We start from the raw sequence: 57,671 nt of genomic DNA, 5'->3' as shown, positions 1-57,671 counted from the left end.
ATAGTATCCAATTACAAAAGATTGGATGGCGAATTTTCACTATATTTGAGTGTGAGTTAAACCAAACAGTACAGGAAAATACTTTAGAAACTCTTTTGTCAAACGTAAAAGCAAGCCATGATGATTAATACTATCGAAACTATAGAAGATGTAAGACTATTTGCAGAACAATTACTACAGGAAGGAGTGAATTTTCATCCCGATGAGGATTTTAGAAATTACATAAATAGATCGACCAAGTTACCAACTTATACCAATGAGGAAGCCATTATGAGAAACAGCTTAATGGAGAAATGTTTTGAAGTCTGTGAGCATGAAGGTGAGGATATTTATGAAATTATGGGAGACGTATTGTTTGCAAATATTGGAATAGAAAAAGAGTAATCTTGTCGTTCAGTTTTAGACCTGAGTTTTGAAGCCGTTTAAGATGTCTTATATTGCATGTTTTTAATTGAATTTGAAAATGGGTCACGAAGGGAACCTGAAAGCTATAGATTTCTTTTGCGGCGGGGGCGGAATGAGTTATGGAATGCAGGAAGCGGGCATAAAAGTTTTATGCGGAATTGATTATGATGCAAACTGCAAAGAGACCTATGAGGCTAATATAAAAGGCGCAGAGTTTATTCTTGCCAACGTATTTGAGCTAGGAGAAAATGAACTTCAAGAAAAACTATCACTGAAGAAAAATGATGATGAACTTATCTTAATCGGTTGTAGCCCTTGCCAGTTTTGGAGCATCATTAACACGGATAAGAAAAAATCCAAGGAGTCTAAAAATTTACTAAAAGAATTTAGGCGTTTCGTAGAATACTTTAATCCAGGTTATGTAGTAGTTGAAAATGTACCAGGAGTTCTAAGAAAAAAAAGAGCCAGTGGTTTGGAAAGCTTCGTAAAATGGTTAGATTTGAACGGTTATAAGGTTCATTTTGATGTCCACGAAGTGAGCGAATATGGGGTTCCACAACACAGAAAAAGGTTTACATTAGTAGCTAATAGAGTATCTTCACGAGAAATAATTCCTGTTCCGATAAAAGGTGAAAAAATAACGGTTAGGGATGTTATTGGTGAACATAACGGATTCCCCAAAGTTTGTCACGGTCATAAAGATCATTCTCCGTTTTTACACACTGTTGCGGGATTAAAAAAAATAAATGAAGATAGACTTGCAGTTACCCCGAAAAACGGGGGAACGAGATTAGCGTATGTTGATGACGAAAAACTAGCTCCAAAATGCCATAAAGGAGAAGTTAAGTCTTTTAAAGATGTTTACGGGAGAATGTGGTGGGATAAACCTTCACCGACAATAACAACTAAATTTTTTAGTTTTTCTAATGGACGATTTGGACATCCTGAGGAAGACAGAGCTATTTCATTAAGGGAAGGAGCCGTTCTTCAATCTTTTCCGGTAACGTATAAATTTAAAGGTACTAGCATAGCAAATATTGCTCGGATAATTGGAAACGCAGTACCGCCAAAATATGCTTCAGCCATAGGGCAAGCAATAAATAGAAATCACGTGGAATGGCACAGTTCAAAACAAGAGCAAGAGCATTAGATTTATTAGGACGACAGCAAATAGCAGGAATACCTACTGCTATTAATGAGCTTATAAAGAATGCTCACGATGCTTACGCTGATAAATTTGATATTGACTTTTTACGAAAGGACAACCTTCTAATTTTGAGGGATGATGGGCTGGGTATGACCAAAGAGGAATTTGAAACTCGATGGTTAACCATTGGAACAGAGAGTAAATTTGTTAATTCCAAGACAGCCTTACCCCCGATTGATGATTCTAAACCAGTTCGTCCAATTATGGGCGAAAAAGGTATTGGTAGACTTGCAATTGCTTCAATCGGCAAGCAAGTTTTAATTATTACAAAAGCAAGGAATAGAGGGCAGTTACATAAAATTGTTGTAATCTTAATTAACTGGCAAATATTTGAACTACCAGGGATTAATTTGGAGGACATAACAATTCCAATTAAGGAATTTGACAAATTGCCTAATGAGGCTGAAATAGAAGAGATAAAGAAAGAATTACTTGATTCCTTAGAAGGCCTTTTAGATAGGGCTATTATTTCAGGGAGAGATTTCTCCGAAATATCTTATACTATTAGTTCCCTAAAATTAAACCCTAATACATTAAATAGACAACTTGTTGCAGAATTTAATATTGAGGAGCCTGAAAACGGGGGTACTTTTTTTTACATATCACCAGTGAGTGAAAATTTGTTATTCGATATTGAGGGCAATAAAGATTCTAAAGATGCCAGCAAAATAGAAAAAATGTTAATCGGGTTTCATAATACGATGACACCAGGCCATCCTAAACCTATTATTGATATTAATTTTAGAGACTATAAAGGCAGTGATAGTTCGTATGTTAACTTGATAGATAAGGAGCAATTTTTTACACCAGAAGAATTTGAATTAGCAGACCACCACTTTAAAGGTGTGTTTGATGAGTATGGTCAATTCAAAGGGGATATTCAAATATATCGGGAAAAAAAATACGAGCATATTGTCAACTGGACAGGTAGTAACTTTAATCTAACTGATTGCGGAAGTTTTGAGATAAATCTTGCGTATATTCAGGGTCAACTTAAAGATTCAGTGGTCGATATAGAGAACTGGAATAGGTTAACTGCCAAAGCTGATAAATTCGGCGGCTTATATATTTATAAGGATAATATACGTGTTTTACCTTACGGGGATTCCGACTATGATTTTTTGGATATAGAGAAGAATCGTTCAAAAAGAGCTTCAACATACTTTTTTTCGTATAGAAGAATGTTTGGGACGATAAGCATAACACATCTAGGAAATTCAAAATTAATTGAAAAGGCCGGGCGGGAAGGTTTTATTGAAAATAGAGCTTATCGACAGCTTCAAGCGATACTCAAAAACTTTTTTATTCAATTAGCCGCAGATTTTTTTGATGATAAAGGTAAAACTCCTCAGTCAGAATTTTATAAAGAGAAAAAGGAAGAAAGAAACAGCCTCTATTTGGCACTTGAAAGGAGAGATAAATTAGCTAAAGGAAAAAAAGAAAATTTTTTAAAAGATATAGATATCTTTTTTAAACAGTTGAATGAAGGAAAATTTGAAGTAGATATTAATAATATAATTAATCATGCTAAGGACGAACTTAACTCTGTATTGTTTATAAAAGACTTGGATCAGGCAAGTCAAAAAATAATAGATACTGAATTTGAAACAAGACAAAAACTAGCTGATTATAAGCGAAAAATTTCTGTTCCAACCCCCAAAGGGTTCAGCATATCAAAGAGTGCCAGAATTGATTTCGATAGCTATCTTTCCGAGTATAGAATATTGGAAGAGACATTGTTTAAAAATGCTGTATCAGAAATTGATAATTTTATCTCCGATTACAGTTCGCGACTGAACATTGAGATAAGCAAAAGAAAACGGCTAGAGCAGGCTGTACAGTTTATATCATCCGAGGCACTTAAAATAAATACCAAGAAGAAAATCGAAACAAATGAGATTGTCTCGGACGTTTCAAAGAAAATAAAGGAAGTAACTAATCAATTGATGCTAGATTTAGATTTTCAAATACGTTCAGTCAAAGATAAGTTTAAAAATCTAAGCGTCAATGAAGTAGACGATTATGATCTTGTTGCAGAGAGGCAGAAGATGGAGAGTGAGATAGAAATGATTAGTGAAAGGAATACTCATGTAATGGATAGGATTATCCGGCAATTTGAAAGTTTTTATCTTGATAAAGATGACGATGGCAATATTATAACCAATGATCAAATTTCAGATGCCTTAGCTGAAGAATTAGATGAGTTAAGGGAGCGAGTACAAGCGGATGTGGAATTAAGTCAACTTGGTTTAGCTGTTGGGATACTGCATCATGAATTTAGTAGCACGGTAAAATCGATTCGAAGTAGTATTAAAGATTTGAAAGCCTGGTCTGATGTTAATAATCAGTTAGAAGGAGTTTACAAAAATATAAAAATAAACTTCGAACACTTAGATGGTTATTTGAACCTTTTTACTCCTTTAAACCGTCGGCTTAATAGAAAACGAGAAGATATCGGATTATTAGAAATAAAAACCTTTTTAATTGATTTATTTAAGTCGAGAATGGAGCGCCATAATATTCAATTTAAGCATACAAAAGGCTTTGCTTCACACAAAATCTATGGATTTAGGTCAACTTTTTACCCGGTATTCGTAAATTTAATAGATAACGCTATTTATTGGTTGAATCAAAGCAATGCTGAGGAGAAGGTTATTAGACTTCATGCTGATGATACAGGGGTATATGTTTCAAACAATGGAATCGAGATACAACCTCAAGATAAAAGCAGGATTTTTATAATGGGGTTTTCACGTAAGTCGCAAGGAAGAGGGATGGGATTGAGCATAAGTCAGGAGGTTTTGAATGCAGAAAATTATATCCTATCTGTTGTATCCCCTAAAGAGGGTAGTACAGTTAGTTTTAAAATCGAAAGAATCCAAGCAGAAAATGATGAGTAATACCACTTTTTTTGAAAAATCTAAAGAGATTGCAAATGACTTTATTCAAAGTATCGTGTTTTTGGATGATAAAGCTTATAGAAATAGTGATAACGAAAATACAGCTCACGATTTCGACGCTTTAAAAATATCCAAGATCTTTGCTAAAGAGAATAAAATATGTGCTGTGTATAGGCCTGAATCGGAAAAAGATATAGAAGATTTTAAATCGATTGCAGACAAAGCAGACTGCGTAATTTTAGATTGGCAAATTGATATCAAACAAGAAATACTTAAGGGGTCAGAAGAGGATGATGCGCCTTATGATGATTATAGAGGCCTATATACTAAAGAGATAATAAAATCAATTTTATTTGATGAAGGACAGCAAAAAGACTCGCTAAAGATTATAATTATCTATACAGGGGACTATACGCTATTAGAGGATATATCAACAAGTATTTATAGTGATGTTTTTAGTTCATCTAGTGAGTATACTTTGAATTTGAAAGACTGTTCTATACAATCGTCGCATGTTAAAGTAATAGTTAGAGCTAAAGAAGTTAAAATTGCCGCTGCTTCAAATAGGGAAAAATATGAAAATTTCATGATTAATTATGAAAGCTTACCATCCTTCATATTAGATGAATTTACTCACATGACTTCAGGATTGCTATCGAATTTTGCATTAATGTCCCTAACTACTTTACGAAAGAACTCGAGTAAAATATTAGGACTTTTTTCAAAAGAAATGGATAGTGCATATTTAAGTCATAAAGCATTGCTGCCTAGTCAGGAAGACGCTGAAGATTTGTTAATTGACCTATTTGGGGATACTATTGCTGATTTGCTTTTGTATAATAAGATCAACGAAGAGATAAGGGGATTAATTCAAGGTTGGATTGATTTAATTATTAAAATTGAGCATAAAAATGAAGTGTTTAAAAAGAAAGGTAAAGCGGATAATATTACAGTGAATTATATTAGGAATCATGCACTATTGGTTGATTTAGTTAGTTCTAAAAATAAAGATGTTGGAAAACGATATATTGATGCTTTTTCAAAAAATGCAGGGCTTTCTAAGACGAAAGCAGAAGAGTATTATGATTATATTTCAAACAACAATATTACTACTCAACTATTTTTAAACAATTCTGAAATGGGTAGCCAGCAAGGAATAGATCAACGTTTTTCAATCTTAACACACCATAAAAGCCTCTTTATTCCCAGTAATACAATTCACAAATTGACCTTAGGAACTGTTGTAAAAAGTACAGTTGTTTCAGACAAGTATTACATCTGTATTCAGCAAAGGTGTGATAGTGTTAGGATACAACAAAATACTGATAGAAAATTTTTATTCATCCCGCTTAAAATATCAGATGGAAAATTTGATATCATTACTCCTGAAGGTGTAAGGCTAAAGAAAGTTAATGATTCATTTTCTATTAGAACGATAAAGTTTGTTTGTACTAATGATTATGGAGTGATTGTGGCAGAAAAAGATGACAAGGGTAAACCTGTGTTTACCCAAAAATATACAGATGAGCAATTTGAATGGATTCTCGATTTAAAAGACTTACATGCACAGAGAATCATAATAGATTATACTACGAAGTTATCTAGAGTTGGATTAGATGAGTCAGAATGGCATAGAAAATATTTGAGTTGAAATAAGTTCTACTTAGCTTATTTCATATAGATCCTTAAAGATCTGAACTTACTTAAAAAATGATAAGATTGGTTCGATAATCTGCTTGTTCGGGCTACAAAAAATAAAACCCTTTTCTTAACCGAGAAGGGTTTTTTGTTTTAGCCCCACTACTATTTATTCTGGATCATCGTCTTTGTGTAAGCGAATAAAAATTTATATTGCTTGTCCTTTTAAATAAAGAAGTTATGAAAAAACTGGTTTACTTGTTAATGTTAGGAGGCTGCTTAACCGTACTTTTAGGTTCAACGTGGAGTGTGAAACGTAAAGACGGTACTGAGCCTGGTTATACCGGATCGCCCGGCGATAGTCTTAAAAACTGTACTGCCTGTCACGGCGGCACAGCTACACCCGTTGACGGATGGATTGTATCAAACATACCTGCATCGGGCTATATACCCGGACAACAATATACCATTACTGCTACCAATACAGAGTTTGGTGGTACAAGGTTCGGTTTTGAAGTTTCACCACAGGACATTAAGGGTAACCTTTTGGGAACTATTGTACTGACGGATACCAGCAGAACTAAACTGGTAGGAGATAAAAAATACATTACCTATACATCAAACGGTGTTGACGGACAAGACTCCAACTCATGGACGTTTGATTGGGTTGCCCCCCAAGCGGGTACAGGGGATGTTGTTTTTTACGGCGCTTTTAACTCAAACTTCGACGGTCACAAAGGTGACGACCACACTTACCTTTCTACGTTAAGAGTAAAGGAAGTAGGAACTGCATCGTTGCCTAAACAACCTGCCATTGTTACTGATGTTTCTGCCTATCCCAATCCTGCCCGCGATTTTATCGACGTAAGCTTTACTCCGGTAACGGGTAACGTAATAACGGTTGATATTACAGATTTAAATGGCAAACAAGTAGCTGTAGTTAACCCTGATAAGCAAACAGGCGCTACTATAAAAAGGATTAACCTTACATCGCTATCTGCTGGTAATTATCTGGTGCGTTTTAGGGCCGAAGGTCAAACGCAGACCCAAAAGATTACCGTTGTTAAATAATTAGTTACTGCAAACAGTATAATTAGCCCCTTTTCTCAACAGAAAAGGGGCTTTTGTTTATTAAACGCGCATCAACTGCTCTTCATTTGTTCAATAGCAGCCATCCTTCAGGAGTTACCCCCATAATCTCTGTAGCTACACCCAATGTTTGATAGGTATCAAAAAACACCATGTGGGCTATCGGGTGGTTTACTTCGCTAATAACAACATACCCTTGGGCTTTTAATTCATTCACTATCTTTTCAAGACCGCTGATGGGTAATCTAAAAGCCATGTGCTGTGTGCCGCCCATGGGATATTTAACAAGGTAATCCTGAAACATACTTTGGCCTGATAAAGGCTGCACAAGCTCAATAAAGGTACCTCCGTTAAACGTTTGGGTAGTTAGCCATTCACCGGGAACCAATTGGCCGTGGTAATTCATGTTTATTTCTTCAGCATTAACATGCATGGGCGGCGGGAATCCTTCAATACCTAACGTGCTCGAAAGAAACTTAGCCGCTGCTTGTATGTCTGGCACCACCCAGCCTATTTGAGCAAGTTCAAGCCCATCAATGGTGCTGTTAATTGTATTCATGTTTGTTGTTTTATTAGTAAACAAATCTACGACGGACAAGGGGCCCTTTTCGGGTCATTAGCGGCAAGATGAGGGGCTGTTTGCGACTAATACAAACGAGGCTATTGTCTAACCTGTTTTGGCGGCATTCCGAATTTCTTTTTGAAAGCAGAGCTAAAATGTTGCAGCGAAGAATAACCCAGTTCAAACGCCAACTCTGTAGGCGATTTACTGCCCTCAAGCAAATGAATTTTGGCAGTTTCTAACCGGTGGTTAGACAAGTATTGAAACACACTTTGATTAAACGTTTCCCTAAATCCCTTTTTCAGTTTAAATTCATTAATACCGGCAATGTGTGATAGCTCAGCCAGCGACGGGGGCACTTCTATGTTTTTTAAAAGATAATCGCGTGCAAAAATAATACGTTCATAATCGTATTCCGTCTTTATCACCCTAACTGTTGTTTGCTGCGAGCGTTTATACGATGCCGCTTGCAACACCAGCAGTTCAATCACTTTTGAGTATAAAAACATAGGTTTTAACTCATCACCATACGGGCAGTAAATGATTTGGTTGATACAGTTCTGTATTTCAAAATCAACAGGCAGGTTTATAGCTGAAAAGACAGCAGGCTCGCCCTTAACCACCGTATCCGCAAAATGTTTCAATTCACCACCCACATTGCTCGATACTCTTGAAAAAGCACTCTTAGATAACTGAACCATAAACGACCTCATTCTCAATTCGTCTACTTTCAGCTGGCCTTTGGCCTCACTACTGTAAATTATATTATGCTGATTGCTGTATAACTCGATGGATATTATATCACTGATATCTGCAATAGACATCTTCCCCTGCAAGTTAAAATACAAGGTTATCATTTCGGCATCGCCGTTCCAATCTAATAGCGCGGGCTTATTAAATTTTGCTTCGGTATAAGAAATACATATTCCGTCAATATTCCACTGAGTAGTTTGTGTATTGCCAAAAGAAAACTCTACGTTGTAGGTGTTTGTTTGATAGCCGCTTACAGCAAAGTCGTTTTCAGTAAAATTCTGTGCAACCAGTAATTTTCCGTCATCCGCATTTTTCAGAAAAAACGACATTACTCCGTTTTATATAAGTTTTCATCCGTCATGTGTAAGCCTTCACCCATTGGGCCTCAGTAGTTTTGCATTACCAAATTCAAAGAAATGGTAACGGTAGAAGTTTTCAAAACAAATATAAACAAAATCAAAGATGCTAAGCTGGTAGCCAAAGTGCTAGCTAATGTGCTGCCAACCTGCAAAATAAACTTTGATTTAGAAGACTGTGACCGCATTTTGAGAATTGAGGTCGTTAAAGGACAGATAAATTGCCGACAGGTGATTACCTTAGTGCAAAAAAACGGGTTTACCTGTGAAGTACTGTCCTGATAACGAATAATTATATGGTAAGTTTTAAAAAATTACGACAAATGATCGACGTAAAAGGAAACGAAAAAATTATTACGAAAGAGCTCCAGGTGAGTTCTTTTATCAGGCTCCACGTTGCTGTTAACGGCACTACTGAATTAATACAATCCGACGAAGAAAAAGTGATTGTAGAGGCAGATGAAAATCTGATGGAGTTTATTGAAGCAGGAAATGCAGGACGAAGCCTGTATGTATCTACCGAAAACAAGCTGCGCAAGCCTGTTTTTACTAAATGCCACATAAAAATATACCTGCGTCAGGTTGATGTTTTGTATGTGCGTTCTAACCACGGGGATGTAGTTTGCCCAAGCACCATTACCCTTTCAAATCCGCTTGACATAAGGGTGCAAAGTGTGGGAAACACCTCGCTGGCCTTTGATGCTCCTGCCATTAAAGTAATTCACCAAGGCACCGGTAACATTTCGCTGAAAGGCAAAACCGTGAAGCTGGAAATGAAGAATCAAGGCGTTGGTACTATTTCGGCAAAAGAAATGATTGCTGATGAGGTAACATTTAAGAACATGGGCACAGGTGATGTGGAATTGTTTGCCGACAAAGAAATCAGTATTAGCAATTATGGCACCGGCACTATTTTATACAGTGGCAACGGTGTGCTGAAAGATGTAAGACAATACGGGGCCGGACAAGTGAAACACGTTAAGTAATTAGTTATCTGCTACAAAACCACCCGCAGCGCGGGTGGTTTTTATATTAATCCTCAATAGCTTCAATACCCTGTTCCTTAAGACGTTCAAGCCCTTCTTTCATGGCGTTAATTTGCTCTATCGGGTGGCCACTCCAAACAGTAACTTCACCAATCACCTTAAACGGATACTTTGATCGGTACGATTTTGTGGGGTTTCCGGGAAATTTTTTGTCGGTTAAATTAGGGTCGTCCTCAATTGCTCCGGTAGGTTCCACAAGATAAATCCTTTCCTTGCCCTCGCCCAAAGCAAGTTCAGCACCCCAAATTGCCGCATCCAAAGTGGCCGTTAAATAGATAAACTTTGCCTTATTATTTTGCCCATAATTTGAGTTAACTCCTGTCTCAATCAAATCACCAATTGCAAGATTTGCTTTGGTGCCATGAAAATAGGTTTGCACAAAAGGGCTGTGTACGTTGTTTGCTGGTTCAGTGCTATTCATTATTCAAAGGTTTAGTAATGGTTTCCTTGGTTTGGTTCATCAATTCAATACTTCTTTCCAAAAAAGATTCAATCACCGCAAGTTCACTTTCTGTATAACTTGCTATCAGCTTCTCGGTCTCTAATTGAAACGCTGTGTAAAAAGGTGCCAATAGGTCCGTAATCTTATCCTTGTTAGCCACCACAATAACTTTTCGCCTATCACTTTTATCAAAGCTGCGTTTCACCAGTTTCTTTTTTTCAAACCTGTCAATCAAACCTGTTACTGCCCCCGTGGTTAGTCCTGTTAAAGCAGCAAGTTCCCCCGCGGTTAAACTCTCTTTTTGTAAAAAGAAGCCCAAGTACTTGTGGTCGGTACCGGTGAACCCTGCTTTTTTAGAAACCGCCTCGTGTAACTGTAAGGAAGTATAGGCGTATAACTGACTGATTTTTCTAACTTCTATAACGGTGTTGTTATGCATATAAAATCTTAGATAAAAAGTGTCTTAGCTACAAAGATAAATAAATGTCCGTTACTTAGTAAAGAAATTGAAATAAGAAGGGATTTTAGTTAGAGAATAATACATTAGCAGTCTGACATTAAACAGTGACGGAGAATAAACCATGAGAATTGCAATAACAGGTGCGCATAAAGTAGGGAAAACAACATTAGCCGAGGCGTTACAAGAGCATTTGCCTGATTACGAGCACAGGGCGGAGCCTTATTACGAGTTGGAGGAACTGGGATACGAGTTTTCTGAAAGACCGACCGTGGATGACTTTATTGAGCAATTGGAGTATTCCATTAAGCAGCTTGGTACAAATGCAACTAATGTAGTTTTTGACAGGTGCCCGATAGATTTCTTAGCCTACATAAATGCTATTGACAGCAGAATAAATACTCAGTCGTATTATGAACGTGTTGAAGAAATAATGGCCAGTATAAACCTTCTCATTTTTGTTCCGATAGAAGAGCCCGACTTAATAGTATATAAGGATACTGATTTACCTGAACTCCGTTACCGGGTGAATGAAACTATTACCGAATGGGTGGGTGATTTTGGGGTAGAGGTATTAACTGTTAGCGGTGCTTTACACAATCGTTTGGCTCAAGTACTTGACAAAGTAAAACAAAGCTGAGCTCATACACATTGAAACCTCAAATACTATTGTTCACAGGCGTTGCAAAGAGTATAGAGCCCCCTTCAACTGAACTTACATAACAGAATAGGATAGGCAAAAGGGATTGCTTTGTGCTTGTTTTGGCGGTTTAATTTCGTTATCATTGAATATCTATTAATGTATTGTTTGTGACTTGAGAAAAGAAGTCATGAATGTAAAAACGCGTGGCCATGGTAACTACTACATGCATAATTGCCGATGCAGATAAGGGCTTTAGACAGTTGTTGAAACTACAGTTGAAAAAAGCCGACCCGACTATAAGCATAGCAGGGGAAGCAGAAGATGCGCAAACAGCAGGCATACAAATTGATGCCATTACTCCCGAAATTGTTTTTATGGATGCCAATTTGCCGCCAACTGACGTATTTAGCGTATTAGAAGCGTGCGAACACAAAAAATTTAAGCTAATAGTGCTTTCTGATGGTGAACAGCATGCCCTAAAGGCATTAAAAGCCAATGCAGTTGATTATTTATTGAAACCTTTGCGCCGCGCTGATTTAGAAGTAGCACTATATAAGGCACGTGCAGGCATGGGCAGGCAACCCGTGACCGTTGCAAACATGGCAGGTGTAGCACCCTCTGTGGAGGCACGAATTCCGATTTGGACAGGCACCTCTTACGAAATGGTAGATGCAGATACAATTGTGTACTGTAAAGCCAATAATAACTACACTGAGATATTATTGCTCGACAGACGCAAGTTCCTGCTATCTAAAACGTTGAAGTTCTACGAAAACCTACTGAAAGACCATCCGTTTTGCCGCATTCATCAAAGTTATTTAGTAAACACTGTATATATAAAGTCAGTGGAACGGGGACGTAAAAGCCACATCACCCTTAAAGACAACACCCGCCTTGAAATTGCACAAGCCCGCAAAGACAAAACTTTCAGGTTTTTGGGTCTTATGTAGTTAAATACTAATCCAAACATCGCAAATACTAACTCGCCGATTTTTATATACAAAAGGGGCGGTACTTTAGTTGCACATTCAATTGTTGCATTTCTAACCAATTATCTATCATGAAAAAACCCATTTACTTTCTTGCAAGAGTGTGGATTTTTCTGCTGTTTTCACTGCCGCTGGCAGTAAATGCAGAGCGACTGGCTCCGCCCGGTTCAGAAACTCCACCCGCTGCCGCGCCAATGCCTGCGGCAGGATTTACCTTTATTACTAACGGAAGCTGCGCCCCTGTGGTGGTGCAGTATTTTAGCCAATTGGCCGGGCCCAGTTACAACTGGACTTTTGGCGACGGTGGCACCAGCACCGATTGTAACCCCGTACACACCTATACTACTCCGGGTGTTTATACGGTTACTTTAGTGGCTACGGGCGGCACCTACACTACTACTATTACGGTAGGGGCTACTCCCGTTGTAAACTTGTTGACTAATGATTTTGCTTGCCAAAACGAGTTAACAACCTACAACATCTCTACAACCATACCTCCTGCATCATACAGTTGGTCGGCTCAAGGAGGCACTACCAGTAACCCTAACCCTACTTCGGTAGATGTTACATGGACTAATTATGGTGTTAACTATCTTAACTACACCATTACCACCGCTGACGGTTGTACAAAAACCTTCACCTTTAAAATTAAGGTGATTCCTCCTCCTTCTATCAATCTACCCTGCTGTAAAAGGGGCAAAGCCGGAACATCAGATCCTACACAAGGACATGAAGGTGTGCCCGGCGGTGGTGCGCCTTGCGGCGTTTGTGCCGGAAGCTACGATTGTTACCAAGGTACTATCGACGCCCAATTTGGTGTTGCAGCCGACTATACTTGGAACTGGACTGTAACTAACGGCACTATTGTTTCTATTAGCCCTGATTCTACCAAAGTATGCGTAGTATGGGGTACTTCAGGCGTTGGTACTATTACCATCGAAATTACTCATAAAATATACGGCTGTAAAAACATACAAGAGTGTGAGTTGACGATTAACCCCGGAACAACTCCCGCATTTACCATTGATGGAAACTGTATCAGCTCTCCCGTAAACTTTAATGCAAGCGGAACTACTCCACTAAGCAGTGTTGATTCATATTTTTGGGAGTTTGGTGACGGATATACCGAAACCACTTCATTACCAACTGCGTCACACCAATATGCTTTCACCGGCACTTACACTGCCACTCTTACTATTACTACTCACGAAGGTTGTGAATACAAAGTAAGCCACACCTTTACCATTGTTTCAGGCACAAAACCTGAAATTGAATGCCCCGGAACTATTTGCGAAGGTAGCCGCCAGTGCTACAGTACCGCCAGTATAGGCGGAGCAACCTATGTATGGAACATTGTTGGCGATGATCCGTCTCTACGCGTAATCACAGGAAATAAAGTTTGTGTTACTTGGGGTTCAGGCCCTGTGGGTACCGTAAGCGTTACTGTATTAGGCGGCGGATATACTTGTACCAATACCGCTACCGAAGTTGTGCCTATTATCAGCACAAACATTCCTATTACCGGTCCGGATATAATATGCTCAGGAGCCGGCTACATGGAATACTCAACTGTTAACTATGCAGGTGCATGCTATAGCTGGCTGGTGAACGGTGTTCTTCAATCATCTACTTCTAACCAATTATGGGTAAACACATCTGCTTACTCAGGCACTATTAAAGTTGAAGTTTATGTAAAACATGAACTTACCTGCTGCGAGGGCAAAGGATTGAAAGAAACCAAAATATTGCCCCAATACACCATGGCACCATACAGTGGTACTGAGTGTATAGGCAGCACGCGTACTTATTATTTGATTTTCCCTGCCGGAGCTCCATCAACCGATGTTTCTTGGAGTGTTGTAGGCGGAACCATTACTGCTTACGATGCGTACTCGGTAACTATTGATTGGGACCAAGTGGGTACCGGAAGCATTACTGCCGGTAACAACACCCCTAATGAATATTGTAACGACGGCAGCAACAGCACATGGAACGTAAACGTGGTTGCTAAAGCCACCGGCGATGATATAAGCGGCCCTGCATTGGTTTGCGGCGGCGCAACTGAAACCTATTACCATGCTTACCAAGCTCCAACAGGTTCGGCAAGCGTTTCAGTATCACCGGCAGGTCCAGTAGTTTCAGCGGGTACTTACTCGTCAAGCATTACATTCCCTGCTGTAGGCTCACCAACTACTTATACAGTATCGGTAACTTATAATCATAATTCGCTATCAAACTGTGGTACTACCAAAACGTATGATGTTACGGTAATACCTAATACAGTACCAACCTTTACCATACCCCCGGGTAATGTGTGCGAAGGTGATATTGTTACATATACAGCATCAATGGCCGACCCATCATATTATGAGTGGGAAGTTATTGGCGGAAGTATTATTTCTGAGTCTTTTGCATCGGGTGTGTTAACCTTGCAAATACAGTGGAACAGCACAGTAAACAGTAGCATTACTGTGAGAAACGTAGCCTGCGATACTGAAAACACTCAAGTAATACCCGTAAACGGTAAGCCTGTTGTTATTATTACTCCCGGCCCTATAAGCTGTAGCAGTACCGGCATTACTCTAAATGTAGCTCCTATTTGGACCAGCTATACTTGGACTCCTGCATTGCCAAGCACTCCCACAGTAACCGTTACATCGCCCGGTATGTATAGCGTAGAGGTTAGCAATGGCGTATGTAAAAACACCGGTAGCATAAACGTTCCGTTTATCACCCCTACCCCTCCTGTAATCAACTCGTTCACCACCACGTTGCAAAACGATTTCTGCCCCAAATACTACACCGTATGTCCCAATATCACTGTTGGTTCGGGGGCGATTTCTTCGTACAGCTGGACATTTACAGGAACTAACATTACTACTTCAAACGCACCTTGCCCCACCTTCCAAGTTCCGGCAAGCTTCACCCCTGTAACTGTTAACTGGTCGCTAACTGTAACCGATATTTACGGCTGTACCCACAGCAGAAGCGGTTCATTAACCGACAGTTGCCAACGCGATACCGGTTGCTCAACCTTTGTGGCTACTTTCTCAGCAACGTATAATCCATGTACTGAGCAGTTTACTACAGTAGGCACCAACATCCTTAGCATATTCTGGGATTTTGGCGACGGCTCAACCGGAAACGGTATGAACCCTGTACATAGCTACGGCAGTCCTTGCAGCAAAAATGTAATTGCCTATGTGAAGGATATTAACGGTTGTATGAAACCTTTCCCCTTCACCATCAACATTCCTTATGTTATAAATAGCCCGACAATTTCTGTAAACAATACACCTTGTAGTGGTACTACCTCTATTACCGCTTCGGGCATTAGTGTGTGTACAGGCAGTGGCTTAACTCCAACGTATACTTGGACGATAACACCGGCAGGCAGCGGTACCCCTGTGATTTCAGGATTGGTTACCTCAGCTACTCTTAACGTTACTACCTTAGGTTTGGCAAACGGTAATTACAATGCTCAAGTGGTTATGGTGGTTGCAGGCTGTACCGCAACTGCAAACAACAACTTTAATATTGGCGGTTTAATTGCCGACTTTGTAAGTTGCGGCGGTTGTGCAGGTTCGCCCATCACCTTCGGAGACCAATCATTGCAATACCAAGCACCCATTATCCAATGGCAATGGTCGGTTATTGGTCCTCCTAACTACAACTCGTTCTTGCAAAACCCAACCATCGATTTCACCACTCCCGGTTCTTATACTTTAACACTTACCGTTACTGATAATAACTTGTGTACCGATAACCATACCGTTACTATCAATGTGTTACCGCCGTTCAATCCGGGTAATATTGCCGTTAACGGTACATCAACCCCTTCAGGAACAGAGCTTGAAATTTGCCCTGAAACCCCTATAACGTTAGATGCTCCTTTTAACCCAACATACACTTATCAGTGGTCAACCGGTGCAACCACCAGCTCAATTAATGCTACTGAGCAAGGCGAGTACTTTGTAACCGTATTTAATACCAGTGGATGTGCTACCAAAATCGGCCCCATCATTATTAAATACAGACCCGCAGCAGAAGCCATTATTTTGGCTACTGCAGATGAGTGTGCAAACAGGTTGCTAAGGGCCTTTACAGGTGTAGGCTATAGCTATAGCTGGTCATACCCTCCCGGTGGTACTTCAACTCAATCATTCATCAACTTAACCACAAGCGGCACAGTTACATTAACGGTAACTAACTTGTTTGGTTGCACATCAACTGTTTCTCAGTTTATGAATGTTGACCCAACTCCATCAGTAAGCATATCGGCTGCTCCGGCACTATTCTGCCCCGGCACTACAGTAACGCTTACTGCATCAGTTACAGGCGGCACAAGTCCGTTTATGTCTACCCTATGGAGTAACGGAGCAGGAACACCTTCTATCTCTGTAGCATCTCCCGGTTTATATACCTATTACGTAAAAGATGCTAACGGATGCAAAGCAGAAGGTTCGTTGAACCTAACCACCGATATGCCGACAGGACTTGATAAACTTCCTTACGGTTGTTACGATGTATGCGGTCCTGTTTCATTCTGCGCAGGCACTATTCCTTCAGGATGGAAAGGCCAATGGACTCTGAACGGCAGCAACTACGGCCCTGTAATACCTACAAATGGTAACATTGCCACTACGTTCAACAGCCCCGGTACTTATGTATTGAATTACATCCCTGTTAACCCTGCAACCCATTGTAGTGCAGTTTCAAAACCAATTACAATCAATTTCATTTCACTACCTGCATTTACAATAACCTCATCAGGTCCTGCACAATTGTGTATAGGTGCCGGAGGCAGTGTATTGCTAACGGTTACTCCTCAATCAACCGAGTATAACTACGAGTGGTTCTTAAACGGCGTTTCAGTAGGCTTTGGCTATACTTACAACGCAACCGCTCCCGGATCTTATACCGTTGAAATCAGCAAAAACGAATGCTGTATTAAAACCGTTGGTATTGATGTAACTGAGATTAACTGCTGCTTCGAAAACCCCGGTGTTGAGTTTACTCCAATCACTACACCTTATACCGTTAACGGTAAAGAGTTCTGGTTTAACAAGTACTATATCGACGCTCCTATTTTTGTACCAAGCGGTGCAATTCTTGACCTTACCAACGTTGATTGCGTGTTTGGTCCTAACGGAGAAATTATAGTACAAAACCGTGGTTTCTTGCGTTGCAACAACTCAGTATTGCGTCCTTGTGAAAAAGATGACATTTGGAAAGGTGTTACGTTTACCGGTCCTGAAGCTTCAGGCTGGATAAATACCACAACCATCAAAAATGCCATCGTTGCAGTAAACATCAGAAGCAACGAAACAGGTGTACGTTTAACTGATAACTCGTTTATCAAGTGCCAAACATCAGTACGTCTTGAAAAATCACGCAGGCAGCAATCAATCAGCGGTAACACGTTTGAAATTGACGAGAGCCGTTTGGATTACCCATCTACACCTAATGAATATTGGGCAATATGGATGCGTGATGTTGAAATGCAAGGCTTAATAGCCCAAAACCAATTCAGGCACGTACAGCCCCGCAAAACCAGCAATATTTACTACGGTATCTATTCAGCCCTTTCAAGCTTCACAGCGTCAGAAAACCAATTTAACGACATGTACAGGGCGGTAGATGTTACTACCAACACCAACGTGGTAGCATTGGAAGAAAACGTAGTGAAACTGAACCAAATGAAGGAAACCTACGACTTGTACCAAATACGTCTTACTGATTGCCACAACCCCGTTTTGGTGTATCAAAACCAATTGTATAACGGTATTGGCGATAGGTCTACAGCAGGCGGTATTTATTGCGAAAAAACTACCCGTACACACATTAAAGACAACTCGTTCGACGGGTTCTTAATTGGTGTATATGGTTTATATACCAACGAACTTCATTTGAACCAAAATACGCTTACCAACAACACAGGCATAGGTTTGTGCGTACAAAGCACCGAACGCTCAATAATATCGTGTAACGATATTAACTCAATGGCTACCAACCGTAATCAATTTGGCGGCGGTCCATTGTGGGGTATTGCTGATTTGGACGGTAACGGTAGTTCAAGCATCTATACCAACTGTATTAAAAACATGAACACGGCTATTTATCTAAGGGCTAATGAAAACTACAACTTGCCCGAACTGATAAATAACTACATGTATAACTACAGAGACAACGGTATATACAACGAGAACTATGTAGGCACTATTGGTAACCCCGGCGGTCCATTGGCAGCAGGGCGTAACACCTTTATGAGCAACAACGGAAATGCCGGTACTACTATCGATATCAACTCTGTATTTACGTTTATTAATGAGGGAGGTAACTTTGGTATCTTGCTTACTAATAACGTAGGCGCTACCACCGGCCCTGATGAGTATTACTCAACAGCAGCTTGCGGCCAGCAAATACAACAGTCATACCCACGCAACCAATTGGATAAGTATAACATTTGTGATATTTACTACTTGGAGCAATGGGCGTTTAGAGATGCCGATGGCAAGTATGTGCTTAAACAAACTGCTCAAGAAATTACCCAAGCGGTGGTTAACGAGCACTTGAAAGAAGGCAAACAAGAAATACTTGGTATGATAACCGCACAAATGTTAACCGGCGAAGAACCGGCTAAACGTGCAGCACAAGCGGTACTTGCAAGCAATATGGATAAAAACACAATGGCAACTGTGCTGGTGCTTAATGCTGTAAGCAACGGCAATACACAGCTTGCTGCTGATTTGCTTGCATCGCAACAACTGTCAGGCATCCATGCTGATTTGCGCAGCGTACTTACTACTTATTTTGAGCTAAAAGGCAATCCTGTTCTAACCGCATCACAACGCAGCTTGATGAAAGCTATCGATGATCGCGAGAATGAATACAGCCCATTGGCAAGAGATATTGTGCAGGCCTACGAAGGTGAACACGATTACAAGTTCAAGAAATTCCCAACACCTGAGTTGAAACCTGCATCTAATGTGGTGCAACGTGCTGAAAACAACATTTCGGTATATCCCGTACCTGCAACCAAACATGTTACTCTTGAGTATAATGTGACCGATGCTAAAGTACAAGGAGTGAAAATTATGTCGGCCATTGGTGCTGAAGTGGCAAACTTCAGCTATACCCTTCAGGCCGGCACAGTTGATATTGATATATCAACCCTTGCACCCGGTGTATATAGCGTAGTGCTTGATACTGATAACAAACAATTGCCTGTTATGACAGGCCGCTTTATCAAACTGCAATAACAGTTTAGATAAGCACACTATAAAGCCGTCCCTTACAGTAAGGGGCGGCTTTTTTATTATATTGTCCCTAAGTCAACATAAAATTCATTCGCGTAAAATTGTACTATTGTATAGTTCGGGAAAAGATGACCCTAAAAAAGCACCTTCTAATCGTTTGCCTATTATTGGCTGCTACTATAACAGGCAGGGCACAAGGCTATTGGGAGAACATTGATTTATACACCACAAAAAACGGACTCACAAACAATTCTGTTCTATCCATCCTTCAAGACACCAGGGGGTTTCTTTGGTTAGGCACATACAATGGACTTTGCAGGTATGATGGTAATGAGTTTACAGGGTTTTCAGACGGGCGAGAAGAAACGCCGTTTATTAACTCAATACACGCAGTTTCACAGGATACCTCTGGAAATATTTGGGTGGTAACCCGCACCGGCATGATAGGCATGCTTGAGTACGGAACTAAGAAATGGAGTTGGAAAAACCGGGTAAAAGACGGCTTGTGTTCTATTAGTTGTGATGACTATAACAACACGTGGGTGGGTTCAATTTTCGGTAGTGTTTACAGAGTAGAGAACGGCATTGTTAAATACATCGCTAAAACGGGTAATGCCATAAAAAAAATAATCCCTATATCAGCTACCAAAGCTAAAGTAATAGCAGAGATAAGCGTTTTTATAATAGACGCGCAAACAAAAAGCATTACTAGAGAACCAATGCCCGAAGGGCTGCTCCCTGAACTGGTTTGGATTGAAATATCAGACTCAGCAACCTATTACATACTATCAAGCGGTAAGGTAGTTATACAGCAGCTAAACGGCACGCTTAAGCACTTAACGTTTAATAACGAGTTTGTTTTTAACGTATTTAAAAACACGCCGGCATTATTAAAAAACGGAAACCTGCTACTCTCTAACAATGATATGCTGGTTGAAATCAACAGGCACGGTGAAATACAAAACAAAATAACCATTGATGATGCCCCGGCCATTCTTAAGGGTAATACTGTTAATGTTGTTTTTGAAGACAACTCGGGTTTGCTTTGGATTGGCACAAATGCAGGGCTTTATAAAATTGACCGTAGGAAAATTGTTTTTAAAAAGTACACCTATAACAATTTTCAAAAGAAGCTTGAGCATAATTATGTAAGGGCCCTGCATGAAAATGGAAATGAAGTATGGATAGGTACGCGCGAGGGCGAGATTGGCAAATTTGTATTTGATACCCTTACCGGCGAAGCACTATCAAAAACATGGTACAAATCATTAACAGCAGGACAAACAACACCCGACGCTGATTACACCACAAACACAATACTTACCGATACTAAAGGAAACGTATGGGCCGGCGGCCAAGAAGGCATATATACGCTTAAAAAGGGGGATAATATATTTAAACAATTAACCTTTTTGCAAAACGGAAAGCCGACAACCATACAAGTTATATGGGGTTTGTGCCAAGTAGGCGAGAATGAAATGCTAATTGCCACTGCAAAGCAGGGTCTTTTTTCGCTGAACATGACCACCCGCGAGACAACTCCTTTTCTCTTGAAGAATGAAATTGTAAAAACACCTGTTTGGAATATATATAAGGCTGTTGACGGAACCATTTGGGTGGGCGCTGGCAATGGCTTATATGTAATAAAAAATAAAACACTGGTAGCCGCACCATCGCCATTGGCCAAACTGCTTGAAGACAAAAACGTGTGGAGCATTATTGAAGACAATGAGAATAATCTATGGTTTGGCACTTCTGAAACGGGTGTATATAAATACAACCCAAAAACAAAGGCAATAACCAACTACTCTACCCAAAACGGGTTGGCTGATAATATTGCAAGTGCCATTGTGCCCGACAAGCAAGGATATGTTTGGATTAGTACAGTAAACGGGCTTACAAAACTGGATACTAAAACAAACAAAACCATTAATTTTTGGGAAGAAGACGGGTTAATTAACAACGATTATAACTTTAAGGCAGGCATTGCCACTTCATGGGGGAAACTGTTTTTTGGAACAAAACTCGGTATTGCGGCATTTTTCTCCAACCAAGTAATAAACACCAACCAGCTTAAAGGGCCAGTAGAAATTACGGGCATACGCATTAAGGGCGAAACAAACTGGCAGCACTACCATACCGGCTCACCTATAAAGTTAACATACAACCAAAACGATATAAGCTTGCGGTTCTCAATGCTGGAGTTTAGAAAAACAGCCAGCCACCGCTACATGTTTAAGCTGGAGGGCTTTGAAGAAAACTGGCAAACCGCCTCAGCTGAAAACCCGGTGGCCGTTTATACCAACTTACCCCCGGGCGAGTACACTTTTTTGGTAAAAGCCTCAGTTGACGGGCGCACATGGGATGGACTAACCATACAACAGCAGCTTATTGTGGTGCCTGCTATATGGCAAACCCTCATTTTTTGGATAATAGTCATCGGGGTATCACTAACCACAATCATTGTGCTTACACGCCGCAGAATAAGCAGCCTGCTTGCAAAAGAACGAGAGAAGGGGCGCATACAAAAAGAAATGGCTGAGCTTGAAATGAAAGCACTGCGGGCGCAAATGAATCCCCACTTTATATTCAACTCTATAGGAGCCATACAGCATTACATGATAAAAAACGACACACAGGCTGCCAATGAATATCTTTCAAAGTTTGCCAAGCTGATGCGTTTGTTTCTTGAATCGTCGCGCAACAACTATACGGTGCTGCACAACGAAATAAATTTGCTGAACCTATACATTACACTGGAGAAATTACGTTTTGAAGAAAAGTTTGATTACGAGATAAGCGTGAGTCCCGATTTACAACCCGATACAATAAAAATACCGTCAATGCTTTTACAGCCGTTTGTTGAAAATGCTATCAACCACGGGCTGATTCATAAAGCTGAGAAAGGTAAACTTACTGTAACATTTAATCGAATAGCTGAAAAAAATCAATTGGAGTGTATCATAGATGATGATGGTGTAGGCAGGGGTAAATCATCGCAAATCAATCAGTTGAACAAAAACATGCACATTTCACAAGGCACTAAGATAGTGGGTGAACGTGTAGATACATTTATGGTGATGGACGATTTGGCAATAGATGTGCGTATAATTGATAAATTTGAAAGTAACGGCACTGCAAGCGGTACCCAGGTTAGGGTGGTAATGCAATTAATGGAAAATCACTAGGCAAGGCATGAAAGTAATAATAGTTGATGATGAACGAAAAAGCAGGGAAACTATACAAACCCTTATCGAAAATTATTGCGAGGGTGTTACTGTAGCCGGAACAGCCGAGAATATTGAACAAGCCCTGAAATGTATTGAAGCAACCACCCCTGATGTGTTACTGCTTGATATATCAATGCCCGGAGGAAGCGGTTTTGATTTGCTTAAAAGAGTGCCCAAAATAACGTTTGAGGTAATTTTTATTACCGCCTATGATGATTACGGAATACAGGCTATAAAAGCAAACGCGCTCGATTATCTTCAAAAACCGGTAAGCATAGAAGAGTTAAAACAAGCCTTAGAAAAGGCTAACACCCGCATACTTGAAAAAAATACTGCCGGCGGTATAAAATCATTAATAGACCAACTAGATACCACAAAACCCTCTAAAATGGCAAAAATTGCCGTTCCGGCCAGTGATGGGTTAGTATTTGTAGCCAAGCACGATATTATTACATTAAACGCCGAAGGCAGCTATACCACTTTGGTACTTGTAGGAGGCAAAGAGATTTTAAGCACCCGCCACCTTAAAGAATACGAAGAGAGTTTGCCCCCGGGCGATTTTATACGGGTACATCACTCACACATCATCAATCTTGAACATGTAATCCATTACCAACGTGGTGAAGGAGGTGCTGTTTCTATGACCGACGGTTCTGTTGTTATCATATCAAAACGCAAGAAAAAGGACTTTTTAGACCGTTTTACCTCGTAGCAAACCTCCCACTTATTGCCAAAAACCTCCCACTTATTACTTTTTTCGTCCACTTATTAAGCCAAGCTCCTGCAAACAATTTTTTATGCTAAACTTCGTGTAGGTAAATCATACTACGTATGTACCTAATTTTTGGTAGTTAAGTATATTTCGATTGCTAAGGGGGCGCAAGGGATTGCGCCTTTTTTGTTTTTATTACCCATCAGCACCCTTTGTAATTACTTCTAAACCTTTTCAAGTCCGCAGGTAAAAAAATCACCGCCACTTATCTCGTAAAACTACCGCGGGTTAGGCGGAGCTTTCTGTAATGCTCGCTTAAGCTGAGCTTTGAGTACATTTTATTGCATGCAAAATGTAGGCGAACCCGAAAAGCCTTTAAAAGAGTAGGAAACTAAACTAATCACACATGAAAAATTTTATTAATTGTTTTAAACAGGTAAAGGCAGCCCTATTTTTTGTGGCATTAACGTCATCGGCCTATTTTGCATCAGCACAGTACACCGTTGAGTGGACTAATCTCGTAAATGTTTCAACCTCAAGCGGTGGTACAACAATTACCAAAACAGGCGGTTTTGGGTACGAAGGGAGAGCCGTTTCCATCAATGAGCTGCCTACATGTGTTGATGGCACCATTGAGTTTACGGCAAGCAATGTTTCAACACAGTCAAGATACATTGGTTTTACAACTAACGGGGGGTCAACAACAGCTGATATTGTCCACGGTATTGTAATTAGCTATGGCTATTTTCATTTCATGCTCAACGGCACAGCTTCCCCTAGTTTCCCTGTTCCGCCTCTCTATACGCCAACAGGTATACCTGTATCAAATGGTGACCGTTTTAAAATAGAAAGAGTTGGAAATCAAGTAACCATTACAGCGCTTGACTGTATAAGCTCATGTCCCGGAGGAATTAACCAGCAATCGTATTCCATCTCTACTCCTTCAACAGTATGGAAAGTAGCCGGAGCGATGTTTAATGATGGGGATGCTATAGCTAACGTTACGGTAAACTTTGGTAAACCGGTTACTTGCAGCGTTGATTTATGGGACAGGAATAGAACTACTGGTTCGTTGTTTAATATTTATCAAAACGATAATGTTGGAATTGGAACACTATCACCCTCTGAGCGTCTTGACGTAAACGGAAAAGCAAGGGTAAGGACTTTAGACGTTGACAACACTCTTTCTAATTTGATAGTGGCTGATGCCAACGGTGTTTTAAAGAAAAAAACTGATCCTTGGACTCGCAACGCTGGAAGTGGATTCCTATATACAACTACCACCACCGATAAATTGGGAGTTGGAACAACAAGCCCTACTGAAAAACTGGATGTTGACGGAACGGCACGTTTAAGGAGTATTACTGAGGACAACACGCTTTCCAAAATGTTGGTGGCTGATGCAACAGGAGTTGTGAAATATAAAAACCTTGGCGGCTGGTTTAAACAAGGCACCAGTACCATTCCTAATGCCATTACTGATGATATTTTTACTAGTGGTAAGGTAAAAATTGAAAAGCAACTTGAGGTTTCATCTACATTCAGTCTTTGGGGTACAGGAATCGGCGGGGCTACTTATGACCGATTTGTTTTGTATGCCGATGCTACAAATGGGTTACTCTTCGAAGCTCCAAGGTTATCTGACTACAATAGTGCTGCAAGAACTACAATAACTTTTGGCTGGCGCGGAGGAACAACTGCAATGAGTATGGTGCCAAGTGGCTCTTCAGCTGCTTTTATTGGTATTGGTACTGCTACACCCGCTGAAAAGCTGCACGTAACTTCAGGAAACATAGCTACTACAACAGGTAATTTTATCGATAAAGATTTAGTCGGTGGGGGTACCACAGGAGCAAGTGTTGATAATACAGGGTCAATAATTCGCACTCCATCTGATTTACGATTGAAAGAAAACATTGTTACTATCGAAAACAATCTGGACAAAATATTAAAACTACGTCCGGTAGTTTATAACTATATAGACAGGGATAAATATGGTGAAGGCAAAACTATCGGTTTTATTGCTCAAGAGGTTGAAATTATAATTCCTGAAGTAGTTAAAAAAGCTGCTGATGATTATCAATTAAGGAGCCTTAACTATGTTGAAGTAATTCCTGTTTTGACAGGTGCAATTAAAGAACAACAAGAAATCATCACCACTCAAAACCAACGTATCGACCAGTTGGAAAAAGAGATGGAAGAGATTAAAGCATTGTTGAAGAACCAAGGTGGTGCTCAACCTTCACAACAAAGTCCTGCCTCTACAGGTAGCATGAATGTGGTGCCCAATCCTACTTATGGTAAAACCACCGTTAACTATACTATCAGCGGTGATTATGCCAACGCCAGTGTTATCGTATATAATGAGTTAGGTCAAAAAATGGGTGAATATACAATTACCCAAAAAGGCAACGGAAGCGTTGAAGTAGACGCTACCTCGTTTGCAGGCGGTGCATACTTCTGCAAGCTTGTAGTTGACGAAAACATAAGGGAAGTAAAGAAATTTATTGTTTCAAAATAAACCGTTCCCACTATCAATTAAAAACCCGGCCTAGGCCGGGTTTTTTTGTTATGATGTGATTGCTGATACAGCTAGTGTTAGCGGTATCTGCAATATGGGCACATACTCGTCGGTATTTGAGTAGGCTATAAAATCAAACGTATAATTACCTTGGTTGCTTTGCGGTTGACTTACCAACCAGTTTGTTATGCCCGCTGTAAGCATGTTTGCAATACTTGCGCCGTTATCCGATACTGAAATATCAGTAGGGGTAATCAGCAATACGGGCACTTCAATAGTCAACGATGTACCGGGAATAGTGTAATTATAGTTACACTGTATTTTCATAGTATAACCGGTAACTCCGCTGCTTATATTTTCCGTTAGGGCATCAAACAAAGCAAGTAAATGCTGGCTTAGGGTTCGTTGCGGTTTCACGGGATACAGAGCAGTACCTACCGTAGCAATATCAATAGCATTGTTTGAACTTAACAAGGGGATTAGCTTGTTATAGAACATTACCTGCGGTGTTTGATAAATAAACGATGGGTTGGTGGTTTGCCATGTACCGTCAGAGTTTTGCAACAACTCCTCGTTGCGTATAACCGCTACGCTACTCCACGCATTTTGTGTGTTCAAAATATCAAGCCCTTGCAGCTTAACATTTCTTGATATTACAGTATTACGGTTTTCGTACAGTAAATACTGTTTGGCACCTGAACTATCCAATTGGTAATACAGGTATTGGTTTTGCGCGGCTTGCTCAGGTGTATAACCGTCAATGTTGATAACAATAGTAGTGGCTCCCGATTTTGTATCACCCGGTGTAATAGTGATTAACAGGGCTTCTATTGTTTTATTTTGACTATCGGTAATTTCCTTCACGCTCTCAGTAATGGTGTACGACAATGTGTAAGGTGGAGCGGGAGGTGGTGGTGTGTCCATCACCATTGCCGATTGTACCCTTGGATTCACCTGATTGGTTTGTTTCCATTGTTGGGCCACTTGGGTCACTACCTTCACAAAGGCAAGCATTGCATAGCGTGCATTTATAGCAGCGGGGTTAGTATTTGATAGGTTTGCAGGTGTTAGTTGCGACAGGTAGTTATCAAAATCAGCACTAATAGCCGGATAAACACTCATAAACTGCGCCATTGATTGATACAAGGGCAGGTTTTGGGCATTATTGGCTACATAACTGCTTTGTTGTCCCTGCGCAACGTTAAACTGTACCTCGGTAACCGCCGTATCTTGTGCCGCTGAAGGATTCTGATACGTGTAGGTGTAATTCCATGTACGCGCATCCTGAATAGTAACAGGGTTTGGCGGGTTGTTATCGTTGATAGGATAATCGGTGTTTTGGGCCGAAATTGACGGAGGAGTTGGGTAGGCCCTTAGCGGTACGGGTATAGGAGTTTCTCCTACCTCTTCCATACTTGCCAGCGGACTTGCCGCTCCGGCAACCTCCCCATCCAACGGAACAATAAATGTTAGCCACGACGAAGCAAGGTAATTACCCATATCAGGTACTTGCTGTATATCAAACTCAATGTGGCTTACCTTGTATTTCATATCGCCAAAGTTGAAACTGCGGCTTTCAGCAAGATTCTTGGCTTCAAACATGTAGGTTAGCCACGAGTTGCCATTAGCAGTAGGCACTTTGGAAGTTGATAGTGAATATTCTGTTGATTTAGGTATAGAGTTAGAGCCGGGTACTGATGGGTCGTCTCCTTCCATCTTACCATACAACCAAGGCACATAAGGAGCTTGTGGAGGGTCGTTATTCACCCCGTTAAACTGCGAGCTGATAGTGGCGGTAGTTTGCACGGCTGCCACATAACGGTATGCGTTTGATAACTGCTTTAGCATTTGTTGCTTCCACTTCTCCTGTGCATTACCAATGTTTGCAGCACTTTTTGCTGTACAAGGCGGCGAAGGCTGTCCGTCGCAAGGGTCAATAATATAATCTATTGTACCTTCAATGGCTTCGGCTAACTGTTGTTTAGCATCCAGTACTTGTTGCAGGTAATCAGGGTCTCCGGCGAACACAGAGTTTGCATTCATTAAGAATGCGGGTACTGCAAATGCCGGGCTTAAGAACCTATCCACTGCTTGTAAGAATAACAAGCCCCAGTTATCCATATCTATCGAAGAGAAGCTCTTGGTAACGGCTGTTCCCACGGGATACGCCTGTCCTTGCTGATAGCTGTTGATATTGGCCGAGAATGATTGCAAACTGGTAGCCAAAGGTATCGGAGAGAAATAGTAAGTTTGGTTATTATCAAACCCGAACTTAATACCATTAGCTCCTGTTGAATCAAAACGAACAATCCAAAGCGGCGGAGTTTCAGTGGTATCACTATTACCCTTAGTTATGTTTGTGCCAGTGGCAACTTTAAGCACCACACCATTTACAGGTTGGTTAATAAAGGCCGTCTCAAACTGTTGGGCAAAGAAAGTAAGCGATAGCATGCCTCCAGTACCGGTATCTGATTGAGGCTGAATAACAGTGGTTGCGTATGCCACACCTGCTACGTTAGTAAAGTTGGGATCGAGCAATGTAGCCGTACGCTGCATGGTAAGGCTAACCGTCAACGATGATATTTCAGGCAGGGCAGTTATTCCGGTTGTGGTAACTGTTGTGCTGATAGGATAAGACGTTATCGGAGTGGCTGTGGCTCCCCCGGCAACTGCTTTCAGCATAGTAATTATCGGGGTGATAAAGCCGGATAACAGTGCATTTACATCAGCGGTATGATTAACAGGGTTGCCGCCTGTGTTTTCAATAGAAGTAGTATAGTTAATGGCCATATTACCGCCGCTAAGCTGGTAATACAAGGTCATGTAGGTAAGCAAATCTATTTGAGCATTATTCTGTGCTCCGTCGCCAATATAGCGGGTAGTATTAAATGCAAAGTTCAGGTCTAATGTAGGTTTACCGCCTTCCAAATCAAACAGGTAATACACCGATACAGATGGCCATTGACTAAGCGCAACTATCGAATCAGAATACAATAACTGCATTGATGTACCTAAAGGTGCAGTGTTTGCTGGTGGAATGTTACCAAACATATCCTGCCAGTTCAACGCCATTTGTACTGTGGTGCCAATGCCTGCGTATGGGTTAGGATAGTTGGGGTCGGTGCCGCCCGGTTGCACATATCGGTAGTATGGAATAACACCTGAATAGTTCCAATCCGTAGCATCTGCTCCCGGAGCATTGTTCCCATTTTTAGCATTTGCAATATCCTCCTCGCTCATTGGGTCGGCAGGACCCGCCGGCAACAAGTTTTTGTAACTTGGTACTGACGGTAACGATACCCCGATAAGGTTGAACTGGGTTTGTAAATACGTTTGGTCGTCAGTAGTCGTGGGGACAGGCAGTGTTGGGTCATATTCAGGTGGTGCATTACGCGATACCTGATAGCCCACACAGCCCGGTAGTATGGTTGCAACCCTTGTGGTAATTTGTTGTGCAATTGGAGCGTTAGCAGGCGATTGAGCAAATACCGAGGTTTTTGAAGTATCTATCTCATCACCTATTACTACACTGTTTACAAACGGTGCAGGAATAAGGGCATCGTAAGTGATTACTAGTGTTACATTAGCCACCCCGTTACCGCTGAACAAGGTATCGGGTAAGCCTTTATTGTCGCTGGTATTGTAGTAAAAATAGAATCCGCCGCTGCGCACAATACTGCATTCCCATAGCATCTGTACAAAATCACCTGCTGTATTTAGCGTATTATAGTTTCGTGGTGGTGGTTCTGTAACCGTAAACGCAGCCATAAAGTCCATACCCTGCACCGGATTAGTTTCCGTTGAAAGGTTGGCTTGCACAATGGCTGTTTTAAAGCTGCCGTTAGCTGCTGATATATATCCGCCTTTAGAGTTCTGAACAGGGTCGGGTTGATACAATATCTGTATCTGTTGTATTGTTTTCGACCCGTCACTATCGTTATTGGTGTTCAAATAGCTGATTAAGTCTTCTAAGAACACTATACCGGCATCGTCAGCACCCACAAGGTTATACATGTTGCCTGATAGTGGAGTTACTTGCCCCCCTGAAGCAGTAATCTTCTGTAGCGATAGGCTAACTGTGGTAGACCAAGTATAATTTGTTGCAGCAGCCTTTGTTGAATTAGTAAGCGTAAATACATTTAGTAACACATCGGGCAATGAGTTAAAAATGGTAGTGAGGTTAGAGGGCAATCGCCACAATGTAGGGTTGTTTGAAACTCCTGTATAATAATCGCCGGGGTATTGCCACAATGCTGGGCTACCCAACGAAAACGATTGCGGAGTATCGTTATAATTTATAATAGGCGATGGGCCTGAAATAAGCGACGGAGCTAAAATTATTCCGCCCAAATCAAGGGTACGCTGTATCTCGCTTGAGGTTATAGTTGCCGCAATAGTGTTTAGCGTAGGTGCATACGGTGGTTTTGTACCGCCAACCATAGTAACCCAATTCAAATCAGGGCTTTGTAGCAATATTGCATATTGGTCGGTAGTTGCAAGTGTTTTTGGAACTGCCACTTGCTGCCCTGTTAGCATATACAACGGTGTTATAGTGCCGGTTGCTGCCACCGGTGGAGCGGGCAAACGCAAACCGTGTAACATAAAGCGCGAAGCCATACCGCCAATTCCCTGTACGCTATTGTTCACAGCATTAGTAACCGTATTGCTCACCGTTGCTGAACCTCCGTTTTGAGTATTCAGGTAATCCAATGCGCCTTGTAATGCTTGCTTGGCTATCAGTGCAACAAAGTCAGTAAATACAAACGTTGGGAACGAAAGGTTTGGTTGGTTCTCATAATCAGGGTCGGTAACATTACTGCAATCCGACGGGGCAAAATTATCCCTTGCTATCTGCGATTCATACTGAACAGCCATTGCCGCCAATAGCGCCGATACATCCGCAATGTAATTTTGTGTGCCTGTTACAGTTTGCGATGAAAACTGCACGGCAGTTCCGGGAGTATTGTTGTATAAGGTATTTAAGTACAGCTCTGGTAATACGGGGAACACGGCTGCATCCATTGTATTAGATGCGGTAGTATCACCAATGCGTATGTTCAACATAAAATACGTGCTCAAAAACGTTTGTATATCGTTATGGGCAGCGTTGGCATAGTTAAACGGAGCAACGTTGTTGGGTCTTGTGTTAAAATAGCAAAGCAACTGGGTTATTTGGTCGGCAGTAATAGTCTGTCCTTGTAGCCAAGCCAGTCCGGTATTGCTTGAAGTATTGCCAATTAAAGCATTGATGGCCCAGTACAGCACACCCTCTGTTAATGCTGCAAGGCTATTGTTGGCTGATCCAGAGTTGATATACAGCATTCCCAGGTATTGTTGGGTAGTAGTACTGCTATCACCCGATAAAGTAAGTTGTGGGAAGAATACCAAATCTAACGGCACAGCGCCATTTAGCGGTTTAATAGGTTGCCATTTGAGTACCACTGAAGGTCCTGAGGTAAGTGCGCTGAAGCCAAGCATCATAGTTGTACTGGTAGATTTCGGCGGGCACTGGTTCCAAGGAGCACTGCTTGATGTATCACTACCAATGGTAAATGATGCGCTAACAGTGGCGCTGAAATGCAGGCTCACTTTTATTGAAAACAAACCTAAGTTTATTTTCACAGTTAAAGAAACCGATACCCCGGCTTCAAAATAAATGGGTATGGGTTTATAACTCTCTATTGTAATAGTAACATAAGCGTATGCCATTATATCCAGCCTTGCTGATATAATAGCAAAGTTTATCTCACCGTATATGTGGCCTGTAAGCCCAAATGTACCTTGTAATTTGTAGTAAGTGCCATCGCTGGTTTGCAGTGATGGATTGGCACGGAAGAAGCCCAATACCCCTTGGAAAATACCAACGGCTGTTAGCGATAATCCGGCCTTTAAAATACCTGCCTCAATGGTTTTGCCAACACCCAACGATAAGCCTAAACCAAACTCAATTACGGGATTAAATGTACCGCAGGTGGTTTGAGGCACGCTGGTAGATGTTGCCCCGCTGAGATAACCGAAGTAAAACCCGCCGAATCCTATAAACGGAAACACCTGTACCGAGAATGAACGTGAAAAATCGTTAATGCTGGCAGGGAATCCAAAGTCTAAGTAAAAGTTACCGTTGGTATAAACCTTCACACCGATATTGGGCAGCGTTACAGATACCGCCCCAAATTCAAGGTGACGGAATTGGTCGGGTAACTGCAAATCCAATTGGTACATACCAATCGTATCGTTAATCTTCTTATACAGAATTTCAAATTGCAGGTTCTTAAAGTAGTCAGCCTTAGCATCAACGCCTATCAACAACCCGTACATATTGGGGTCGTTAAACACAGCAGCTACTCTATAAAACTTAGCAACAGTAAAATCAGTACCAATCAGCCAGTTGCTATTTTGGTCAAACACCAACGCTCCGGGCTGTGTAGTACTGGCCGGAACCGGTATTGTGGTTGAGTTAGGGTCAGAAGTTGTAGTAAATGCATTGCTCAAGGCAGTGATTGCATCGTTTACCGAAGCCAGCTCACTTACTTGGTACATTGAAACGTGTTGACCCATTGCCAACAGTTTCAAATCAAACATTTCGCTTCCCATACCGGGTACCGATGGCATATTGGTAACATCGCTACCCTTGCCGTCTTGTTGCAACGGAGAATCGTTTTCAATAGGAAGTCCTAAGAAAGTACCCTCAATATACATATACACCCCGCTGCCCGAGGTTGAAGAGCCGTCTTTGGTAATCTTTATCGATTGGATATTGATAAAACCCAAATCCACATTGATGGGTATGGTTGCTACTATTGAGCTTTGTGATGAAGTTTTGTAACGGGTATAGGTAAACTCAAAGCCTGAAAGGTCAATGCTGTTCAGCATATTCCAAGGCGCAGGCAACGTGAAACCGGGGCTGAAAATACCCACAAACGTACTTACAATTTCGCCCAACGATATCTCCTCAAATTTTATGTCGATAATATCGTTAGTGGCGTTACTGGTGTAAGTGATAGTGCTTGAGAACTGAGGAATATTTAAGAATACCTCAGTATCGGCATCCCCAAACTCATACCCTATATTAAACGTTAAACCCAGCATTTGGGTAGCATCAGCAGTACCCGTAATTTTTCCGGTAGTTTTGCTATTACTATATGTTATATCAACGTTGGCATCCAGCGTCAAATCAAAGCTGCCAAACTGCAAGTGCCAGTTTACATCGCCTTGTATTTGGTAGGTTGCCGGATTGGCTTTATCATCGGGTACAGTAGCCAAAAAGTTCACATTGCTTATGTTGGGTAGGTTATTTGTAACCCACGAGGGGATATTATCCATACCGAAAGCGTGCAGGAACGAAGCCGCAATATCACCCAGCGAAATAGTTTGGTCAGTTCCTGTACTTGCCCCAAAACTCCATGCTGAGGCATCATAGCTGGCAAACATGCTCAAATCAACCCCGCTATTAGGTGTGCTAGGGCCAATGTGGAATGTTCCTGCTATTTTGCCCGTTGTTGTTCCCTGTAAACGATTTACATCCAATGAAAGCCCCGTCATGGTGAAGCTTAAACTTGGGCTTTGTATAGTGAAGAAAGTCCAGTCAGACTGTATAACGCAGTTAAGCGAATAGTTTTGTTGTGTAGGGTCGATTAAAAGATTGAAGTTGGTAATTTGTGCATTTAGGTTTATTGTGGTGCCGCTCCAAAACATTGTGAGCAAATCGCCCAACTGTACGGTTCCATCAACCAAGCTAACAGAAGCACTAAAATTAGGAACTGTAGCGGTAACCAAAAGCGTATTCGAGTTTGCCGGCCCGATAGTAAAGCTACCCGTAATTGTAAATGAAACCGCCCGGGATTGTGAGTTTCCCGGATTTGTAATCATACTACTAATGCCAATATTACTAACGGCCAGTTTAGGCAATATCTGCCATAGATATGAGGAATCTGTGCCGATGTTAATGCTTATATAATCAACATTCTTTGTGCCGGCATTGTACATTATATCTATTTCCTGTAACCCTAAATCAGTAAGTGTACTAAAGGGCTGGGGCAAAAGATTGCTAAGGTTTACCCCACCTACTAACTGAAAGAAGTTAGAAATGCTGGGGTATGGTGACGCAAAACTACCTTGAAGCAGCCATGTATTGTTTACAATCGGGTAGGTCATTTGTACTGTCAACGGAACCCCTGTGTTAATTGTCCCGCCTATAGTACCGGCCACAGGCATATCGCTTTGGTACACCAAGACCCCGATGAAGGGGTTTGAAAGTGAAAACCAAGTGATTCCGTCAATTGACCATGAATCGTTTGTTAGTATCGCCTTAAGAGTCGATGACAAACCCAAATCAGAGTTTTGAAAATCAAACGCCACCGTCATATTACCTATTCCCAACGAGCCTGACTCGCCATTCAGCGTAAAAGCCGTAAGACTATCATCCCATGCAGAAGGCTGTAACGACGCATTTGTAATGGTAAAATTACTCCCTGAAATTATTGAGGCGTAAAACTTACCTATATTATTGGTGGTGCTTATTACATCCGGAACAAGATTAAACGTGCCTTGTCCTGATTGTATTTGGGCTTGTATGGCCTGGTATAAGCCTTTTAACGTTAATTGATCCTGGGCCATGACTTATTTGTTTTTTAAATATTGTAACAATGAAAAAACTCCCATAAGCATTTTATCTTCTTGCTGGTTATGGAAAAAAGCCCCTAATGAAGCAAAATATTGTTGTCCGCTGGCATCGGGGGGTTCAAAGGCAATTAAAATATCCATACCTAAAATTGAGGCCGGTGTACCCAATACCGCCTCATTGTTCAAATCCCTTCCCCACTCCATAATAGTAGACTCAACAAGCCTACTTGCTGCATCCACTGTTGCTGCTTCTGCTGATGGTTGTTCAGTATTTAAAGGCAAGGTTGGATATAAAATAAAATCGCGGTTGATACCGCTTCTAAGTGCTAAATAATTTTTCCCAAAATTCAGTACAAGGCTATTTGTGGCAGCCCCTTCAAAAACAGGGGGCATATCTGAAACATTGTACAAATAATTAAAGGCATACAACGGTACCCCTCCCATGTTAACAAACATGATACGGGTTGCCTTACTCTCAACCTGCCCTATTGCTGATGGAAGAAGCGGATCATCATAATTTATGTGTTTTACTCTTGTTGATAGTTTACGCGTCGTTACCCAAGCTTTCAAAGGACTACCTTCCAACCTTGGGTCTGTGCCTGCTAGTAGCGCATCAAAACTCTCATACGTATCATCCGATAGTTCTGATAATACAATCACAATAGTACCTTTTACAGCATTGCCTACACTAGCGGTGTTATCCTGTGCATAAGCAATGGCCGTTGCTAGATTAAAAAGCATAACATCTGATGTACGAGTGCCGGGAGAATCAAACATAGTCAACCCATAAACAGGCATCATATTAGATTTTTGGGCTAAAAGAGAGCTTGTAATAGCGTCAAATGCCGGATATTTATCAGCGTATGCCGATGCTTGAAAAAAAGTTATTTCCTGAGCAGTCATTTTGGGGATATCAATAAAATATCCTCTTTTTGAAAACGATAGGCTTTCTAATACCTCGTTTGCATCCAAATTAACGCGCGTACCATTGTTTAGCTGGATTACACTTGGCTCCTGATACCATTGATATGGCTGCAGAACCAACAAATAATTTACATACAGTTCAGCCGCAAAGTTTTCATGCATTATTCCGTCTGTACCTCCTGCTATTCCGATATTTAATAAAGTGGGGGAAGATTTTTGAAAATCATCCAACTCAATAAATGTTAATGTCACTGCCCCAATCACAATAGGAGTATCAGGGTTTTTAGGGTCGAACTGGGGGAAAAGTGCCGCAATTTTTTTTAACGCATCAAACGCATTTACATATATCACTTGATAACTGCCTGTTAAGCCTAGTGAAATTAATCGGTAAATAATATTTGCTGCAGTTGATTGGTGCCCCATCCCGCTACTTGAATAAATAAAAAAACGGATGCTGTTTTTGGGATCCTTCAGCAAAAGCTGCAGTGCACTTAAGTTGTTGGAAAAAGAAGCTGCATTAACTGAATCGACAGCAGAAAGTAACTTTGTTATAGCGGAACTGAATGACATAAACTCAATTATTTTTTATTAATACTACTTTTTAACATAAGCTCCGTACCATCCCAAGCTTTCGGGTTGGGCATCGGTGCCGGGATTTCCGAACAACATAAAACTGATATTGCCGCCAGGCGGAAACGACAGGCTAAACAGTTTCAGGGCTATGTTGTTTATTTTCATCAAGTACGCAACGCTGGCAGTACCGGTAGCTTTTTCAAGCAGTATTGTGCCAATATTCAGTTTTAATACCCCTTGCAGGCTAAACGAAGGCGCTTGCGGGTTAACACCTGGCAACCTAACGCCTGCCCATGCACCTGTTCCTCCTACGTTCCAAACCATCATAAAGGTTGAGTTAAACCCGGCCGAACTGGCTAAAGAACCCAGTGTGCCCATATTAAGGTTAAACACCAAGCCGTACCACTGGCCTGTAACGTTTTGCTGTTGCTGCAACGCAGGGATGGAAACGGCTAAGTAGCCTTGTGATGTAGGAGTATTGTTTACATCGCCGGAGGTAATGCCGGTAAGTTGTAAGGGGAAATGGGAGTACAAACTATCTTCACGCGGAGTGCTTTGTCCGATATCAAACGACACGTGCGTAATATCAAACGTAAAGGTTTTAGAGGTAGGAGTATCCAGCGAGAAAGATAAATCAATGTATAAGTTTGAGTATGAAAGTCCGGTAAAGCTGGGAGAGGTAACCCCTTGCTCAGCACCGAACGAGAACAAATCAAACCCTGATAAATAGTTATAGTTTATAAAACCCCAGAATGTAAACTGCGATTGCACCAAATTGCTGGTAGTACCATTTTGCGGCACTATGGTTACAAACGAGGCTTTTATAATTTCTACATCAGTAATAATATTCTGGTTCACAAGGTCCAGCACATTATCGGCCGTGTTTGTAAACGTGTAAGAGGGCACCCCGTTATGGTTTTCGTACGTACCCGTTAGTATCAGTAAGTTTTCACGGTTAGCGGGGTTCACCGTTTCGCCAAACAATTTGTTTACTGTAAGAGCCAAGTAACTGTTGTAGTTGTAAATTTTGCTGTTCACAAACACAACCTTCAGCTTCAGTACCGTAAAGTCATAATCTACTGCGCCATTTATGGGTGCCTGTGCTTGGTAAGCCGCAGGTGTACCTCCCAGTGCTTCAAAAGTCTGGTCTTCGTAATCTATCAAGCCAAACAACGAGCTGGTGGGTTGCATCCCCACATTACCGTTATTATTGTTTACAATGCTCACATCAATACCAAAGTGGTGGGCATAAAAACGGCTTAGGTCTATCCCAGCCAGCAAGCCTTGTAACTCTTTGGGAAAATCCTGCACACTAATATCAACCCCCAAGGCAATCACCCCCTGCCAGTTCTCTTGGGTAGCTATGTTGTAAAACTTATAGTAATCGCTATCGCCCAACACAGTGTACTTATCCATACCGTTTTGTATGTACTGTTGCAGCCACATACTAAGGTTGGGTAAACCATTATTGGTAGTGTCGTTGAACATATCGGGCATATTCCATCCCTGTATGTTCTGCACCTTATCTATCAGCCGGCCGTGGCAAAACTTAAAAATAATTACATTGTTGTACCTGCCGTTTACAGGCTGTGTGGGTACATCAAGGTTAAACGGCCACTCGGCAATCTCCATCTCATTGCTAAAATTAGCAAGCACCTGGGTGCCGTCATCAAGCGTTTTGTTATACGAGATAACTAAAAACAGCTGGTTAGACTGGAGTGCGGTTTGCAGCGTGGGGCTGGCCGGAGTAAACTGAAGGTTGAATACTTTTGAGAGCGTGCCGGCATTAGTCATAAACTGGTTACTGGCCAGTTGCAGCACATCCCAAACCCCTGTTTGCTGGTTTACACTAACATAAAATCCCTGAGGACTTGTTGATGAAATCCCACCGTTAGCATTGGTAGCAAACGGGCTATTAGTAATGGGTGGAGAAGCTGGAATCTTTTCGCTGCTCATTACTTTAGCAATAATGGCTTTGCGGCTCGGATTCAAAATTTGCTTCTCAAATAATGAGATATCAACCCCTGTAGCAGGTGTTGCCGAAGCACTTCCATAAGGGACTAATGGGAAAAAGATAGTTTCCTTAGCCATAGAAAGAACTCCCGAACCTGTGTTGAAGTGGTTGAACAACGGCGATGTTGCATTGGTAGGAGGAGAGAACAAAGCCCCGCCTTGTGGTTGTGCATGGTACACCACCGGTGTTTTTTTAGGATTGGCAAGCACTACACCTACCCACGAGGTAATAAAAGTATTACCCAGCCATTGTTGGGTAGTATTGCTGCCCACTACATTTTGGGTAGCTTGTATCGGGAACTGAGGGGCAAAGGCGTTTTCTACTACTGAGTAGTACAACCAGTCACCCGTTCCCGAAACGGTATTTCCATTAGAAGTGTCAACAAACTGCGGAGTAAAACTGATGCTTTCAGTAGAAGCCAGCCCGCACATAAGTTGCATTTGTCCGTTATTATCCACCAACGATTGATAGGATATATCCATTGTTAGCGAGTATGCGCCTTGTGGAGTAAGGTACCAAGTATCCGTAGGGTCATGCGGGGAGCGTTCGCTAAGTACCAGCAAGGCACTGTTTTGTGTGGGGTAGTTTAGCGATGTGCCATTGGTGGCAAAATTTGTATAAGGCATTAGGTCCATCGGGTAGCCTAAGCCTGTTAGATAGTAGGTTGAAAGAACCGTTGGGCTGTATTTTTGGGTGAAGGTATTATACGTTTGACCTAATAGCGCCAAGTAAGTATTGGTGCCTGTACTATTTAGCAAATCGCATGGATAAATACTGGCTTGCATTTGTATCAAATCGTTCATGCTGCCCGGCACCACAATTTCATAGCACATTTCAGTAAGCGGGCCAGTAGGTCCCCCATTATTAAAAAAGTACTTGTTGCTTACATCAAAGCTGATGAAATCAGAAGCATAATCAAACCCAAAAGTAAACCGTATGCGCCCCCTGCCTATTCCGGTTAGGGGTATCTCAATCCCCGCCATAATTTGTGATGACGAGGAAATATTGTTTGGCCGGTAGGTAAAGTTAGTAGCTCCCTGCGGGCCTGTAAGCTGTATTATATTATTTGTAGTATCAATGTTTACCGAAGTATTGTTGTTACTAATAAATAAGGTAGAAAAGTTGTTTCCGAAGTTATAGTTTAAACTCACCAAAACAGAGAACCACTGTGAGCTGCGCATCAGTATCAACTGTGTGGTGTTGGCTCTGGTAAGTAACACATCAGGGCTGGTAAGCCAAACCAACGAACCTGATTGGTAGTTTTGCAACGGCCCCAAAAAGGTATAAACGTTACTCACAAATGTACCCGCCGGAATAGTGGGTGCGGCCGTAGCAAACAATAAATACCCGTTATAGTTTGGCAAATCGGTAAGCGATAATTGCCCGCCGTCAGGACCCTTTACGCCATTGGCTAATAAGTATGCACACCAGCCGTTATCATCAGCGGAGGTATATAATGAGCTACTGCCCGAAGTGCTGTTTGAGAATGTGAGGGTTGCCATATTAAACAAGTATGCAATGTGAAAAACCTAAAATAAAGGAAAAGCAGGCACAAAATACCTGCGGAAAAGTAGCGGCAACACCTCTGTTTTAGCGGCTGCTATTGTACCAGCCAATCAAATCACCCCTAAAGGTGAAGCTGGTATTATTGCCCGTTACCGAATAAGTGAAGTCCCCCTTAAGTTTTGATACTAAAGGAGAATCTACCAGATTAAGCGTTATTGCCCCGCTGGCCGTACCCAAACCTACTTTTACATCAAAGTTATACGTTGGGTTTGTTACCGTAAGTGCTTCTATACCTGCAAAAACTGAAGATACATACAGCGTGCAAACGGTACTTTTTCCGGACGGGTCGATAGTGTATTCTGTAGATAAATCGCCAAAAAAGCGTTGACCATGGTAACCCCTTGGTGCTATGACAGGGTCACCCGAGCCAAAAAAAATTTCCCGGGGCGATACGAAGGGAACCGTAATAAGAAAGCATACGAATGAAATTTTAGCTAATAACATACGTCCGGAAGTTTAAAGGCCGGATTACTACTGATTGCGGTTTTAACTTATTGCCCCGGAAAAAGCCGTTTTTAATAATTACGACCAAGAAGCAATTTGTGCATTAAATGGAGCTGAGTTTTGACCGTTTTGGTCAGTTGCGCTACCGTTGCAGGTAACTTGACCTTGATCGAAACCGAATTGAGCCCTGAAAGTAATGTTTGCAATTTGCAATACTTGTTCGCCGCGTTTAAACTCAACATTGCTTGCTGATGGTTGAACGGGAGACAATGTAATTTCACCAAGGTTACCGGCTGCAGTAGTAAAAGTAATTTGTGCTACTTGCATACCGCCCATGATAGATACAACGGTAGTTGACATAATACTGTTAACAAGCATTGCTTGTTGGGTGTAAGGGTAAGTTGTTGCCATAGTTAGTGATAGTTTATAAGTTGATAGTAAAAAAATTGTAGGGCAAATCTTAGTAAAAGAAACTAGTTATCCAAATTATTTTAAGTTTACCTGTTGGCCGAAGCTGTTTAAACGCAGTCCATTTGTTCTTCAAAGTTTTTTTTACCCCTACTAACACTTATAAAAGTGATAAATTTTTGAGCCAATCATTGCACAAAACAACGGTTTACAAATTACTTGATTGCCCACTGTGTAACAATATTGTAATCGTTAATCGAAAAAATGCAAAAAAAACATTTTAACAACTCAAAGGTAACATCAGTGTGTCTATATTTGGGTGCTATTTAGTTTTATAAATTGTTCTTTTACAAATTGTTGCAAACTGTCAACACACACAACAACTAATTATTAAAAAATCTGTATGATTAAAAAACCTCTATTAATTCGCCTTCTAATGCTGTTTTGCTTTTTTCTCGGCAGCATTAGCGTCATGCTCGCTGCACCTATCCGCCCTACGGGTACTGCAAAAATCTCTTCCTCAATGGCCTGTGCAATTCCGGATACCGTTTTGTACGAAGCCGAACACGCAACACTTGTCGGCTCCGGCCTAACAGTTACTCAGCGCACTAATGCCAGTAACGACACTAACGTAACCAATATAAACTATACCAATAAAGGGGTTCAGTTTATTATGCTTTACGACGCTGATGCAATTAAGCTTTGCCACAGTGGTTATCAAAACGGAACCTATGGGTTAAAAGTGAACGGCGTGGTAAAAACCGCCTTCTCTATTTCTAGCTCAAGTGGCTGGAACAACATTCGCGAATCACAAGTAAATGTTACCGTCCATGCGGGTGATACCGTGTTTGTGTACTCTCCCGGTGCCGGTGGTGCAGTTATTGAAATTGATTGTATTAAAGCCTACAAAGCGCCTAACAAAAAGCCCGCTGTAAGCTTTTCTTCTCCCGTTGCCACTGATACTTTTTCATTTCACTCTACCCGCAATTTCACTGCAACAGCTAACGATTCCGACGGTACAATTACTGCGGTAAAGTTTTTTGTGAATAGTGATACTACATTTATTGACTCTTCATCTACTTATGGGTTTACATACGCTCCAAAAACCTTCGGCCACAAAAGCTTAACAGTAACCGCCTATGATAATTGCGGTGATAGTACTGTAGTTGGACCCACGCTCTTTTATCTAAAAGACACTACTGTTACTACCCTGAAGTACGAAGCAGAATGGGGTATATTGGTAGGTGCCGGAGTTACTACCGTTTACAGAGCCGGGGTAAGTAATGATACTAATGCTACCCAAATTAACTATAGTGGCAAGGGTGTTAAGTTTGTAATGACTGCCCCTGCCGATGGTATTATTTTAGGATATGGCGGTTATCAAACAGGTAAATTTTCACTGTCAGTTAACGGTACTTTTATTGATAAATTTACCATTATAAGAAGCGGTGCCTATGAGAAAATATTAAACTCTCCTATTGCCGTTCCTATTGCCATAGGCGATACGGTTTTTGTACACGGACAATCAGGGTTTGCATCGCTTGAGATTGATTATATAAAGGCCTATACACATTCAAATGCTGCCCCGTTTGTAAGCCTTACCAATCCTGATAATAATGACACATTGTATCTGGATAGTACCTACACGTTTACAGCTAACGCAAACGACACCGATGGTACTGTAACAGGCGTTAAATTTTTAACCGATGGCAAAGCCCCTTATACTGATAATACAGCTCCTTATACTTACTCGTATTTGGCAGATAATGCCGGTTGGAAAACAGTAACAGCCGTTGCGTACGATAATGGCGGCGATAGTACAGTATCCACCACCAATAATTTTTTGGTTCGTACCATTATTCCCGATACGTTGTTGTACGAAGCCGAACGTGCTATTTTGAGCGGCGACAGTTTGCGCACTCAATACCGTGCAGGAGCCAGCAACGATACCACAATTACCAAGGTATACACCACGGGTAATAACCGCATACACTTTATAATGCAATACGATGCAGATGCTATTATATTGGGGTACGGAGGTTTCCAAAACGGCACTTACAGCTCAATGGTAAACGGTGTTGATTCTGCTAAATTTACTATTACTAATCCGGGGGGTTACAACAAAAAAGCCCAGACAAAAGCCAACATTGTAGCTGCCAAAGGCGATACTGTAACTATTTACCCCAAATCGGGCAATGCGTTCTTAGAGCCTGATTTTATCAAAGCATACAACGCAAGTGGGTTTGTGCATTGGGTAGCCCCCGGTGATACCGCATACGTACCCGAAAACGAAGACTGGGATTACCCCATTGCAACCGTGCTAAACGGTAGCAGCATTCGCAAGGACACTTTGGATTGGGATAAGTTTAAAATTATAAACGATACCACTCTTATTACCCAATACTCTTTTGATTACGAAGCCAAAGGCCGTTACTACTTTATGCTTGACTCAGGCAACCATGATTTGTTATACCAAGTAGATGTAACGGACGTTAGCGGTAATTTTGATACTAACGGACCTGCTGATTCAGCTGTTGCAGCCAAGTATGACGGTGTAAACGTAGGCGACTATATTTATTGGAATTATTCACCCTATAATTTCGGCCGTATTTACGATGTCACTAAAATATCAGTACACTACCCCAACAAAATCCTTATCCATGCTAAAAAATATACAGGGATAATGATTGAAATGGATAGCGCCAAAGGAAACAGTGCCAATGAAAAAATTGTAGTAACCAACTTCTTAGGTCAGGTAGAAGTGCAAGACGGGTTCTCTCCCCGTAACGTAACCGCGGTTCGTTTCACTGGTCGTTACGATTCAGCAAACGGCCACGGCCACCGTTACTTTACCGGCTGGGACGGAGGTTATGAATTCCGTCACGGTACATTTGGTTTGTACAATAACAACCGTTGGAAATCAGAAGACATTCACCACTTTAACCTTAATACTGCTACCGATAAAATAGAGTTAGACTTTATTGAAGTTGCAAATGGCGGGTTTGCCGGCATAAGCTGGAAAAAAGACGGAGCCAGCTACACCATTACCGATAGCAGCAGTGTGCACGATTGTTTTGTACACGATGTAGGCTCTGAAGGTCTTTATGTAGGTTCAACCCAAGTTGGGCAGCAACAAGTATTTAAAAACCTTACCGTTGAAAATAACGTGTTTTTGCGTTGTGGCGGCGAGGGTATACAAATGGGCTGGCAAATGGGCAACTGTGTAGCCCGCAATAACGTAGTACACTCGGGATTGGATTGGAAAAAACCTTTCCAGCCTTATCAAGATGGTGTGGTACAGTTTAGTGTTATTGGTGGCGGCTCATCGGTTGAAAACAGCATCTTTATAGGTGGTGGCGAACAACTGGGTCTTATTGAAATAAAACGCAACCCAACCCCTTACAGCATTACCGAAGACACAGTACATTTTAGAAACAGCCTTATCTATGGTATCAGAGGCGGAATGCTTACCCACTTCGTGAAGTACAACGATACACTAAGTAATCCTGATAGTATTACCCACGTAGTGTTTGACGGCAACTTTTACAAGCAAATAGGCGGCGACTATGCCGAAATAGGCTTAGTAAGCGGCACGTTAGATACTGCAACTAGTTCTTTGTTCGACATTCGTACGGATTACAATGATGTGATTGTGCGCAATTGCACATACGATAATACCGCCGATACTCTTTTCAGGGTGGGTTACAGGGTAGCCACTTCAACTAACAACACCCAGAAAGAAGTAGCCTATCCGCAATTCCGTAACTACATGGGGCTTCCGGATAGTTTTAACTACTTAAATGTGAGCCGCTATACCGATAGTGCTAAAAAATATCAACCTACCCAAATCATTGCTGCCACATGGGAAGTAGGAAATGTTGTGCAACATAAGAACGACTCAGGCGAAACACGCTTGTACAAGTGCATTGTAGCAACCTCTAACCCTGCCAACCGCCCGCCAAGTAATAATACCAGCAACACTTACTGGCAATTAATGACTTGGGTAAAAGCCGATAGCACTATCAGTTATTTCCCACCCGATGATGTGCGCTTGGATAGTGGCAGCGTGTACGATACTTTAGGTATGGGTATTGCCACAGTAACCCCACCGGCAAGCATTGCCCCCACGTTGGCCCCTGCACACGGCACTAACAATAACAACCCGCTGCAACCTGAAAACAAAGGCATAGTTGAGGCTGCTGCCCATCCTGTATTTAGCGCATACCCCAACCCTGCCTCGCATACATTACACCTTCAATGCAGCCAACCGTTGAGCAGCATTGAAGTGATGGATGTATTGGGCAAGCAATTGGTTAACAGAAAAACCGATGGAGAAATGACTGCCACGCTTGATGCACAGGTATTAGGTGCCGGTATTTACTTTATCCGTATGCAAACAGTAAGCGGTACCTCAGAAACGATACGAGTGCAAGTGATTAAATAAGGACTTTAAAAATCCCAAAAAGTACGGATATAAAAATCCGCATTAGTAACCCTCTTGAAACCATTTTCAAGAGGGTTCTTTGTTTATCTAAAAAGCAACGACTTATGTATTTACTAAACGAGCAACTACAGCCTATCAATGCGGATACTTTTAAAAAAGAAATTCTTGCTGAAATTGACGAACAGTCTACCGTTACCGAAGCCGAAATTGAAGCCGAACTAGCCAACGGGTATTTAGCAGGCATTTCTTCAACCGCCAAAATGATTTCACGCACGCCCGATTTATTTGAGGCTGCCAGTAAAGTCAATTTTTCACCACAGTTGGCGGGCAGCAACATTTGGGAAAAGGTTCGTATACACTTATGCCGCATACTGAAAAAGGACTCTACGGCATCAGAAATTGCGGATGCTATCATTGATGTTTTAATCAGTATTATCCCCGGAGGGGTTATTATAAAAATCGTTGTAAAGAAAATACTTAGGTATGTTTTAGATATGGGCTACGATAGATTATGCCCTATTGAGTGAGCCGCAGTAACAGTTTGATAGATAGAAGTGCAAATGTGTGTAAGGCCGTCCCCAAAGGGCGGCCTTTACTTTTTATCCTACTCCGAGAGAATAAAAGCTAACTGTTAAAAACCAAACCCTAAGAGATTACGTAAGTATGACAAAACCACTTAAAAACTGTACTAATGAAAAAGAAACTACTACTACGCATAGCCCTTGGCACATTGGCAACAGTGCTATTATTATTTGTGGCTTTGGTAGCCCATATTTATATGGTTACCCCAAAAACTACAAAAAACGACAACCGCCAACGTCAGCTTAGCCGAATTGACTTTAACCAAGACATTGATGCAGCCGAAGCTGAAAAAATACGTGCTTTTGTAGGCGGTATGACCGGTATTGAGGGCACCCACTTTAATGTTGAAGAAGATGTATTGGTATATACCTACGCATCAGGTACGCAAAACTCTGCCGACGTGTTTAATGCCGTGGTTAAAATGGGCAACTATAAGGCCGAACGCTACATAGTAAGCCAAGAACAATCAAAAAACGGCTGCCCTGTCTCAACCGACAAAGAATCCTTCTCTTACCGCCTAACCGCCATTGTTACCAACCTATTTAATTAATAAAACAACATTTAAACTATACCAAAATGAAAAAAGTATCTTATTTACTATTGGCTTGCCTGATGGCAACATCAGTGTTTGTTGCTTCTTGCTCAAAAGATGACGACAACAACAACACTTCTACTCCTACACCAACCACTCCTTCATTGTATGACAGGGTGGGTGGAACTACCATGGTAAACGACCCAAACAATCCCGGAACTATGATTGAAAAAGGCCGCCTTACTTTACGTGCCGTGGTTGACAGCTCAATATTGGTGATTGCCGCCGATGCACAGCTTGCTCCCTACTTCCCTGTGTTATTTGCTGAATTGGGCAATAACAACACCAGCGGCTTAGTGGCACTGAGCGAAAACTTCACTGATTTTATGTGTGTGGCTACCGGCAGCAAAAATGCAAGCTACGGGTATACCGGTAAAAACATGAAAGACGCCCACGACCCTGCAAAAAACAACCGTATGGGTATGAAAGCCAATAAGGCTGATTTTGACAAATTTGTAGGCGATATCGGGATTGGTCTTGCTAAAAACGGTGTTACTGCGCAAAACAACAAACAGTTGGTAGATGATTTAGTAGCGTTGCTATACACTACTGAAGCCGACATCGTTCAACGATAAAAGGGGTATTATTGAAATAGAAGTTAGGCTGCCACAAAATGGCAGCCTTTTTTATTTATGTCTGTTAACTTCATAAGCCCTTGGGCAAGTATGCATTATACTGCTATATTTGACTAATATTAGGAATGCATTAGCAATGAACATTGCTGAAGAAATAGAACAAATAGAGACCCTTTTAAAGCAGGCTTATCAAGGCAGAATAAGTAATTTACAGCACAGTCTTTTACTAGCTTCGGAAGCCTTAAAGCGAAGCAAAGCCCTAGAAAACAAGGCTTTGATTGGCAAAAGCCTTAATCAGCTGGCGTTGTACCACATGGTAACAGGTGAGTATGAACAGTGCATTAGCTTTGCTAAAGAAGCGGCATCTAATTTTGAGCAAATTAACGATGAGCGAGGGGTAGCAGAGGCTAAATATAATATAGCCGGTGTATACTACCGCACTGATAACTATCATTTAGGCTTAGTACACATGATAGATTGCCGTACTATTTATCTTAAGTACGACGATTACCACAATTTATCGAGAGTTGAAAAATCAATAGGAACTATTTACGAGTATTTCGGCGATCAAAAGAACGCTCAAAAATCGTATGAGAGTGCCATTACTGCTGCCCAGACTGTCGGTGACTTAAATCTTGAATCGAACGCATACAACCCTCTTTCAGGAATATTTATCAAACAAGGGCGTATAGATGATGCGCTATTAATGATTGAACGGTCGATATCTCTGAAAAAACAGACAGGTGATGTGCGCGGACTTGCGTTTGCCATATACGGACGCGGAAAGGTATACACCGAAATGGGGCGTTTTGAGGAAGCGGAGGCCGACTATATTGAGGCAGGCCGAATACACCTTGAAATGGGAGACCGCTTGGGTTTAGGTATGGTGTATTACAAAATGGGGGTGCTGTATTACCGATGGAATAATAACAACAAGGCTAAGGAGATATTGCAACAGGGCATTAATTTTAGTGCACAGTACAATACCGTATTGATTAAAATAAAGTGCAGCTACTTGCTATACCTTATCTGTAAGCAAGAAAACAATATCCAAGCTGCGCTGGAATACCTTGAGCATTACTTAAAAGAAAAAGAGACGGTAATAAATACGCAAACCCTTAAGGTAATTGAGAACTACGAGTTGATTACCAAAATGGAGCTGCTTGAAAAAGAAGCAAGGGCACAACGCGAAAAGGCGGAGATAATAGAAAAGAAAAACAGGGCTGAGGAATCTGCACGGATAAAACAGGAGTTCTTATCAACCATGAGCCATGAAATACGTACTCCCCTTAACGCAGTTATAACTATTACCGCACTACTTGCAGAAAAAACTAATCCCGAAGAAAAGCAACTAATGGACTCTTTGCGGTTTGCATCAAACAATTTGCTCCGCATCATTAATGATATATTAGACTATACTAAGCTTGACTTAGGGAAAGTAAGCCTTGATTACCGTCCGTTGGATTTTGGTCGCTGGCTTAGGGATATTAAAAATACTTATGACAGTTTAGCCAAAGAGAAGAAACTTACCCTTGATTTAAAAATTGATGCTGCTTGTGCCGAAAGTTATGAACTTGATGAAACGAAAGCAGGGCAAATACTGGGTAACCTTATCAGCAACGCTATCAAGTTTACTGAAACCGGAGGGGTTACTTTAGAGGTAAAATGTCTTAAGCAATTAAAAACGCATGACGTAATCCGCTTTAATATTATTGATACTGGGGTGGGCATTCCAGCCAAAGTGAGGGAAGAAATTTTTGAGAGTTTTTCTCAGCCAAAATCTATCACCACCAAAAAACATGGTGGTTCAGGCTTAGGGCTTGCAATTGTAAAAAAACTCATCGCCTTGCACAATAGCGATGTGTTTTTAGAAAGTACTGTTGGAGAAGGCACCGTTTTTTACTTTGATTTAAAACTCAAAAAAGCAAAAGCAACAAACACAACCGTCGAAAGTCAGGCACAGGTGTTAGGCAGCAAAACTGTTTTGCTGGCTGAAGACAACAAAGTAAATGCAATGGTGGCCATCCGCCTGTTGAAAAACTGGGGGCTTGAAACTGAACATGCAGAAAACGGTTTACTGGTGGTTGAGAAGGCCAAACAAAAGCGGTTTGACTATATTTTGATGGACATCCACATGCCTGAAATGAACGGGTACGATGCCGCAAAGAAAATTCGTACTTCTAAAGGAGAAAACACCAATACTCCCATTTTTGCCTTAACGGCAGATGTAACAGCCGAAAACGAAGAAGAGTACACTAAATATTTTGATGGCTTTTTACGTAAACCTATTGAAATAAATAAGTTGTATGATGCCCTTGCAAAGACGCGATAATAATAGCTTCCCGCTTATTAATACTGAACAATAATATAAATTAATAAACGCGATTATTTTCATTGATTTTGTAGGTAGAGTTTATATATAAGGAGCAAATAAATCGATGTTGCGCCATTATTTTTTTGATTTACAATCATTTGTAAGGCTTAACAAACGGGAGACTTACAAATGCAATAAAAATGTAATAATTGGCAGAAAAACTGAACAAAAGCTTAAATTTTCGATAAAAACCTTAAAATAATATTTCGCTAATGATAATATAATCTATATCTTTGTTAAAACTATAGACAAAACTTTTACTAAATCTCTTTCCCTATGAAGGGTTTATTTGTAAAGACAGGAGTATGGGGGCAAGTCTTTACGCACACCTCGCAGGTGCCGGCATTTTGCAACTCCTTAGTGCAGGCACACAGTCTCGAAGAGCGGTTCTGTTCGCTCAGCGGGATGAATGAGCTCTTAATAAAGAGCTATCAAATCAATTTTACCTAGCGGTTCTATCATCGCTTAGGGTCCTGTATATTTTTTACACCTTACTCAAAGCATACTTAGGCGTTGGTTACGTGCTGCTTTGCTGCACTCAGCCGTCGTTTAGGTTTGTCAGTGGGTTTTGTGACTCTTCTTTTTCCTGTATTTCCCACAAAGAGGGAGGTATAATCTATTCTATTTCAAGAATTTATTACAAAACGATACACTTAAACCAAACAAAACGTATGATGGGCTTACACGTTAAGAATGGGGTTATTACTAAACTCTTTTCGCTTTTTTTACTTGGCTTTTTGCTCACATTCAATGCGGCAAAAGCGCAACTTGTCGGGGGGAACACCTACCCGATAAATGGCACACAAAATGCGCCTACTTCATTTGGTACAGTTGCCGATGCTTTTACTTACTTAAATGCTAACGGAACATCGGGCACGGGTACAATCACACTAGAAATTGCTGCCGGCTATCCCGGCGAAAGCACAACAATTCCGGCACTTATTGCCTACACAGGCATGCACCAAAGCCGGCCAATTATCTTAAAACCTGCAAGCGGACAGAATCCAACTATTGCCACTGCCCCAGCAGCAAACAGTGCCGTAATAAGGTTTAACGGTGCGAGGTTTTTTACTATTGACGGTTCTAACAACGGAACTACATCAAGAAACCTTACGATTACCACAACAAGTGCTACCACAACCGTAAGGCTGGTTGACTTTGTACCCACTGCTACCAGCAGTTGCAAACGCAACACGGTAAAAAACGTTACCTTAAGAGGTAACTCAACCACGGCAATAGCAAATACCTATGCCGCTATTTATTTAGGAAGCGGAACAGCTACCCCCGGAGCTGCTTTAACATTCGGAAACGACTCAAACTTATTTGAAAACAATTTAATCGAGGCTGTGCGTAATGGTATTTTTATCAGGGGAACCAATACAGCAGGCCAATATGATTTATATAACAGGGTGCTTAAAAACACCGTTGGTGGTACAATTGCACCCGGAGGCTCATTACCAACCACTTATTTTGGTGGAGTTTCCACCGTTTCGGGTATTTATCTGAACTCGCAACAAGGTGCCATCATTGATGGCAATACTGTTAGAAACTCTGTACAAGGGTATTACTATGCAAGGGGTATCCATTTGGATGCACTAGCTGCTGCAGGTGCTGCAAATAAAGACATCACCATAAACGGTAATACAATACATAGTCTTGTTTATAGCGGAACAGGCGGTTATGCCGACCATGGTATCCGTGTGCAGATTAACAACAACACTGCAAACAACATCAACATCACCAACAACTTTATTTATAACATTGCTGCTGATGGTGATAACTCAGGTACTTTTGATTATGGTGTAGCTGCCATCCAAATTGCTTCTAATGCGGCATCGGCACATTCAGGTGCTGGTGTAAACATTTACCATAACAGCATTAACTTGTATGATAACGGTACCCAAAAATTGCTAACCCGTACCAGCCTTATTGCTACATGTATCAACATGCAAACCAACATTTCAGGTGGTGTTAAGGTAGTAAACAATGCTTTTAGAAACTCTTACCCTGCTTCAACACCAGGTAATGCTAAAGCACTTATATACCACGCACAACACACAACATTAAACCCATTGCACCCCAGCAACGGCGGTTTGTGTAGTAACAACACCTTGTATGTTAACGGATCAAATAACACGAATGTGGTGGCAAGAGTTGCCGGTACAGATTATACCACATTTGCAAACTGGACAGCACTGGGTGTAGAAGCGAATTCTATGTATATAGACCCCCAGTATATTGCTAACAACGATTTACACACCCTAAGTTTTGACCTTGATATGGCCGGAACTCCTGTAGGTGTTACTAAAGATATTGATGGTGTCACACGAAACCTAACAAAACCTGATATTGGAGCAAGTGAGTATGCTCCTCCGAGGTACAACATTTCATTAGAAAGAATTGTGAGTCTTAATTCTGGATGTAACCTTGGCACAAAAACTGTCAAAGCTGTGATCAGAAATAAGGGTGTTGACACCATCTTTTCAGGAGATACCGTTGCTATGTGGTACCGAGTAAACGGTGGCACATATAGCAGAGATTCTATATTTATAAGCAGTATGTGGCTTCCCGGAGACTCAATGCAGTTTAGCTTTACACAACCTGCTAATTTCTCCGCATTTGGAAACTACACGGTGGTTGCTGGCTTTTATAGCAGCAAAGACCAATTTGGCGGTAACGACTCTGCCACCACAACCCTAAGTAACCATAACTGTTTAAATACTACTCCTTTTATCGCTGATTTTGAAAGTGGAGCAGACGGGTTTACTGAAACAGGTGGTGGTTGGGTGCTTGGTGCCCCTGCTAAAACAAATATTAACACTGCCGGAAGCGGCAACAACGCATGGGTTAGCCAAGGGTTAACCGGCCAATACAGCAACAACATGAGTGCCTACCTGTACTCACCTTTGTTTGATTTTTCAACTGCTTGCCAACCTTCGCTTACTTGGTTGATGAGGTTTGAGCTTGAAAACAACTACGATGCTGTGATTGTAGAAGCTTCTACCGATAACGTAAATTGGACGAAACTAACCGGCCTTACACCAGCATATAACAATGCCAGTGCAAACGGACCTGTTGCTCCTCCTAAGTTCTCAGGTAATAATAATAACTGGCAACGTTATAGCGCAGATTTAACAGCATACAAAAATGCTCCATTAGTGCGCTTTAGGTTCTTAATGGGTACTGATGGTAGTGTAACTACTTACGATGGTGCTGCTATTGACAGCGTTGCGGTTGAATTCTATCCTCCACTGGGTACGCTTAGCGTTTTGAGCGGTTTGCAAAACGATACCGGTTTTATACAAGCTCCTTATACGTTTAGTGCAAGCACTAAAGGACGCGTAGGTGTTGAACACCGCTGGTATTTAGACAATACTCTTGTTGATAGCCTAAACGGCGAGTACTCTACTTCATGGATGACCAACAGTACCCATGAAATTAAACTTATTGCCGCTACTTGTGCTGAAATAGACACCATTATTATCCCTATCGAGATAGTAACTCCAATTGGCCTACCTACCATTGACTTTATCGCTAATAAGTATGTAGCCGGTGTGGGTGACAACATTAAAATAACCAGCTTAACCGGTAACGGTGCCTTTGCATGGACCTGGTTAATCACTCCTGAAATCGGGTTTGATTATATCTCACAAATACCTGCTCAAAACTATTCTTTCATAGCGCCTACCTCAACTACTACACCTGATGCTGATTTGTTCTTCTATTTAGGAGATAAGTTTGACGTATGCCTTATTGCTGAAAATGTAAACGGTATAGATACCCTTTGCAAAAAGGAATATTTAACGGTTCACAACCAGTTTGATATTTGCGGATACTCTTCTGTTCCTTTCCCTACCGGAAAAGTTTTCGACTCGGGATTGGGTAACACTAATTACTCAAATAGTGATAACTGTACTTCTGCTATTGAGCCTGAATGTGCAGATACTATTTTCTTGAAGTTGAACAAACTTGTTACTGAGTTTAACGCTGATTATCTGCGTATATACGACGGTGACGAGACAACCGGAACTCCTTTGTGGGATGCTAACTTATATCCAAATGGATTGAGTGGAAATCTTAACCAAGTATTGAATATGCCATCAACTATGGTTGCAACCCAAGGCCGTGTTACTGTTGTATTTACTGCAGATGGCGCAAACGTAGCCGAAGGTTTTGAAATTGAATACTGGAGTGTGAATGCCACACAAAAATCAGCTGCTGCGTTTGCTGCTCCTGATACTTTCTGTACTTCTACCGATATTGTTGTGAAAAACAATACCAACGAAGAAGGATACACCCGCTACTATTGGGATATTGATGCGGATAACGTAGACGACTACTTTACCAAAGAACTTGATTTCCAATACACAACTCCCGGAAATTACACCATAAGGCTGGTAGCCACTAACTGTATTGGTTCTGATACTGTTTACAAATCAATAGTAATACAAAACCCTTCAGTTAAACCTGCTACAAATTTTGCAGCTGACATTACTAACCCTTCTGTTGGTGATTTCGTTCACTTGTCAAATACAACTCCCGGTTGTGTACAAGGGTTTAACTGGATAATTACTCCAAATACTTTCTCATACCGCAACGGTACCGGTGCTTCTAGCGCCAATCCTGAGTTAGTGTTTAACGCTCCCGGTTGCTACAACGTAACCCTTATTACTTGGAATGGTGTTGGATACGATACATTAGTCCGTACCTGCTACTTCAACGTAAAAACTATGTGCAAGCCTTTCGTATCGCAGTTAAACGCTGACATAGGCATTAGCCGTATGAAGCTAAACACTATTGATAACCAAAGTGCCGCAGGTACATCAGCATATACAAATTATACCAACATATACAGCACTGAGCTTGTATTGGGTGGTGTGTATGAGCTAACGCTTGAAAGGCCTACTACTAAAAACACCATAAGCCGCAAAGCATGGATTGACTATAACCAAGACGGAACTTTTGATGCCTCAGAGGTTATTGCAACAGAAACCAATGCTTCAACCTTAGTGTTTAAAGCTAACTTTAAGGTATCTAAAACTGTTCCCACAGGATATACCCGTTTGCGTGTTGGTGCATCGTTCTCTAACAATTCTCCAAATGCTTGCGGCTCTAACTTTGTAGGTGAGTTTGAAGACTACCGTATTATTATCATCCGCGATGATATTAAACCCGTTATCACCCTTATTGGTTCAAACCCGATAACTGTTGAGAGAGGCCGTGGTTATACTGAACTTGGCGCAACTGCACTTGACAATATTGATGGCGATATAAGTGCAAATATTGTTATGACTGGTACCGTAGATACTATGGTTGTTGGTTCTTACACCATTAGCTACAATGTTTCTGACAGTACAGGTAATGCTGCCACAACAGTTACCCGCACGGTACTTGTTACTCCTGATGTAACCAAACCTGATGTAACACTTAACGGCAACGCCAGCGACACAATTATTGTATTCAGTTCATACACTGATTTGGGAGCTACTGCTACTGATATAGTTGACGGTAACCTAACTTCTGCAATCCTTGTTTCGGGTGCGGTTGATACTGCTAAAGTAGGTACATACACCCTTACTTATTCTGTAACTGATGCATCGGGTAATACCGGAACTATCAGCAGGTTTGTAACTGTATTGGATACTGCTAAACCAGTAATTGTTCTATTAGGTAACAACCCATTGATTTGGGCAGTAGACGTTGCTTATGTTGACCCGGGCCATCAGGTAATTGATAACTACGATACTTCGTTGGTTGCTACCATTACCGGCACCGTTAACGAAAAAGTAACCGGTACTTACCAATTGTTCTTTAACGTAACTGATAACAGCGGTGCAAGTGCTACTACTGTAATCCGTGACGTGGTTGTTTCTGATACCATTAAACCTGTGGTTACCATCATTGGTCCATCAGTAGTTGAAATGGATGTGTTTACTTCATACTACGAGTTCGGCTCATCAGCTACCGATAACTACGACAAAGCACTAGGCGCAGTTTCTGTGGTGGGTGTTGTTGATACTGCCGTGGTTGGTGATTATGACTTGAAGTATGTGATAACTGACAGCGAAAACAATACTTCTGACACTGTGATACGCACAGTACGTGTATTGGATAGGGTAGCCCCTGTGGTGATTGTTCATAACCCGATTGTGATTGAACGCACACAAACTAAACCCAGTCTTGCCGACTCAGTAGATTACACTGATAACTATTACCCAAAAGCAGCCCTAACTCTGAATATTACAGAAAGCATTGATGTGAACGTTGAAGGATATTATACTGTTGAATACACCGTAACCGACCCATCAGGCAATACCAGCACCGTTGGTAAAGGCCTTGTAGTAGTGAAAACTGCTACAGGTATTATGCCTGCTGTAATTAATGACGCTGCGGTTAAAGTATATCCAAACCCAACGACTGAAAAAGCATATGTTTCAATGGAATTCATCCGTGAAACTTCGGCCACAATTAGCGTGTACAACATGATTGGCCAAAAAGTATTGGAAGTAAGCCCAGAAGGCAACTTCCAGTCGAAAGTAGTTGAATTAGACCTTCAACACCTTAACGCAGGTAATTACATTATCCGTGTACAAGGTGCTGACGGTGTTGCCAACAAAAAACTGGCAATCACTAACTAAGACCAACCTACCATATCTACCTATACCTTGCCCCGCTGCGGATACTCTTCTGCAGCGGGGTTTTTGTTTAGTCTCGGTTAGTGGTTGTAAAAATTGTAATTACGATTATTATTCGCCCCAATGTTGTTTCTCAGTGTCGCTCCACAACGAAGGGAAAAACTTGCGTTGCTGAAACTGCGGGTGAAGGTATTTCTTCCATTCAGAACCGCCTGTAGCGGCTTTATTCTCTCCCTTACTGTCTAAGTAGTGTTTTGCGGTATTTAGGTGCACCAACGGCCATTCAATGTTATACAAACGGTCAAACTCTCTGAATTTTTGTTTCAACTCTTCCGAGGGGTTGCTGATGCCATTAAACTTATCTTCTACTGTATTCCCCTTCATTTGGTAGGCCAGCGCCACGAATTGGGCATGATACTTCTCCTCAAACTGTCGAAGAGTAAGGGTTTTCTCACCCGTTTTGCGATTAAGCCCCGCATCTTTCCAATAAATATGCCCAAAACATTCTTCAATACTTGGGTTAGCCTGCAAATGCTGTTTACCTGCCTCGTTTACAAGATTTTCTAAACGGGTGCAGTAAATTTCAATAAAGCGGAATTGTGCGCTTTGAAAACCGCTTGCAGGCGCCAACGCCGTACGGAAGGTGTTATAGTCATCATAGTCCATGCCGTCTTTCATTATATCAAATGAGTTTATCAGCATGGCCGTATAGCGGTTGATGCGGCTTATTTTGGTAATCAAAAACGATTCATCGGGCTGTGTTTCTGCACAAATTTGTTTCACCTCGTGCAGCACCAGTTTCAACATCAGCTCAGTAACCTGATGGTACATGATAAAAATTTCCTCATCCTTAAACCCTGTTTTAGGCTTTTGCAATGAGAGTAAGGTATCCACCTCAATATAGTCCCAGTAGTTTATCGGCTTTGCTTGCAGCAGGCCTTTCAAATAAGTGTCGGGGTTCTCGCCAAGGGCTTTGTACTTTTCGTTAATGGCCGCAATAAGTTGTTCTTGGTCAGTCATAGTATGGTTGTTGTTTTGTTAACTCTAATGTATTCTATCTTGTGTAAAAACATTTCGGCCATGCGGTTTCCGCGCCATTTGGCCTCCTGTGCTTTTAAGCCTGTAAAATGTTCATCAACTGTGTTTTCAAAAAGGGCCAGCCAACGGTCAAAATGTTCTTTGGCTACCTCAAGTTTGGCATGTGGAGCAAAGGGGCTGCCTAAATAAGTGTGCTCTTCCAGCAACACCGTTTGCCAAAAGCGGTACATCTTTTCCAAATGTTCAGGCCAGCGGTTTTGTATCACACCATTAAAAATGGGGCCTAATAATTCATCCGCCCTCACTCGGTCGTAAAATGTATTTACCAGCAATTGTATGTCTTCAAGCGTTTCAATTTCCTTTTTCATCTCCATGCTCCTTTCATTTTCAACTCTTATTTTAAGAAGGTTATTCCTGTTTTCAATCCGTTACTCAAGTCGTAAAGAGTCGTGGTTTCCAGCATTTCGCGCAAACCGTCGCGTATGGCCTTAAACTGATTATGCAGCGGGCAAGGGTTTTTCTCAGAGCAAGCCTTCAGTCCCAAACCGCAACCTACGTATATCGAGTCCCCGTCTATTGCCTTTACAATGTGCTGTAAGGTGATGGTTTGCACTCTTTCAGGCTCAATAGCAAAGCCCCCTGCGGGGCCTTTAATAGATGTAACGATACCG

The 57,671-nt window shown here is 41.3% G+C and carries 32 protein-coding genes (2 of these 32 cut by a window edge); 20 read left to right on the top strand and 12 right to left on the bottom strand.

Features of this window, described 5'->3' with window-relative positions; translation table 11 throughout:
• The 6 genes from vsr to F9K23_14435 all read left to right on the top strand — a co-directional run.
• Positions 1 to 128, top strand: partial view of a DNA mismatch endonuclease Vsr gene (vsr, locus tag F9K23_14460; GenBank protein KAB2914402.1) — the 3' portion only. It extends 301 nt beyond the left edge of the window; 128 of the gene's 429 nt are visible here — the last part of the coding sequence; its start codon lies beyond the left edge, outside the window; its stop codon occupies positions 126 to 128.
• Positions 121 to 384: a hypothetical protein gene (locus tag F9K23_14455; GenBank protein ID KAB2914405.1), complete on the top strand. Its 264-nt coding sequence runs from the start codon at positions 121 to 123 to the stop codon at positions 382 to 384. The genes vsr and F9K23_14455 overlap by 8 nt, the downstream gene beginning before the upstream one ends.
• Before the next feature lie 79 nt (positions 385 to 463).
• A complete protein-coding gene (locus tag F9K23_14450; protein ID KAB2914401.1) occupies positions 464 to 1,555 on the top strand; it encodes a DNA cytosine methyltransferase in 1,092 nt (363 codons plus the stop codon).
• Positions 1,522 to 4,512, top strand: coding sequence for a sensor histidine kinase (locus tag F9K23_14445; protein KAB2914400.1), 2,991 nt, complete (start codon positions 1,522 to 1,524; stop codon positions 4,510 to 4,512). Before F9K23_14450 ends, F9K23_14445 begins: the two co-directional genes overlap by 34 nt.
• Positions 4,502 to 6,163 carry a hypothetical protein gene (locus tag F9K23_14440; GenBank protein ID KAB2914399.1) on the top strand — a complete coding sequence of 554 codons (1,662 nt, stop codon included), beginning with the start codon at positions 4,502 to 4,504 and terminating at the stop codon, positions 6,161 to 6,163. Before F9K23_14445 ends, F9K23_14440 begins: the two co-directional genes overlap by 11 nt.
• Before the next feature lie 227 nt (positions 6,164 to 6,390).
• Entirely contained in the window at positions 6,391 to 7,221 is an 831-nt protein-coding gene (locus F9K23_14435; GenBank protein KAB2914398.1) for a T9SS type A sorting domain-containing protein, read from the top strand.
• Between the two features lie 82 nt (positions 7,222 to 7,303).
• Here the strand turns inward: F9K23_14435 and F9K23_14430 are convergent, their stop codons facing one another.
• The gene (locus F9K23_14430) at positions 7,304 to 7,798 is read right to left on the bottom strand and encodes a hypothetical protein (GenBank protein KAB2914397.1); all 495 of its coding nucleotides are present in this window, start codon (positions 7,796 to 7,798) and stop codon (positions 7,304 to 7,306) included.
• Between the two features lie 101 nt (positions 7,799 to 7,899).
• Positions 7,900 to 8,883, bottom strand: a complete 984-nt coding sequence (locus F9K23_14425; GenBank protein KAB2914396.1) for a helix-turn-helix transcriptional regulator — start codon at positions 8,881 to 8,883, stop codon at positions 7,900 to 7,902.
• Positions 8,884 to 8,970: 87 nt separating this feature from the next.
• Between F9K23_14425 and F9K23_14420 the strand changes: the two genes are divergently transcribed.
• Both F9K23_14420 and F9K23_14415 read left to right on the top strand, forming a co-directional pair.
• Positions 8,971 to 9,192, top strand: a complete 222-nt coding sequence (locus F9K23_14420) for a hypothetical protein (protein ID KAB2914395.1) — start codon at positions 8,971 to 8,973, stop codon at positions 9,190 to 9,192.
• Positions 9,193 to 9,206: 14 nt separating this feature from the next.
• Positions 9,207 to 9,896 carry a hypothetical protein gene (locus tag F9K23_14415; protein KAB2914394.1) on the top strand — a complete coding sequence of 230 codons (690 nt, stop codon included), beginning with the start codon at positions 9,207 to 9,209 and terminating at the stop codon, positions 9,894 to 9,896.
• Between the two features lie 46 nt (positions 9,897 to 9,942).
• Here F9K23_14415 and arr read toward each other — a convergent pair whose 3' ends face one another.
• Both arr and F9K23_14405 read right to left on the bottom strand, forming a co-directional pair.
• On the bottom strand, positions 9,943 to 10,377 hold the full coding sequence (gene arr / locus F9K23_14410; protein KAB2914393.1) for an NAD(+)--rifampin ADP-ribosyltransferase: 435 nt from the start codon (positions 10,375 to 10,377) through the stop codon (positions 9,943 to 9,945).
• Complete coding sequence (locus F9K23_14405) at positions 10,370 to 10,837, bottom strand: MarR family transcriptional regulator (protein KAB2914392.1); 468 nt, start codon at positions 10,835 to 10,837, stop codon at positions 10,370 to 10,372. The genes arr and F9K23_14405 overlap by 8 nt, the downstream gene beginning before the upstream one ends.
• A 142-nt stretch (positions 10,838 to 10,979) precedes the next feature.
• Between F9K23_14405 and F9K23_14400 the strand changes: the two genes are divergently transcribed.
• The 6 genes from F9K23_14400 (at position 10,980) to F9K23_14375 (ending at position 26,209) form a co-directional block, all read left to right on the top strand.
• On the top strand, positions 10,980 to 11,495 hold the full coding sequence (locus F9K23_14400) for an ATP-binding protein (GenBank protein KAB2914391.1): 516 nt from the start codon (positions 10,980 to 10,982) through the stop codon (positions 11,493 to 11,495).
• Positions 11,496 to 11,707: 212 nt separating this feature from the next.
• Positions 11,708 to 12,448: a response regulator transcription factor gene (locus F9K23_14395; protein ID KAB2914390.1), complete on the top strand. Its 741-nt coding sequence runs from the start codon at positions 11,708 to 11,710 to the stop codon at positions 12,446 to 12,448.
• Positions 12,449 to 12,558: 110 nt separating this feature from the next.
• Entirely contained in the window at positions 12,559 to 19,749 is a 7,191-nt protein-coding gene (locus F9K23_14390) for a PKD domain-containing protein (GenBank protein KAB2914389.1), read from the top strand.
• A 125-nt stretch (positions 19,750 to 19,874) separates the two neighbouring features.
• Positions 19,875 to 22,934, top strand: a complete 3,060-nt coding sequence (locus F9K23_14385; protein ID KAB2914388.1) for a hypothetical protein — start codon at positions 19,875 to 19,877, stop codon at positions 22,932 to 22,934.
• Positions 22,935 to 22,941: 7 nt separating this feature from the next.
• Entirely contained in the window at positions 22,942 to 23,688 is a 747-nt protein-coding gene (locus F9K23_14380; protein KAB2914387.1) for a response regulator transcription factor, read from the top strand.
• Between the two features lie 406 nt (positions 23,689 to 24,094).
• Positions 24,095 to 26,209, top strand: a complete 2,115-nt coding sequence (locus F9K23_14375; protein KAB2914386.1) for a T9SS type A sorting domain-containing protein — start codon at positions 24,095 to 24,097, stop codon at positions 26,207 to 26,209.
• Between the two features lie 48 nt (positions 26,210 to 26,257).
• Here the strand turns inward: F9K23_14375 and F9K23_14370 are convergent, their stop codons facing one another.
• From F9K23_14370 to F9K23_14350, 5 genes are all read right to left on the bottom strand, one after another.
• Positions 26,258 to 34,825, bottom strand: a complete 8,568-nt coding sequence (locus tag F9K23_14370; GenBank protein KAB2914385.1) for a hypothetical protein — start codon at positions 34,823 to 34,825, stop codon at positions 26,258 to 26,260.
• A gap of 3 nt (positions 34,826 to 34,828) precedes the next feature.
• Positions 34,829 to 36,325, bottom strand: a complete 1,497-nt coding sequence (locus F9K23_14365) for a hypothetical protein (protein ID KAB2914384.1) — start codon at positions 36,323 to 36,325, stop codon at positions 34,829 to 34,831.
• A gap of 24 nt (positions 36,326 to 36,349) precedes the next feature.
• Positions 36,350 to 39,844 carry a hypothetical protein gene (locus F9K23_14360; GenBank protein ID KAB2914383.1) on the bottom strand — a complete coding sequence of 1,165 codons (3,495 nt, stop codon included), beginning with the start codon at positions 39,842 to 39,844 and terminating at the stop codon, positions 36,350 to 36,352.
• A gap of 88 nt (positions 39,845 to 39,932) precedes the next feature.
• Positions 39,933 to 40,352 carry a hypothetical protein gene (locus F9K23_14355; GenBank protein ID KAB2914382.1) on the bottom strand — a complete coding sequence of 140 codons (420 nt, stop codon included), beginning with the start codon at positions 40,350 to 40,352 and terminating at the stop codon, positions 39,933 to 39,935.
• 78 nt (positions 40,353 to 40,430) lie between these two features.
• On the bottom strand, positions 40,431 to 40,763 hold the full coding sequence (locus F9K23_14350) for a hypothetical protein (GenBank protein KAB2914381.1): 333 nt from the start codon (positions 40,761 to 40,763) through the stop codon (positions 40,431 to 40,433).
• A 400-nt stretch (positions 40,764 to 41,163) separates the two neighbouring features.
• On the opposite strand from F9K23_14350, the gene F9K23_14345 reads away from it, so the two are divergent.
• From F9K23_14345 to F9K23_14320, 6 genes are all read left to right on the top strand, one after another.
• Positions 41,164 to 45,204 carry a T9SS type A sorting domain-containing protein gene (locus F9K23_14345; protein KAB2914380.1) on the top strand — a complete coding sequence of 1,347 codons (4,041 nt, stop codon included), beginning with the start codon at positions 41,164 to 41,166 and terminating at the stop codon, positions 45,202 to 45,204.
• Between the two features lie 104 nt (positions 45,205 to 45,308).
• Positions 45,309 to 45,731 (top strand): hypothetical protein, encoded by a 423-nt coding sequence (locus tag F9K23_14340; GenBank protein KAB2914379.1) that lies wholly within the window; start codon positions 45,309 to 45,311, stop codon positions 45,729 to 45,731.
• 164 nt (positions 45,732 to 45,895) lie between these two features.
• Entirely contained in the window at positions 45,896 to 46,336 is a 441-nt protein-coding gene (locus F9K23_14335; GenBank protein ID KAB2914378.1) for a hypothetical protein, read from the top strand.
• A gap of 26 nt (positions 46,337 to 46,362) precedes the next feature.
• Positions 46,363 to 46,953 carry a group 1 truncated hemoglobin gene (locus tag F9K23_14330; GenBank protein KAB2914377.1) on the top strand — a complete coding sequence of 197 codons (591 nt, stop codon included), beginning with the start codon at positions 46,363 to 46,365 and terminating at the stop codon, positions 46,951 to 46,953.
• Positions 46,954 to 47,089: 136 nt separating this feature from the next.
• On the top strand, positions 47,090 to 49,285 hold the full coding sequence (locus F9K23_14325) for a tetratricopeptide repeat protein (protein KAB2914376.1): 2,196 nt from the start codon (positions 47,090 to 47,092) through the stop codon (positions 49,283 to 49,285).
• 713 nt (positions 49,286 to 49,998) lie between these two features.
• On the top strand, positions 49,999 to 55,965 hold the full coding sequence (locus F9K23_14320) for a DUF5011 domain-containing protein (GenBank protein ID KAB2914375.1): 5,967 nt from the start codon (positions 49,999 to 50,001) through the stop codon (positions 55,963 to 55,965).
• Positions 55,966 to 56,073: 108 nt separating this feature from the next.
• Here the strand turns inward: F9K23_14320 and F9K23_14315 are convergent, their stop codons facing one another.
• The 3 genes in view from F9K23_14315 to F9K23_14305 are tightly spaced (at most 26 nt apart) and all read right to left on the bottom strand, a layout consistent with a single transcriptional unit that may run on beyond the window.
• Positions 56,074 to 56,982: a tryptophan 2,3-dioxygenase gene (locus F9K23_14315; GenBank protein ID KAB2914374.1), complete on the bottom strand. Its 909-nt coding sequence runs from the start codon at positions 56,980 to 56,982 to the stop codon at positions 56,074 to 56,076.
• On the bottom strand, positions 56,979 to 57,368 hold the full coding sequence (locus tag F9K23_14310; protein KAB2914373.1) for a group III truncated hemoglobin: 390 nt from the start codon (positions 57,366 to 57,368) through the stop codon (positions 56,979 to 56,981). The genes F9K23_14315 and F9K23_14310 overlap by 4 nt, the downstream gene beginning before the upstream one ends.
• 26 nt (positions 57,369 to 57,394) lie before the next feature.
• Positions 57,395 to 57,671 carry the 3' portion of an Rrf2 family transcriptional regulator gene (locus F9K23_14305; GenBank protein KAB2914372.1) on the bottom strand. The gene runs 155 nt beyond the window's last position, so only the last 277 of its 432 coding nucleotides appear in the window; its start codon lies beyond the right edge, outside the window — the gene reads right to left on this strand; the stop codon is at positions 57,395 to 57,397.

The organism is Bacteroidota bacterium (genome assembly GCA_008933805.1).
Classification (GTDB): Bacteria; Bacteroidota; Bacteroidia; order UBA8524; family UBA8524; genus SB11.
The sequence above is the reverse complement of the archived record's forward strand: the minus strand, read 5'-3'. Positions and strand labels throughout refer to the sequence as shown.

What these genes read in the sequence shown, in the direction of transcription:
- F9K23_14455 (KAB2914405.1), top strand. Translation starts at nt 121, where the DNA reads ATGATTAATACTATCGAAACTATAGAAGATGTAAGACTATTTGCAGAA.
- F9K23_14450 (KAB2914401.1), top strand. Translation starts at nt 464, where the DNA reads ATGGGTCACGAAGGGAACCTGAAAGCTATAGATTTCTTTTGCGGCGGG.
- F9K23_14445 (KAB2914400.1), top strand. Translation starts at nt 1,522, where the DNA reads ATGGCACAGTTCAAAACAAGAGCAAGAGCATTAGATTTATTAGGACGA.
- F9K23_14440 (KAB2914399.1), top strand. Translation starts at nt 4,502, where the DNA reads ATGATGAGTAATACCACTTTTTTTGAAAAATCTAAAGAGATTGCAAAT.
- F9K23_14435 (KAB2914398.1), top strand. Translation starts at nt 6,391, where the DNA reads ATGAAAAAACTGGTTTACTTGTTAATGTTAGGAGGCTGCTTAACCGTA.
- F9K23_14430 (KAB2914397.1), bottom strand. Translation starts at nt 7,798, where the DNA reads ATGAATACAATTAACAGCACCATTGATGGGCTTGAACTTGCTCAAATA.
- F9K23_14425 (KAB2914396.1), bottom strand. Translation starts at nt 8,883, where the DNA reads ATGTCGTTTTTTCTGAAAAATGCGGATGACGGAAAATTACTGGTTGCA.
- F9K23_14420 (KAB2914395.1), top strand. Translation starts at nt 8,971, where the DNA reads ATGGTAACGGTAGAAGTTTTCAAAACAAATATAAACAAAATCAAAGAT.
- F9K23_14415 (KAB2914394.1), top strand. Translation starts at nt 9,207, where the DNA reads ATGGTAAGTTTTAAAAAATTACGACAAATGATCGACGTAAAAGGAAAC.
- arr (KAB2914393.1), bottom strand. Translation starts at nt 10,377, where the DNA reads ATGAATAGCACTGAACCAGCAAACAACGTACACAGCCCTTTTGTGCAA.
- F9K23_14405 (KAB2914392.1), bottom strand. Translation starts at nt 10,837, where the DNA reads ATGCATAACAACACCGTTATAGAAGTTAGAAAAATCAGTCAGTTATAC.
- F9K23_14400 (KAB2914391.1), top strand. Translation starts at nt 10,980, where the DNA reads ATGAGAATTGCAATAACAGGTGCGCATAAAGTAGGGAAAACAACATTA.
- F9K23_14395 (KAB2914390.1), top strand. Translation starts at nt 11,708, where the DNA reads ATGGTAACTACTACATGCATAATTGCCGATGCAGATAAGGGCTTTAGA.
- F9K23_14390 (KAB2914389.1), top strand. Translation starts at nt 12,559, where the DNA reads ATGAAAAAACCCATTTACTTTCTTGCAAGAGTGTGGATTTTTCTGCTG.
- F9K23_14385 (KAB2914388.1), top strand. Translation starts at nt 19,875, where the DNA reads ATGACCCTAAAAAAGCACCTTCTAATCGTTTGCCTATTATTGGCTGCT.
- F9K23_14380 (KAB2914387.1), top strand. Translation starts at nt 22,942, where the DNA reads ATGAAAGTAATAATAGTTGATGATGAACGAAAAAGCAGGGAAACTATA.
- F9K23_14375 (KAB2914386.1), top strand. Translation starts at nt 24,095, where the DNA reads ATGAAAAATTTTATTAATTGTTTTAAACAGGTAAAGGCAGCCCTATTT.
- F9K23_14370 (KAB2914385.1), bottom strand. Translation starts at nt 34,825, where the DNA reads ATGGCCCAGGATCAATTAACGTTAAAAGGCTTATACCAGGCCATACAA.
- F9K23_14365 (KAB2914384.1), bottom strand. Translation starts at nt 36,325, where the DNA reads ATGTCATTCAGTTCCGCTATAACAAAGTTACTTTCTGCTGTCGATTCA.
- F9K23_14360 (KAB2914383.1), bottom strand. Translation starts at nt 39,844, where the DNA reads ATGGCAACCCTCACATTCTCAAACAGCACTTCGGGCAGTAGCTCATTA.
- F9K23_14355 (KAB2914382.1), bottom strand. Translation starts at nt 40,352, where the DNA reads ATGTTATTAGCTAAAATTTCATTCGTATGCTTTCTTATTACGGTTCCC.
- F9K23_14350 (KAB2914381.1), bottom strand. Translation starts at nt 40,763, where the DNA reads ATGGCAACAACTTACCCTTACACCCAACAAGCAATGCTTGTTAACAGT.
- F9K23_14345 (KAB2914380.1), top strand. Translation starts at nt 41,164, where the DNA reads ATGATTAAAAAACCTCTATTAATTCGCCTTCTAATGCTGTTTTGCTTT.
- F9K23_14340 (KAB2914379.1), top strand. Translation starts at nt 45,309, where the DNA reads ATGTATTTACTAAACGAGCAACTACAGCCTATCAATGCGGATACTTTT.
- F9K23_14335 (KAB2914378.1), top strand. Translation starts at nt 45,896, where the DNA reads ATGAAAAAGAAACTACTACTACGCATAGCCCTTGGCACATTGGCAACA.
- F9K23_14330 (KAB2914377.1), top strand. Translation starts at nt 46,363, where the DNA reads ATGAAAAAAGTATCTTATTTACTATTGGCTTGCCTGATGGCAACATCA.
- F9K23_14325 (KAB2914376.1), top strand. Translation starts at nt 47,090, where the DNA reads ATGAACATTGCTGAAGAAATAGAACAAATAGAGACCCTTTTAAAGCAG.
- F9K23_14320 (KAB2914375.1), top strand. Translation starts at nt 49,999, where the DNA reads ATGATGGGCTTACACGTTAAGAATGGGGTTATTACTAAACTCTTTTCG.
- F9K23_14315 (KAB2914374.1), bottom strand. Translation starts at nt 56,982, where the DNA reads ATGACTGACCAAGAACAACTTATTGCGGCCATTAACGAAAAGTACAAA.
- F9K23_14310 (KAB2914373.1), bottom strand. Translation starts at nt 57,368, where the DNA reads ATGAAAAAGGAAATTGAAACGCTTGAAGACATACAATTGCTGGTAAAT.